This is a genomic window from Pantoea sp. Fr-CA_6, assembly GCF_024520895.1.
Taxonomy (GTDB): domain Bacteria; phylum Pseudomonadota; class Gammaproteobacteria; order Enterobacterales; family Enterobacteriaceae; genus Pantoea; species Pantoea agglomerans.
Genome location: NZ_JALNPO010000022.1, coordinates 1 through 40,778, shown reverse-complemented (window position 1 = coordinate 40,778; position 40,778 = coordinate 1). Strand labels below are relative to the sequence as shown.

Annotated in this window: 31 protein-coding genes and 1 riboswitch; of the genes, 17 read left to right on the top strand and 14 right to left on the bottom strand. The window is 56.6% G+C overall.

The window, feature by feature from the left end:
• Positions 1 to 296 precede the first annotated feature (296 nt).
• Both nhaA and nhaR read left to right on the top strand, forming a co-directional pair.
• Complete coding sequence (gene nhaA, locus NR201_RS21895) at positions 297 to 1,475, top strand: Na+/H+ antiporter NhaA (protein ID WP_010671807.1); 1,179 nt, start codon at positions 297 to 299, stop codon at positions 1,473 to 1,475.
• 30 nt (positions 1,476 to 1,505) lie between these two features.
• Entirely contained in the window at positions 1,506 to 2,414 is a 909-nt protein-coding gene (gene nhaR, locus NR201_RS21890) for a transcriptional activator NhaR (protein WP_045140782.1), read from the top strand.
• Positions 2,415 to 2,452: 38 nt separating this feature from the next.
• Here nhaR and rpsT read toward each other — a convergent pair whose 3' ends face one another.
• A complete protein-coding gene (rpsT, locus tag NR201_RS21885) occupies positions 2,453 to 2,716 on the bottom strand; it encodes a 30S ribosomal protein S20 (protein WP_008925553.1) in 264 nt (87 codons plus the stop codon).
• Between the two features lie 306 nt (positions 2,717 to 3,022).
• Between rpsT and ribF the strand changes: the two genes are divergently transcribed.
• The 12 genes from ribF to NR201_RS21825 all read left to right on the top strand — a co-directional run bounded on the left by ribF (position 3,023) and on the right by NR201_RS21825 (position 18,924).
• Positions 3,023 to 3,952 (top strand): bifunctional riboflavin kinase/FAD synthetase, encoded by a 930-nt coding sequence (gene ribF, locus NR201_RS21880; protein WP_010253714.1) that lies wholly within the window; start codon positions 3,023 to 3,025, stop codon positions 3,950 to 3,952.
• A 29-nt stretch (positions 3,953 to 3,981) separates the two neighbouring features.
• On the top strand, positions 3,982 to 6,798 hold the full coding sequence (gene ileS / locus NR201_RS21875) for an isoleucine--tRNA ligase (protein ID WP_256850167.1): 2,817 nt from the start codon (positions 3,982 to 3,984) through the stop codon (positions 6,796 to 6,798).
• Entirely contained in the window at positions 6,798 to 7,304 is a 507-nt protein-coding gene (gene lspA / locus NR201_RS21870) for a signal peptidase II (protein ID WP_010253719.1), read from the top strand. The genes ileS and lspA overlap by 1 nt, the downstream gene beginning before the upstream one ends.
• A 3-nt stretch (positions 7,305 to 7,307) precedes the next feature.
• Positions 7,308 to 7,778, top strand: a complete 471-nt coding sequence (gene fkpB / locus NR201_RS21865) for an FKBP-type peptidyl-prolyl cis-trans isomerase (protein ID WP_010253720.1) — start codon at positions 7,308 to 7,310, stop codon at positions 7,776 to 7,778.
• Complete coding sequence (ispH, locus tag NR201_RS21860; protein WP_010253724.1) at positions 7,759 to 8,712, top strand: 4-hydroxy-3-methylbut-2-enyl diphosphate reductase; 954 nt, start codon at positions 7,759 to 7,761, stop codon at positions 8,710 to 8,712. Before fkpB ends, ispH begins: the two co-directional genes overlap by 20 nt.
• A 223-nt stretch (positions 8,713 to 8,935) precedes the next feature.
• Complete coding sequence (gene dapB / locus NR201_RS21855; RefSeq protein ID WP_256850166.1) at positions 8,936 to 9,751, top strand: 4-hydroxy-tetrahydrodipicolinate reductase; 816 nt, start codon at positions 8,936 to 8,938, stop codon at positions 9,749 to 9,751.
• 91 nt (positions 9,752 to 9,842) lie between these two features.
• Positions 9,843 to 10,157, top strand: coding sequence for a hypothetical protein (locus NR201_RS21850; RefSeq protein ID WP_256850165.1), 315 nt, complete (start codon positions 9,843 to 9,845; stop codon positions 10,155 to 10,157).
• Between the two features lie 62 nt (positions 10,158 to 10,219).
• A complete protein-coding gene (gene carA / locus NR201_RS21845) occupies positions 10,220 to 11,368 on the top strand; it encodes a glutamine-hydrolyzing carbamoyl-phosphate synthase small subunit (RefSeq protein WP_010253731.1) in 1,149 nt (382 codons plus the stop codon).
• Positions 11,369 to 11,382: 14 nt separating this feature from the next.
• Positions 11,383 to 14,610 carry a carbamoyl-phosphate synthase large subunit gene (gene carB / locus NR201_RS21840; RefSeq protein WP_256850164.1) on the top strand — a complete coding sequence of 1,076 codons (3,228 nt, stop codon included), beginning with the start codon at positions 11,383 to 11,385 and terminating at the stop codon, positions 14,608 to 14,610.
• Between the two features lie 483 nt (positions 14,611 to 15,093).
• Positions 15,094 to 16,233, top strand: a complete 1,140-nt coding sequence (locus tag NR201_RS21835) for a porin (RefSeq protein WP_010253747.1) — start codon at positions 15,094 to 15,096, stop codon at positions 16,231 to 16,233.
• 234 nt (positions 16,234 to 16,467) lie between these two features.
• Positions 16,468 to 16,950, top strand: a complete 483-nt coding sequence (gene folA, locus NR201_RS21830) for a type 3 dihydrofolate reductase (RefSeq protein ID WP_010253752.1) — start codon at positions 16,468 to 16,470, stop codon at positions 16,948 to 16,950.
• A 90-nt stretch (positions 16,951 to 17,040) separates the two neighbouring features.
• Positions 17,041 to 18,924: a PhoX family phosphatase gene (locus NR201_RS21825; RefSeq protein ID WP_256850163.1), complete on the top strand. Its 1,884-nt coding sequence runs from the start codon at positions 17,041 to 17,043 to the stop codon at positions 18,922 to 18,924.
• A gap of 33 nt (positions 18,925 to 18,957) precedes the next feature.
• Here NR201_RS21825 and apaH read toward each other — a convergent pair whose 3' ends face one another.
• The 6 genes from apaH to lptD are packed head-to-tail and all read right to left on the bottom strand — an operon-like array spanning position 18,958 to position 25,771.
• Positions 18,958 to 19,815: a bis(5'-nucleosyl)-tetraphosphatase (symmetrical) ApaH gene (gene apaH / locus NR201_RS21820; protein WP_033787393.1), complete on the bottom strand. Its 858-nt coding sequence runs from the start codon at positions 19,813 to 19,815 to the stop codon at positions 18,958 to 18,960.
• Between the two features lie 53 nt (positions 19,816 to 19,868).
• The gene (apaG, locus tag NR201_RS21815; protein WP_003854807.1) at positions 19,869 to 20,246 is read right to left on the bottom strand and encodes a Co2+/Mg2+ efflux protein ApaG; all 378 of its coding nucleotides are present in this window, start codon (positions 20,244 to 20,246) and stop codon (positions 19,869 to 19,871) included.
• 3 nt (positions 20,247 to 20,249) lie between these two features.
• Positions 20,250 to 21,071: a 16S rRNA (adenine(1518)-N(6)/adenine(1519)-N(6))-dimethyltransferase RsmA gene (gene rsmA, locus NR201_RS21810; protein ID WP_064690523.1), complete on the bottom strand. Its 822-nt coding sequence runs from the start codon at positions 21,069 to 21,071 to the stop codon at positions 20,250 to 20,252.
• Positions 21,064 to 22,056 (bottom strand): 4-hydroxythreonine-4-phosphate dehydrogenase PdxA, encoded by a 993-nt coding sequence (gene pdxA, locus NR201_RS21805; protein WP_256850162.1) that lies wholly within the window; start codon positions 22,054 to 22,056, stop codon positions 21,064 to 21,066. The genes rsmA and pdxA overlap by 8 nt, the downstream gene beginning before the upstream one ends.
• On the bottom strand, positions 22,046 to 23,341 hold the full coding sequence (gene surA / locus NR201_RS21800) for a peptidylprolyl isomerase SurA (RefSeq protein ID WP_010253800.1): 1,296 nt from the start codon (positions 23,339 to 23,341) through the stop codon (positions 22,046 to 22,048). The genes pdxA and surA overlap by 11 nt, the downstream gene beginning before the upstream one ends.
• A gap of 54 nt (positions 23,342 to 23,395) precedes the next feature.
• Positions 23,396 to 25,771, bottom strand: coding sequence for an LPS assembly protein LptD (gene lptD / locus NR201_RS21795; RefSeq protein WP_010671814.1), 2,376 nt, complete (start codon positions 25,769 to 25,771; stop codon positions 23,396 to 23,398).
• Positions 25,772 to 25,953: 182 nt separating this feature from the next.
• On the opposite strand from lptD, the gene djlA reads away from it, so the two are divergent.
• A complete protein-coding gene (gene djlA / locus NR201_RS21790) occupies positions 25,954 to 26,763 on the top strand; it encodes a co-chaperone DjlA (protein ID WP_010253811.1) in 810 nt (269 codons plus the stop codon).
• Between the two features lie 67 nt (positions 26,764 to 26,830).
• Here djlA and rluA read toward each other — a convergent pair whose 3' ends face one another.
• The 3 genes from rluA to polB all read right to left on the bottom strand — a co-directional run bounded on the left by rluA (position 26,831) and on the right by polB (position 33,216).
• Positions 26,831 to 27,484 carry a bifunctional tRNA pseudouridine(32) synthase/23S rRNA pseudouridine(746) synthase RluA gene (gene rluA / locus NR201_RS21785; protein ID WP_010253813.1) on the bottom strand — a complete coding sequence of 218 codons (654 nt, stop codon included), beginning with the start codon at positions 27,482 to 27,484 and terminating at the stop codon, positions 26,831 to 26,833.
• Positions 27,485 to 27,796: 312 nt separating this feature from the next.
• Positions 27,797 to 30,703 carry an RNA polymerase-associated protein RapA gene (gene rapA / locus NR201_RS21780; RefSeq protein WP_256850161.1) on the bottom strand — a complete coding sequence of 969 codons (2,907 nt, stop codon included), beginning with the start codon at positions 30,701 to 30,703 and terminating at the stop codon, positions 27,797 to 27,799.
• Positions 30,704 to 30,855: 152 nt separating this feature from the next.
• On the bottom strand, positions 30,856 to 33,216 hold the full coding sequence (gene polB, locus NR201_RS21775) for a DNA polymerase II (protein WP_256850168.1): 2,361 nt from the start codon (positions 33,214 to 33,216) through the stop codon (positions 30,856 to 30,858).
• A 168-nt stretch (positions 33,217 to 33,384) separates the two neighbouring features.
• Between polB and NR201_RS21770 the strand changes: the two genes are divergently transcribed.
• Positions 33,385 to 34,149 (top strand): DedA family protein, encoded by a 765-nt coding sequence (locus tag NR201_RS21770; RefSeq protein WP_010253821.1) that lies wholly within the window; start codon positions 33,385 to 33,387, stop codon positions 34,147 to 34,149.
• Positions 34,150 to 34,154: 5 nt separating this feature from the next.
• Here NR201_RS21770 and thiQ read toward each other — a convergent pair whose 3' ends face one another.
• The 4 genes from thiQ to sgrR all read right to left on the bottom strand — a co-directional run bounded on the left by thiQ (position 34,155) and on the right by sgrR (position 39,258).
• Positions 34,155 to 34,856 carry a thiamine ABC transporter ATP-binding protein ThiQ gene (gene thiQ, locus NR201_RS21765; RefSeq protein ID WP_022625397.1) on the bottom strand — a complete coding sequence of 234 codons (702 nt, stop codon included), beginning with the start codon at positions 34,854 to 34,856 and terminating at the stop codon, positions 34,155 to 34,157.
• A complete protein-coding gene (thiP, locus tag NR201_RS21760) occupies positions 34,840 to 36,450 on the bottom strand; it encodes a thiamine/thiamine pyrophosphate ABC transporter permease ThiP (protein WP_010253824.1) in 1,611 nt (536 codons plus the stop codon). Before thiP ends, thiQ begins: the two co-directional genes overlap by 17 nt.
• The gene (thiB, locus tag NR201_RS21755) at positions 36,426 to 37,412 is read right to left on the bottom strand and encodes a thiamine ABC transporter substrate binding subunit (protein WP_122889270.1); all 987 of its coding nucleotides are present in this window, start codon (positions 37,410 to 37,412) and stop codon (positions 36,426 to 36,428) included. The genes thiP and thiB overlap by 25 nt, the downstream gene beginning before the upstream one ends.
• A gap of 46 nt (positions 37,413 to 37,458) precedes the next feature.
• A riboswitch (TPP riboswitch) is annotated at positions 37,459 to 37,561 on the bottom strand.
• Positions 37,562 to 37,596: 35 nt separating this feature from the next.
• Positions 37,597 to 39,258 (bottom strand): HTH-type transcriptional regulator SgrR, encoded by a 1,662-nt coding sequence (gene sgrR / locus NR201_RS21750; RefSeq protein ID WP_256850160.1) that lies wholly within the window; start codon positions 39,256 to 39,258, stop codon positions 37,597 to 37,599.
• Between the two features lie 253 nt (positions 39,259 to 39,511).
• Between sgrR and NR201_RS21745 the strand changes: the two genes are divergently transcribed.
• Complete coding sequence (locus tag NR201_RS21745; RefSeq protein ID WP_022625401.1) at positions 39,512 to 40,690, top strand: MFS transporter; 1,179 nt, start codon at positions 39,512 to 39,514, stop codon at positions 40,688 to 40,690.
• Positions 40,691 to 40,778: the final 88 nt, after the last annotated feature.

Sequence of the window (40,778 nt, the reverse complement as noted above, 5' to 3'; positions counted from 1 at the left end):
GCACTGCGGCTCGCTCGCCCGGAAAAAAAGCTGCCACGTTTGACCGTGACAGCCTTTACAAATCTAATCTTAACTGACCAGCATTGGAGCCCCGGCTCCGCTTTTTTTTACTTTAAATCCCCTGCCTGTGATGGCTGCATTATCTCTCCCTTACCGCAGCACTCATAAAAATGTCGACGTTTACTGCTATTACTGCTCGGCGAAACCGAGCATATAGCGCGGTATAAGCTGCTTTTAACGAACTATATGAATCGTTACACTGTTTAACATTCTGTCTCTGCTCAGGAAGATGAACGTTGAACAAGCCGCGCAAATTAAAAAATCTGCTAAAAAGTTTTATTGAAAGTGATGCCAGCAATGGCGTGATGTTGATTGTGGCGGCGGTCGCGGCGATGATCCTCGCCAATACGGCCGCTACCGCCCAGGGTTACCAGGCGTTGCTGAATGAACCGGTACAAATCCGCTTCGGAGCGCTGGATATCAGCAAAAACTTGCTGTTGTGGATCAACGATGCGCTGATGGCGCTTTTCTTTCTGGTTATTGGCCTGGAAGTAAAGCGTGAGTTGATGGTCGGCGAACTTGCCAGCCGTGACAAGGCGATCTTCCCGGTCATCGCGGCAATAGGCGGCATGGCGTTACCCGCCCTGATCTTCCTGCTTTTCAACCATGGTGATGAGATTGCACGTAACGGCTGGGCCATTCCCACCGCAACCGATATCGCTTTTGCGCTGGGTGTGCTGGCCCTTCTGGGCAGCCGTGTTCCCGTTGCGCTGAAAGTCTTTCTGATGGCACTGGCGATTATTGATGACCTGGGTGCCATTGTGATTATCGCTCTGTTCTATACCAGTGACCTCTCAGTGCTCTCCCTGTGCGTGGCTGCTGGCGCAATTGTCGTGCTGGCACTCCTGAACCGCTTTAACGTCCGTAGAATCTCAGTCTACATACTGGTGGGTATCATACTCTGGACCGCCGTGCTGAAGTCGGGCGTCCACGCAACCCTGGCTGGCGTCATTGTGGGCTTCTTCGTGCCTCTGGAGAAGAAAGAGGGGCACTCTCCAGCGGAACATCTGGCGCATGGTCTGATGCCGTGGGTGAACTGGATGATTCTGCCGCTGTTTGCCTTTGCTAATGCTGGTATCTCACTTGCTGGCATTACGCTGAGTGATGTCCTCTCGCCTGAACCGTCAGGTATCATCTTCGGCCTGTTAATCGGTAAGCCATTAGGCATTACGCTCTTCTGCTGGCTGGCGGTAAAACTGCGGCTGGCAGTATTACCCAACGGCACAACCATACGCGATATTATGGCGATTGGTGTGCTGTGCGGAATTGGCTTCACTATGTCAATTTTTATCAGTTCGCTGGCCTTTGATGCCGCGCATGAACAGCTGGTGACCTTTTCTAAACTGGGCATACTGACCGGCTCTCTGCTTTCAGCCGTCATCGGCTATACGCTGCTGCGAATTAAACTGCGTTAATGGGGAGGAGGCGAAAGCCTCCTTTTTGCTATGAATCAGCTCAATTTCAATCATCTCTACTACTTCTGGCACGCCTGCCGTGCGGGATCAATTACGGCGGCAGCAGAGGCACTCTCCCTGACGCCGCAGACCATTACCGGGCAGATTAAGGCACTGGAGGAGCGCCTGCAGGGCAAGCTTTTCCGGCGTCAGGGACGGGGCCTGGTACCGACTGAACTGGGGCAGCTGGTTTTTCGCTATGCTGACCGCATGTTTATGCTGAGTCAGGAGATGCTGGATATTGTGAATTACCGCAAAGAGTCTCATCTGCTACTGGATGTTGGCGTGGCAGATGCGCTCTCAAAGCAGCTGGTCAGCAAGGTGCTGGAGACGGCGGTGGTCGCAGAGGAGAAAATTCATCTGCGCTGTTTTGAATCGACCCATGAAATGCTGCTGGAGCAACTCAGTCAGCATAAGCTGGATATGATTATCTCTGACTGCTCCATCGACCCCACCCAACAGGAAGGGCTATTTTCGGTGAAGCTGGGGGAATGCCCGATCAGCTTCTGGTCAACCCAGCCGCTCAGCGATCTCTCTTTTCCGGCCTGCCTGGAGACGCGTCCCCTGCTGATTCCGGGGCGCCGCTCCATGCTGGGGCGCAAAATCCTCAACTGGATCAGCACCCAGGGGCTGCAGGTGGAGATTCTGGGTGAGTTCGATGATGCGGCACTGATGACGGCGTTTGGTGCGCGACAGAATGCGATTTTTGTCGCGCCTTTGCTGGAGATGGGTCAACGTGAGGGGATATATGAAGTCGGGCGGCTCGACGCGGTGTCAGAGGAGTATCACATACTCTTCGCGGAGCGGATGATTCAGCATCCGGCGGTGCAGCGACTCTGTCACGCAGACTTCAGCGAACTCTTTCCCCGCCAGGGTACAGACGAAAAAAAACCGGCGTAAGCGCCGGCTTTTTTAACAAAGCGATTAACAACAGGCGATTAAGCCAGTTTGTTGATCTGTGCAGTCAGGTTAGACTTATAACGTGCAGCTTTGTTCTTGTGGATCAGACCTTTAGCAGCCTGACGGTCCACGAGTGGTTGCATTTCATTGAATGCGTTCTGCGCAGCAGCTTTGTCGCCTGAAGCGATCGCCGCGTATACTTTCTTAACGAAGGTACGCATCATAGAGCGGCGGCTAGCGTTATGCTTACGGCGTTTCTCAGATGTTACGGCGCGTTTCTTAGCTGATTTGATATTAGCCAAGGTACAACTCCCAAATGTGTTCTATAGAGACAAATCAAAGGCCGAGGACTATGCCCTTCTAACCTGATTTTGTCAATGGATTTGTGCAAATAAGCGTCGCCCTGAGAGCGGCACTCGGTTACGTATTTGATGGCGCAGGATTCTACCAGCTTCCCCTCGCTGAATACAGTATTTCGCGACAAAATTCTTAACATGCGCTTCTGCAACAGGAAATGCAGCGCCTAAAGCATGAAAGGCGTGCTGACGGGTTAACCTGAGTCGCTTTCAAGGGTATAATCCGCCGATTTCCACCGGTTTGGGCCAGCCATGAAGTTTATCCGCGGTATTCATAATCTTAACGAGCAGCATCGCGGCTGCGTTCTGACCATTGGTAATTTCGATGGCGTGCACCGTGGGCATCAGGCGCTGATGTCGCGGCTGTGTGAAGAGGGACGTAAGCGTAATCTGCCGGTGGTGGTCATGGTTTTTGAGCCACAGCCGCTGGAGCTGTTTGCCGGTGACAAAGCGCCGGCTCGTCTGACGCGTCTGCGTGAAAAACTGCGATACATGGCGGAAGCCGGCGTCGATAAAGTGTTGTGCGTGCGGTTCGACCGTCGCTTTGCGGCCTTGTCCGCCCAGCGTTTTATCAGTGACCTGTTAGTCGAAAAGCTGGACGTAAAGTACCTTGCGGTAGGCGATGATTTCCGCTTCGGCGCTGGTCGCCAGGGTGATTTCCTGTTATTACAGAAAGCCGGTGCGGAGTACGGCTTTGAGGTCGTCAGCACCGAAACCTTCTGTGATGGCGGTAAGCGAATCAGCAGTACTGCCGTGCGTCAGGCGCTGGCCGTGGATGATTTAGCGCTGGCGCAGTCGCTGCTTGGTCACCCTTTCACTATTTCCGGCCGCGTTGTGCACGGTGATGCACTGGGACGCACGCTGGGTTTCCCCACGGCGAACCTCCCTTTACGCCGCAGCGTCTCGCCGGTGAAAGGGGTTTATGCGGTAGAGGTACGGGGTCTGACGCCCGAGCCACTGCCAGGTGTCGCCAATATCGGCACCCGTCCGACCGTAAAAGGTTTACGCCAGCAGCTTGAAGTTCACCTGCTCGACATCAATATGGATCTCTATGGTCGTCACATTGATGTGGTGCTGAAACAGAAAATACGAAACGAGCAGCGCTTTGCCTCACTGGAGGCGTTGAAAGAACAAATTGCGAACGATGTGGTAACGGCCCGGCAGTTCTTTGGGCTGCTTTAACCTGAGCGAAAAACGGAATCGAGAATCTGATGAGTGACTATAAATCTACCCTGAATTTGCCGGAAACGGGATTCCCGATGCGTGGCGATCTGGCCAAACGCGAACCGGGAATGTTGCAACGCTGGTATGCCGACAATCTGTACGGCATCATCCGCGAAGCCAAAAAAGGGAAAAAAACCTTTATCCTGCATGATGGCCCTCCGTATGCGAACGGCAGCATTCATATTGGTCACTCCGTTAACAAGATTCTGAAAGACATTATCGTTAAGTCGAAAGGCATGGCGGGTTATGACTCGCCGTATGTGCCGGGCTGGGACTGTCACGGTCTGCCAATCGAACACAAAGTTGAGCAGATGATCGGCAAGCCAGGCGAGAAAGTCACCGCTGCTGAATTCCGCGAAGCGTGCCGCAAATACGCCGCAGAACAGGTTGAAGGCCAGAAGGCGGACTTTATCCGTCTGGGCGTGCTGGGCGACTGGGATCGTCCTTACCTGACCATGGATTTCGGTACCGAAGCCAACATCATTCGTGCGCTGAGTAAAATCATCGGCAACGGCCACCTGCACAAAGGCGCTAAGCCCGTGCACTGGTGCCTGGATTGCCGTTCTGCCTTAGCAGAAGCGGAAGTGGAGTATTACGACAAAACGTCACCGTCGATTGATGTGATGTTCAACGCCATTGATGCCGACGCGGTGCGTCAGGCGTTTGGTGTGGCACAGGTTAATGGTCCGATTTCACTGGTGATCTGGACGACGACACCGTGGACGCTGCCAGCTAACCGCGCCATCTCGTTAAACGCGGAATTTGAGTATCAGCTGCTGCAGATCGACGGTCGCGCGCTGATCCTGGCAAAAGATCTGGTCGAGAGCGTGATGAAGCGCGCGGGCGTCAGCGAATGGCAGGTACTGGGCGAATGCAAAGGCGCGGTGCTGGAGCTACAGAAATTCCAGCATCCGTTCCTGGCGCTTGAGTCGCTGGTGGTGCTGGGCGATCACGTCACCCTGGAAGCGGGTACCGGTGCAGTCCACACGGCACCTGGCCACGGTCCGGATGACTATGTTATCGGTCAGAAATATGGCATCGAAACCGCCAATCCGGTCGGACCGGATGGCCGCTATCTGCCAGGCACCTATCCGACGCTGGATGGGGTCAACGTCTTTAAAGCCAACGACATGATCGTTGAGCTGCTGAAAGAGAAGGGCGCGCTGCTGCACGTTGAGAAACTGCTGCACAGCTACCCGCACTGCTGGCGCCATAAAACGCCGATCATCTTCCGCGCCACACCGCAATGGTTCATCAGCATGGATCAGAAAGGATTGCGTGCGCAGTCGCTGAAGGAGATCAAAGGCGTGCAGTGGATCCCGGACTGGGGCCAGGCGCGTATCGAATCGATGGTGGCTAACCGCCCTGACTGGTGTATCTCTCGTCAGCGTACCTGGGGCGTACCGATGGCCCTGTTCGTTCATAAAGAGAGCGAAGAGCTGCACCCGGACACGCTGGCACTGATGGAAAAAGTGGCGCAGCGCGTTGAGCAGGAGGGGATTCAGGCCTGGTGGGATCTCGATCCGCGCGAGCTGATGGGCGACGATGCCGATCATTACGTAAAAGTGCCGGATACGCTGGATGTCTGGTTTGACTCCGGTTCAACCAGCTATTCCGTGGTTGATGCGCGTCCGGAATTTGGCGGACATGCGCCTGACCTTTATCTGGAAGGGTCCGATCAGCATCGCGGCTGGTTTATGTCCTCGCTGATGATCTCCACGGCGATGAAGGGCAAAGCGCCTTATCGTCAGGTACTGACGCACGGTTTCACCGTGGATGGTCAGGGCCGCAAGATGTCGAAATCGATCGGTAACACGGTTGCGCCGCAGGATGTGATGAACAAACTGGGCGCCGATATTCTGCGCCTGTGGGTGGCATCAACCGACTACTCGGGCGAAATGGCGGTCTCCGATGAGATCCTTAAACGTTCTGCCGATGCCTATCGCCGCATCCGTAACACCGCGCGTTTCCTGCTGGCTAATCTCAGCGGCTTTAACCCGGCTACCGATCTGGTGAAACCGGAAGAGATGGTGGTGGTGGATCGCTGGGCCGTCGGTCGCGCTCAGGCGGCACAGGCCGATATCGTTGCCTCTTACGAGAACTACGATTTCCACGAAGTGATCCAGCGTCTGATGCAGTTCTGCTCAATTGAGATGGGCAGCTTCTATCTCGACATCATCAAGGATCGTCAGTACACCGCGAAAGGCGATGGCCTGGCGCGTCGCAGCTGCCAGACCGCGCTGTGGCATATCGTCGAAGCGCTGGTGCGCTGGATGGCACCGATCATGTCCTTTACGGCGGATGAGATCTGGGGCTACCTGCCAGGCGAACGTGCGCAGTATGTCTTTACCGAAGAGTGGTATCAGGGGCTGTTTGGCCTGGCTGAAGATGAAGCGCTGAATGACGCCTACTGGGCTGAGCTGCTGAAAGTGCGTGGCGAAGTGAACAAGGTGATCGAGCAGGCGCGTGCGGATAAACGTATCGGTGGCGCACTGGAAGCAACGGTCACGCTCTATGCCGATCCGGAGCTGGCGGCTAAACTGCAGGCGCTGGGTAATGAGCTGCGCTTTGTGCTGCTGACCTCTGGCGCACAGGTGGCTGATTACGCCCTGGCGAACGACGAAGCGCAGCAGAGTGAGCTGCTGAAAGGTCTGAAAATCGCGCTGCACAAGGCGGAAGGCGAGAAATGTCAGCGCTGCTGGCATTACACTACCGACGTCGGACAGAATCCTGAGCATGCTGAGGTCTGTGGTCGTTGTTACACTAACGTAGCCGGTGACGGCGAACAGCGTGAATTTGCCTGATGCGTAAACCTATTTTATCAACCGGATTGCGCTGGCTGTGGCTGGTGCTGGTGGTGATTGTTGTCGACTTCGCCAGCAAGCAGTGGGTGATGAACAACATGATGCTGCATGAAACCCAGCCACTGATGCCCTACCTGAACCTGTTCTACGCGCACAACTACGGCGCGGCGTTCAGTTTCCTGGCGGACAAAGGCGGCTGGCAGCGCTGGTTCTTTGCCGGTATTGCGCTGGCTATCGTGATCTCACTGGTCGTGATGATGTATCGTAATCATGCCAGTCAGAAGATCGCTAACATCGCGTATGCCCTGATCATCGGCGGCGCGATAGGCAATCTGTTTGATCGCTCATACCATGGCTTTGTGGTCGATTTTATCGATTTCTATGTCGGTAACTGGCACTTCGCTACATTTAATATCGCTGACTGCGGCATCTGTATCGGTGCTGCATTGGTGGTGCTGGAGGGCTTTTTCAGCCCGAACGGCAAACAGGCTAAACAGAAAGGGTAAGTGATGACTGAGTCCGTACAGCGCGAAAGCGCGGTGTTGGTGCATTTTACGCTGAAGCTGGAAGATGGCTCGACGGCGGAATCGACCCGTGCAAACGGCAAGCCCGCGCTGTTCCGTCTCGGTGATGGCAGCCTCTCTGCGGCACTTGAGCAGGCACTGCTGGGGCTGAAAGCGGGTGAAACTAAACAGTTTACCCTGGAACCGGACGACGCCTTTGGCGGCGTCAGCCCTGACCTGATCCAGTATTTCTCGCGTCGGGACTTTATCGATGCGGGTGAGCCGGAAGTGGGAGCCATCATGCTGTTCAGCGGCATGGGCGGCAGTGAAATGCCTGGCGTGATCCGTGAAATCTCCGGTGACTCTATCACTGTGGATTTCAACCATCCGCTGGCAGGTCGTCGTATTCAGTTTGATGTAGAGGTGCTGGAAATCGATCCCGCACTGGAGGCCAACGATGCAAATCCTGTTAGCTAATCCGCGCGGCTTCTGCGCTGGCGTTGATCGTGCCATCAGTATTGTTGAGCGCGCGCTGGAGATGTATGGCGCGCCAATCTATGTCCGTCACGAAGTGGTGCATAACCGTTACGTGGTAAACAGCCTGCGTGAGCGCGGTGCCATCTTCATTGAAGAGATCAGTGAAGTGCCGGATAACGCGATTCTGATCTTCTCTGCGCACGGTGTTTCTCAGGCAGTGCGTGCCGAAGCCAAAGCGCGCAATCTGACTATGCTGTTTGACGCTACCTGTCCGCTGGTGACCAAGGTGCATATGGAAGTGGCACGCGCCAGCCGTAAAGGCGTTGAGGCAATACTGATTGGTCATGCAGGTCATCCGGAAGTCGAAGGCACCATGGGGCAGTACAACAACCCTAATGGCGGCATGTATCTGGTGGAGTCACCGGAAGATGTCTTCAGACTGACAGTGAAAGACGAAAACAATCTGAGCTTCATGACGCAGACCACGCTCTCTGTGGACGACACCTCTGACATCATTGATGCTCTGCGCCAGCGCTTCCCGGCGATTATCGGGCCGCGTAAAGATGATATCTGCTACGCCACCACCAACCGTCAGGAAGCGGTTCGTACTCTGGCTAAAGATGCGGAAGTGGTGCTGGTGGTGGGGTCGAAGAACTCCTCTAACTCTAACCGTCTGGCTGAGCTGGCTCAGCGTGCCGGTAAGCTGGCGAAGCTGATCGACTCTGCGGATGATATTCAGGAAGAGTGGGTAAAAGGCGTGGCCTGCATCGGCGTCACCGCAGGCGCGTCAGCGCCCGATATTCTGGTGCAGCAGGTGATCCAGCGGCTGCGTGAACTGGGCGGCGAAGCGGCAATTGAGCTGATTGGCCGTGAAGAGAATATTGTCTTCGAAGTGCCCAAAGAGCTGCGTGTCGAAGTGCGTAACGTGCAGTAACTCTGCGATATTACTGATAAAAAGGCCGACTCTGTTCGGCCTTTTTTGTTTTTTGAATCTGACAAAAAAAGCCGTTATTTGCTGCGGTGATTGCTTTTACTGATAATCACGGGCGGCTGGCATAAAATTCTTATTATCACGGATTAATAGTGGCGTGACTGTTAACTCATCGTTAACCTGATGACGCTTTGGATGCATAGTTTTGTTTTAGGAATGAATAAATATGAACACAATCCGCATTGCTATTGTGGGCGCGCCGGGCCGTATGGGCCGTAATCTGATTCAGGCGACGCAGCAGGCAGAAGGCGCAGAACTGGGTGCGGCACTGGCTCGCTCGGGCTCATCGCTGACCGGCAGCGACGCTGGTGAATTAGCGGGCATCGGAAAAAATGGCATCATCATCGCTGACGATTTACGCGCGGTGATTAACGATTTTGATGTGCTGGTCGACTTCACCCGCCCGGAAGGCACGCTGGAGTATATGGCGATCTGCCGTGAGCAGGGCAAAGCGATGGTGATCGGCACCACCGGTTTTGATGAAGCAGGCAAAGCGGCCATTCGGGCCGCGGCAGAAGATATCCCTATTGTGTTCGCCGCTAACTTCAGCGTGGGGGTTAACCTGGTGCTGAAGCTGCTGGAGAAGGCTGCCAAAGTGATGGGGGAGTACGCAGATATTGAGATCGTTGAAGCGCACCACCGCCATAAAGTGGATGCGCCCTCCGGAACCGCGCTGGCGATGGGTGAGGCGATTGCCGATGCGATGCAGTGGAAACTGGATGAGCATGCGGTCTATACGCGTGAGGGCCACACCGGCGAACGCCAGCCGCAGAGCATCGGTTTTGCAACAGTACGCGCGGGTGACATCGTCGGTGAGCATACTGCGATGTTTGCAGATATCGGCGAGCGCGTAGAGATAACCCACAAGGCTTCAAGCCGTATGACCTTTGCAAATGGCGCGGTTAAGTCCGCTTTATGGTTGAAAGATAAGAAATCTGGCCTGTTTGACATGCGTGATGTGCTGGATTTGTCGATGTTGTGAGTGTTGTTAACCATCGTGATGTGGTTGTTTCAATCGATAATCGCTTGATTGAAAAGGGGCAATGTTTTCATTGCCCTTAATTTTACCTTAAATGTGCCTTCCCGATATAAATTTATCTCTGGCTTCTGTTTTTGCCTGTTTTCTTCATTTATTTGCTCTGCTGGATGCTTTTTTTGACCATTTGGTCAAAAATAAAGGCCGCGCTGCATCTGTTTTGCTTTTACGCTGCCTGGCAAACGATTATTCCGCCGAGTTTTCCTCTCTTTTTGCTGCTTATGCCCGTTATTTTCCTCAGAAGGCAGATAAGGGTGAAAAAATCCCGCCGCAGGGTAGACAATGGCCAGGGCGATCATTAGAATGCGCGCAATTTGCCAAAAATCGACAATTCAGGCGGTTTTTGCATTGATTCAGGCGGCTATTTTGAATTAATATGCAGATATTGTGACTGTTTATTCCCTGGAGGATGTTTTGATTAAGTCAGCGCTCTTGGTTCTGGAAGACGGAACCCAATTCCACGGTCGGGCCATCGGGGCAACAGGGTCGGCAGTGGGAGAAGTCGTTTTCAATACCTCAATGACCGGTTATCAAGAAATCCTCACTGATCCTTCCTATTCCCGCCAAATCGTTACTCTCACTTATCCCCATATCGGTAATGTCGGAACCAATGCCGCCGACGAAGAATCCAGCCAGATTCATGCGCAGGGCCTGGTTATCCGTGACCTGCCGCTGATTGCCAGCAACTTCCGTAGTGAAGAGGGCTTATCCGCCTACCTGCAGCGCAACAACATCGTGGCGATTGCCGATATCGATACCCGCAAGCTGACGCGCTTGCTGCGTGAGAAAGGTGCACAAAACGGCTGCATCATTGCGGGCGATAATCCGGATGCCGCGCTGGCGCTGCAAAAAGCTCAGGCGTTCCCGGGACTGAAAGGGATGGATTTGGCGAAAGAGGTCTGCACCACTGAGACCTATAGCTGGCAGCAGGGCAGCTGGACGCTGGAGGGAGGGCTGCCAGAGCAGGCCGACGCTGAATCACTGCCTTACCATGTGGTGGCTTACGATTACGGTGCCAAGCGCAACATTCTGCGGATGCTGGTCGATCGCGGCTGTCGTCTGACCGTCGTTCCGGCACAGACGCCTGCCGAAGAAGTACTGAAGCTTAATCCGGATGGCATCTTCCTCTCTAACGGTCCTGGCGACCCGGAGCCGTGCGACTACGCCATCAGCGCGATTCAGGCCTTCCTGAAAACAGAGATCCCGGTGTTCGGAATCTGTCTGGGTCATCAGCTGCTGGCGCTGGCCAGCGGGGCTAAGACCGTGAAGATGAAACTGGGTCACCACGGTGGCAACCATCCGGTGAAAGATCTCGATAACAATCGCGTGATGATCACCGCGCAGAACCACGGTTTTGCGGTTGATGAGAACAATCTTCCCGCTAACCTGCGTGTAACTCACATTTCGTTGTTCGATAAAACCGTGCAGGGCATTCACCGCACTGACAAGCCCGCATTCAGCTTCCAGGGACACCCGGAAGCGAGCCCGGGCCCAGGCGATGCTGCGCCGCTGTTTGACCACTTTATTGAATTGATTGACGCATTCCGTCTGCAAGCGAAGTAATCAGGAGCTAATTCATGCCAAAACGTACAGACCTAAAATCCATCCTGATTCTTGGTGCCGGTCCGATTGTGATCGGCCAGGCCTGCGAATTTGACTATTCCGGTGCGCAGGCGTGTAAAGCGCTGCGTGAAGAGGGTTACCGCGTCATTCTGGTGAACTCCAACCCGGCGACGATCATGACCGACCCGGAAATGGCTGATGCGACTTACATTGAGCCGATTCACTGGGAAGTGGTGCGCAAAATCATCGAAAAAGAGCGCCCGGACGCGGTACTGCCGACCATGGGCGGTCAGACAGCGCTGAACTGTGCGCTGGAGCTGGAACGTCATGGCGTGCTGGAAGAGTTTGGCGTCACCATGATCGGCGCAACGGCTGATGCGATCGACAAAGCAGAAGATCGTCGTCGTTTCGACGTGGCGATGAAAAGCATCGGTCTGGATACCGCGCGCTCCGGCATTGCGCACACCATGGAAGAAGCGCTGGCCGTGGCTGAAGATGTCGGTTTCCCCTGCATTATCCGTCCCTCATTTACTATGGGCGGAACCGGTGGCGGCATCGCCTACAACCGCGAAGAGTATGAAGAGATTTGCGAACGCGGTCTCGACCTTTCACCGACCAATGAGCTGCTGATTGATGAGTCGCTGATTGGCTGGAAAGAGTATGAGATGGAAGTGGTGCGCGATAAAAACGACAACTGCATCATCGTCTGCTCAATTGAAAACTTCGATGCGATGGGGATCCACACCGGTGACTCCATCACGGTGGCACCTGCCCAGACGCTGACCGACAAAGAGTATCAGATCATGCGTAACGCCTCGCTGGCGGTATTGCGTGAGATCGGTGTTGAAACCGGTGGCTCCAACGTGCAGTTCTCGGTTAACCCGAAAGATGGCCGACTGATTGTCATTGAGATGAACCCGCGCGTGTCACGCTCCTCGGCGCTGGCCTCCAAAGCGACCGGTTTCCCGATTGCTAAAGTGGCGGCCAAACTGGCGGTCGGCTATACCCTCGACGAGCTGATGAATGATATCACCGGCGGTTTAACGCCAGCCTCGTTCGAGCCTTCCATCGACTACGTTGTCACCAAGATCCCGCGTTTCAACTTCGAAAAATTTGCCGGTGCCAACGATCGCCTGACCACGCAGATGAAGTCGGTCGGGGAAGTGATGGCAATTGGTCGTACTTTCCAGGAATCCATGCAGAAAGCGCTGCGCGGCCTGGAAGTAGGCGCTAACGGCTTCGACCCGAAAGTCCACCTCGACGACCCGGAAGCATTAACCCGCATCCGCCGTGAGCTGAAAGATGCCGGTTCAGACCGCATCTGGTACATCGCAGACGCTTTCCGTGCCGGCATGTCAGTGGATGGCGTGTTTAACCTGACCAATATTGACCGCTGGTTCCTGGTGCAGATCGAAGAACTGGTGCGGCTGGAAGAGCAGGTTGCCCGTGAAGGGGTTAATAGCCTGGATGAGACGTTCCTGCGCGCCCTGAAGCGTAAAGGCTTTGCTGATGCACGGCTGGCAACACTGGCGGGCGTGGCAGAGAGCGAAATCCGCAAGCTGCGTCAGCAGTTTAACCTGCACCCGGTTTACAAGCGCGTGGATACCTGCGCCGCAGAGTTCGCGACAGACACCGCCTACATGTACTCCACCTATGAGGAGGAGTGCGAAGCCAATCCAAGTCCGGATCGCGAAAAAATCATGATTCTGGGCGGTGGGCCAAACCGTATCGGTCAGGGTATCGAATTCGACTATTGCTGCGTTCACGCCGCCCTCGCGCTGCGTGAAGATGGTTATCAGACCATTATGGTCAACTGTAACCCGGAAACAGTCTCGACCGATTACGACACCTCTGATCGCCTCTACTTCGAGCCGGTCACGCTGGAAGATGTGCTGGAGATTGTGCGCATTGAGCAGCCAAAAGGTGTGATTGTGCAGTATGGCGGTCAGACTCCGCTGAAACTGGCGCGTGCGCTGGAAGCCGCAGGCGTACCGGTCATCGGCACCAGCCCGGATTCCATCGACCGTGCTGAAGACCGTGAACGTTTCCAGCAGGCGGTTGATCGCCTGAACCTGAAGCAACCCGCCAACGCCACGGTGGCGACACTGGAGCAGGCGGTTGAGAAAGCCGCGGGTCTGGGTTATCCGCTGGTGGTGCGTCCTTCTTATGTGCTGGGTGGCCGTGCCATGGAGATCGTCTACGACGAGATCGACCTCAAGCGCTACTTCCAGACGGCGGTCTCGGTTTCCAACGATGCACCGGTGCTGCTGGATCGCTTCCTGGATGATGCGGTCGAAGTGGATGTTGATGCGATTTGCGACGGTGAGCGGGTGCTGATTGGCGGCATCATGGAACACATCGAGCAGGCTGGCGTCCACTCCGGTGACTCCGCCTGTTCACTGCCGGCCTACACCCTGAGTCAGGAGATTCAGAATGTGATGCGCCAGCAGGTTGAGAAGCTGGCGTTTGAGCTGAACGTTCGTGGCCTGATGAACGTCCAGTTCGCGGTGAAAGACAACGAAGTCTACCTGATCGAAGTTAACCCTCGCGCGGCGCGTACCGTGCCGTTCGTCTCTAAAGCGACCGGTGTCCCGCTGGCGAAAGTTGCCGCGCGCGTGATGGCAGGCAAAACGCTGGCAGAGCAGGGCGTCACTGAAGAGGTGATTCCGCCTTACTACTCTGTCAAAGAAGTGGTGCTGCCGTTTAACAAGTTCCAGGGCGTTGACCCGATTCTGGGGCCAGAAATGCGCTCTACCGGTGAAGTCATGGGCGTGGGCCGCACCTTCGCTGAGGCGTTTTCTAAAGCGATGCTGGGCGCACAGAGCAACATGAAGAAGTCGGGCCGTGCGCTGCTGTCGGTGCGTGAAGGCGACAAGAAACGTATTGTCGACCTGGCCGCTAAGCTGCAGAAGTTTGGTTTCGAACTGGATGCGACTCACGGCACGGCGGTTGTGCTGGGCGAAGCGGGCATCAATCCGCGCCTGGTGAACAAGGTGCACGAAGGGCGTCCGCACATTCAGGACCGTCTGAAGAACGGCGAGTATAGCTACATCGTTAATACCACGGCGGGTCGTCAGGCGATTGAAGATTCGAAACTGATTCGCCGCAGTGCTCTGCAGTATAAAGTGCACTACGACACCACGCTGAACGGCGGCTTCGCCACCGCGATGGCGCTGAATGCAGACCCGACGGAACAGGTTATCTCCGTTCAGGAGATGCATGCCCAGATCAAGGCGATGTAAGGCGATATAATGTGAAAAACGGCTCCTGCGGGAGCCGTTTTTTTTGACCAAAATCTGGCCCGGTCAGCTGTGAGATCGAGCCTGCGAAGGGAACACGGTCAGATCGGAAAGTCGCTTAAGCCAATCCCTGGCCGCTCGGCCCGCGCCGTCCATGGCGCGGGACGCTTTCCTCTTCTGCCCGTGTTCCCTGCGCGTTGAGCCTATGCATTGTGGAAAAAAAACCTGAATTGAATTTGTCAGCTGTCTGAACGGCTCCTGCGGGAGCCGTTTTTTTTGACCATCTTATTGGCGATAATCCGAAAAAAGGGTCCAGGGAAAGCAAAGAGTTTGCGTTAAAGTGACTGATTTGGCTTAATTTTTTAGCTATAGGTGCGAATAAGGCCGGTTCGCACAAATTTATAATATAAACACTTCCTGTGCGGATTTTTCGTCAGTACTATGCCTGCCGCTCATCACTGGAGCGTATCAGGACATAAATAAAAAATGAAAATGCGTACTTTTTCTCTGAGTGCAGTGGCTGCACTGATGGCAATTCTTCCTTTCGCCAGCCAGGCGGAAATTACCCTGTTAAAACAGGATCCGCAGGCAGGCGATCCGCTTAGCCGTCTTAACTTTACTTTTGGCGGCAGCATTCGTGCTCAGTTCAATCATCAGACCGGCGTGGATGACAAATCCTACAAGCGCGACGGTTTTGATGGCGGCACCCGTTTCCGTTTCGGCGCTGACTACTACCTGTTTGATGACGTCAGCTGGATCAGCTACTACGAGCTGGGCGTTAACGTCCCGGCGGTCTTCAGCTGGGATCGTCACTATGCGGACGGTGCCAATAACACCACGCGTCGTCAGCTCTACACCGGTCTGAAAAGCAAAACCTGGGGCCAGCTTACCTTTGGTCAGCAGAACAGCGTCTATTACGATACCGTGGGCGCCAAGACCGATATCTGGGATTACGACATGGTCGGCCAGGCTCCGGGTAACGGGATCAATGGCGACTACGACGGATCTTACCGCTCACGCAAACAGCTGAAGTATAAAAACAGCTTCGGCGATGCGGATCTTTACGCCTCTTATCTGTTCGAAGATAACGAGTATCTGCCAGGCAACGGCCTGCGCTATAAGCGCAAAGGCGGCGGCTCGCTGGGTGTGGACTACCACATCACGGACGATCTGAGCTGGGGCACGGCGTGGAACTACACCCGCGCGGCGATGCGTAACCCGAACAACGGCGACAGCCGCGATTACGATCAGAACATTTACGGCACCGCGCTGAGCTGGACCCCAGGTAACTGGACGTTGTCAGCCGGCGGTGGCTGGTATGAGAACTTCATGACCACCAAACGCAAAGATGTGCATGACTACTTTGCCGGCGACGCGTGGGGCATTGAATATTTCGCCGGTTACAAGATTCCGGTGGGGCAGTATGGTCTGAAAGCGGTACAGCCGTATGTCATGGGCGATCGCATTGAGTATGCGACAGGCCGTGATTATCAGCGCATCGACAACGGTCTGGGTGTGGTGCTGTTCCTCGACTATGGTTTCCGTGTGGATTACGAACATGTGTTTACCTCCAGCACCGATAACCTGGGTGATATGAATCTGGTGCGTCTGCGCTACGACTTCTGATAACCCTGACGGCTCCTCCGGGAGCCGTTTTCTTTTGCGCACGACTTTTGTGCCAGCCTGAGGCCGATCGCTGGCGAGCTGCGGCAAACTGACGTGATTAGGCGGTGAAAAACGCTGCACAGGCCGTGAAAAACGACGTCATGAAAAGCTTTACGCAATTAGACCTTTCCCCCTATCGACGAAAGTTTCACCTTTACGTATCATGGCGCCAATTTTTTTCAGTGAGTGGTTAACATGATTAGTCTTATCGCGGCATTAGCAGCAGATCGCATTATTGGAATGGAGAACGCCATGCCGTGGGACCTGCCTGCAGATCTGGCGTGGTTCAAGCGCCATACGCTGAAGAAACCGGTGATTATGGGCCGACTGACCTTTGAATCTATTGGCCGTCCGTTACCTGGCCGACTGAATATCGTGGTCAGCAGCCAGCCGGGCACCACCGAAGGCGTTACCTGGGTCACTTCGCTGGATGAGGCGTTACAGGCAGCCGGTGACGCTGAAGAGATCATGGTGATTGGCGGTGGCCGCGTCTATGAGCAGATGCTGAAGCGTGCCGATCGTCTCTATCTGACGCACATTGATGCGGAAGTCGAAGGTGATACGCAGTTTCCGGATTACGAGCCGGATGAGTGGCAGTCAACGTTCAGCGAATTCCACGACGCTGACGAGCAAAATTCCCACAGCTACTGCTTTGAGATCCTTGACCGTCGTCGCTAATCCCACCCCTGCCGGGCTGTAACCTGGCTGTCATCTTTATTCATTAGCATTGCTTCTTTTCTGGGATCGACACAAAGGAAGCAATCACTAATGAAAATCGAACTCTCCGCATTAAGCACTGACCGCCTGCCTGATCCACTGCGTCGTAAATTCCTTGCCGGTTCCGGTGCTATCGGCCTGACCGGCTTTCTCAGCGGCGGCCTGACGCTCTCGGGCAGTGCACTGGCGCAGGAGAAGCCTGCGGGCAGTCCACTGCTGGGCTTTCAGGCGATTGCCGCGTCCACGGCCGATGAGATTGTGGTGGCCCCTGGCTATCGCGCCGACGTGTTGATCTCCTGGGGTGATCCGCTGGTGAATGGCGCAGCCGCGTTTGATCCGCAGGGCAACAACAGCGCCGAAGATCAGGAAAAGCAGTTCGGTGACAACAACGACGGTATGAGCTTCTTCGCGATTAATGACCAACGCGGCGTGATGGCGATTAACAATGAATATGTGAATGAGCCGACGCTGTTCGCCCACGGCGGCAGTAAAGCGACCAGCCTGGAAGATGTCAAAAAGTCGCAGGCGGCGCACGGTATCTCCATCGTTGAAGTCAAACGGGGTGAGGACAATCGCTGGCAGGTGGTACGTCCTTCTGACTATAACCGCCGCATTACCGCCAATACCCCGATGCGCTTCTCCGGTCCGGCTGCGGGGGATAAAGCGCTGCAGACTGCCGCCGATCCGCAGGGAATGCATGTCCTGGGCACCTTTGGTAACTGCGCCAACGGCAAAACGCCGTGGGGCACCTATCTCACCTGTGAAGAGAACTACGACACCTACTTTGGCACCCATCAGGCGGACTTTACGCCGACCCCACAGCAGAAGCGCTATACCCTGAATGCCGCTGAGCCGGAGCGCAACTGGGCCGATTTTGATCCCCGCTTCGATATCGCTAAGAATCCCAACGAATTCAACCGTCACGGCTGGATTGTCGAAATCGATCCTTTCGATCCTCACTCCGTGCCGGTAAAGCGGACCGCACTGGGCCGCTTCAAGCACGAGAATGCCGCCGTGACGGTCGCGAAAACCGGCCAGCTGGTGGTTTATATGGGCGACGACGAGCGCGGCGAGTATATCTATAAATTTGTCTCAGATGACAAGGTCACTCCGGATGATGCTAAAGCCAATCACGGACTGCTTGATAAGGGCACGCTCTATGTGGCGCAGTTCAACGGCGATGCGCAGGGCACACCGCTTAAAGGCACCGGGCGCTGGCTGGCGCTGAAGTGGGGCGAAAATGGACTCACCGCTGAAAAGGGATTCAATAGCCAGGCAGATGTTTTGATCAATGCGCGTGCCGCGGCAGATGTGGTCAACGCAACGCGAATGGACCGGCCGGAGTGGATTGCGGTTAACCCGCATGACGGCCGTGCCTACTGCACCCTGACCAACAACAACAAGCGCGGAAATGAAGGCATGCCGGTCAATGCAGCGAATCCGCGGCCAAAAAATATCTACGGTCAGATTATCCGCTGGGATGAGAAAGGCGATGCTACCGCGCAGACGTTTGAGTGGGATATCTATGCGCTGTGCGGCAACCCGATAGCGCATCCTGAGGGGATCTATCGTGGCACACCGAACATCACCGCGGAGAATACCTTTAACAGTCCGGATGGGCTGGGGTTTGATGCGCAGGGGCGGTTATGGATCCTGACCGACGGCAAATACAGCAACAAAGAGGATTATCAGGGGCAGGGGAATAATCAGATGCTGGTGGGTGATCCTGATAGTGGCGAAATCCGCCGGTTTATGGTCGGTCCAAAATCGTGCGAGCTGACCGGTATTACCTTCACGCCCGATTACAAAACGCTGTTCGTGAATGTGCAGCATCCCGGCGAAGAGGGTGACTCGCACTTCCCGGACAACAGTCTGCGTCCGCGGTCGTCGGTGATTATGATCACCCGTGAAGATGGCGGCATTATCGGCGCATAAAACAGGATGCTGGCCTGATGGCCAGCATCGCCGTTATAGCGTGGGCGGTGCCAGACTTTCGCTGGAGGCCAGGGCTTTTTCGCGATTAGAAGGTTGCACCACATAGCGTTGTGTCTCCCAGTGCAGCAGGGTCAGCGTTCCGCCCCAGCAGCAGCCGGTATCCAGCCCGATAATGCCCTCTGGCGTGCCTTTGCCTTCCAGCGAGGCCCAGTGACCAAAGACGATGGTGTAGTCACGTGCGACCGGCCCCTCAATGTTAAACCAGGGTTTCAGCGGCGGAAGCGCCGATTCCGGGGCATCTTTGCAGATCATGTCCAGCTGGCCGTTGGGGAAGCAGTAGCGCATGCGGGTGAGGGCGTTGGTGCTGAAGCGCAGACGCGCCAGGCCGGTCAGATCCTCACTCCAGTTGTTCGGCATGTCGCCATACATGGCATCCAGGAACAGCGGATAACTGTCGCTGGCGAGAACCGCTTCGACTTCACGCGCGCACTTTTTCGCGGTCTCAATATCCCATTGCGGCGTGATACCGGCGTGTCCCATCACCAGCTTTTTCTCTTCATCAACCTGTAACAGCGGCTGACGACGCAGCCAGTTGATCAGCTCATCCGCATCATCCGCTTCCAGCAACGGGGTCAGGCGATCTTTAGGCTTGTTACGGCTGATGCCGGCGTAGACCGCCAGCAGATGCAAATCGTGATTGCCCAGCACCAGACGCACCGCGTCGCCCAGCGATTTTACGTAGCGTAATACTTCCAGTGAGCCAGGACCGCGCGCCACTAAGTCGCCGGTCAGCCAAAGGGTATCCTGCTCAGGATTGAAGTCGACCTGTTGCAGCAATGCACGTAATTCATCGTAGCAACCGTGAACGTCGCCAATCAGGTATGTGCTCATAACGTTTTATCCATCAGGAAGGTGCCCGACTTAACGGGCAAAAAGCGTGTGAATCAATGAATGTGGGTCTGAATGGCGAGGCGGAACACCGGGATCTCTACGTGAAAGGTGTCGCCCTGTTCGTCGACCATCACATAGTGCCCCTGCATGGTGCCCATCGGTGTTTCGATCACGGCACCGCTGGTGTACTGAAATTCATTGCCTGGCGCGATAAGCGGCTGTTCACCGACCACGCCTTCACCCTGAACTTCCGTTTCGCGGCCGTTACCGTTGGTAATCAACCAGTAGCGTCCCAGCAGTTGCACTGAGGAACGGCCCAGATTGCGTATCGTAATGGTATAGGCGAAGACGTAGCGATCATCATCCGGTGAGGATTGTGAGGCGACGTACTGGCTTTGCACATGGACGGAGACGCGGGCCGTTTCACTCATGACTTACTCCTGCGATTTTCCCTGATGATTCGCCAGCCAGTTCGCCAGCTGACAATATTGCGCCACCGAGACGTTCTCGGCACGCAGGGTTGGATCTATGGATAACTCTTCCAGCGCACCGGCGGCCACCATGTGGCTCAGGCTGTTGCGCAGCGTTTTACGACGCTGGCCGAACGCTTCAGTGGTAATACGGCTCAGGATACGCACATCGCTGACCGGATACAGCGGCTCGGCATACGGCACCAGACGCACCACGGCAGAGTCCACTTTCGGTGGTGGCGTGAAAGAGTGCGGAGGCACTTCCAGCACCGGAATGATCTGGCAGTAGTACTGTGCCATCACCGTCAGGCGACCGTAGGTCTTGTTACCCGGACCGGCAACCAGACGATTAACCACCTCTTTCTGCAGCATGAAGTGCATATCTTTGATCGAACCAGTATAGCTGAAAAGGTGGAACATCAGCGGGGTCGAAATATTGTACGGCAGGTTACCAAATACCCGCAGCGGCTGGCCTCTCTCCTGCGCCAGCGCGGCGAAGTCGAAGGTCATGGCATCCTGCTGGAAGATAGTCAGTTTCGGGCCAAGGAACGGATGCGTTTCCAGACGCGCAGCGAGATCGCGGTCCAGCTCTATCACCGTTAATTTATCGAGGCGTTCGCCTACCGGCTCGGTTAAGGCACCCAGGCCTGGGCCAATCTCCACCAGCGCTTCGTCGCGCTGAGGATGGATGGCGGAGACAATGCTGTCGATAATGTACTGATCGTTCAGGAAGTTCTGCCCGAAACGTTTACGGGCGTAGTGCCCCTGATGGACGCGATTATTCATTACTGCTCTTGATCATAGTGATGGCGAGGTTAAGCGCCGTGATGAAGCTGCCCGGTTCAGCCTGACCCAGGCCAGCGAGTTCAAGCGCGGTGCCGTGGTCAACTGAAGTCCGGATAAAGGGCAGGCCCAGGGTGATATTTACCGCCCGGCCAAACCCCTGAAATTTGAGTACCGGCAGGCCCTGGTCGTGATACATCGCCAGCACCGCATCGGCGTATTGCAGATATTTGGGCTGGAAAAGGGTATCCGCAGGCAGCGGGCCGGTCAGATTAATGCCCTGCTGACGCAGTTCATTGAGTGCCGGCGTGATGGTCTCGATCTCTTCCCGACCCATGTGACCGCTTTCGCCGGCATGAGGGTTAAGACCACAGACGTAAATATGCGGCTCGGCAATCGCAAACTTCTGCTGCAGATCACGATGCAGAATCGTAATCACTTCATGCAGACATTCACGGGTTACCGCAGCGGGCACATCTTTCAGCGGCAGATGGGTGGTGGCCAGTGCGACTCGTAGCTCTTCTGTCGCCAGCATCATGACCACCCGATGGCCGCCTGCGCGATCGGCGAAGAATTCGGTATGGCCGGTAAAGGCGATGCCGGCATCGTTAATCACGCCTTTATGCACCGGGCCGGTAATCAGGGCAGCGAATTCACCGTCGAGACAACCGTCGCAGGCGCGCGTCAGCGTGGCCAGCACATAGTCGCTGTTGGCGACGCAAAGCTCGCCGGGTGTGACCAGCGCTGCCGTTTCAATTGGCAGGATAGTCAGTGTACCCGCCTGCTGTGGCTCGGCTGCCACACCAGGCTGGTAGGGCCGCAGGGTCAGCGGCAGACCGAGTTGCGCCGCACGCTGCTGCAACAGGGCAGGCGAGGCGCAGACCACCAGTTCAACCGGCCACGACTGCTGGGCCAGCTGAACGGTAAGATCGGGACCAATCCCGGCAGGTTCGCCGGGCGTGATCACCACACGGGCATTACTGCGCATTGCCATCCAGAATCTTCACGTAGGCACTGGCACGTTGTTCCTGCATCCAGGTCTGCGCTTCTTCCGCGAACTTACGGTTAAACAGCATACGGTAAGCACGCTCTTTCTGGGCGGCATCGGTTTTATCCACCTGACGGGTATCCAGCAGCTGAATCAGATGCCAGCCGAAAGAGGAGTGAACCGGCTGGCTGGTCTGGCCTTTCTGCAGGCGCAGCAGCGCGTCACGGAACGCCGGGTCAAAGACTTCCGGAGAGGTCCAGCCGAGGTCGCCGCCCTGGTTCGCCGAACCCGGATCGTCAGAATACTGTTTAGCCGCCGCCGCAAAGGTGGTTTTGCCACTGCGGATATCGTTAGCAATCTGCTCCAGCTGCGCGCGTGCCTGATCGTCTGTCAGGATCGGCGATGGCTTCAGCAGAATGTGACGCGAATGGACTTCGGTGACCGAGACATTTTTGCTCTCGCCACGCAGGTCGTTCACTTTCAGGATGTGGAAGCCCACACCAGAGCGCACCGGCCCGACGATATCGCCTTTTTTGGCGCTTGAGAGTGCCTGAGCAAACAGGGTCGGTAACTCTTCGATTTTACCCCAGCCCATGTTGCCGCCTTTCAGCGCCTGGGAGTCGGCAGAGTAGGTCACGGCCATCTTGCCGAAGTCAGCGCCATTTTTCAGTTCGCCAACCAGCTGTTTCGCCAGCGTTTCCTGCTCATCAACCTGCTGTTGCGTGGGGTTTTCCGGCAGCGGCAGCAGAATATGACTGACGTTCAGTTCAGTACCCTGGCTGTTCTGAGAGCCGATCTGGGTAGCAAGCGTATCCACTTCCTGCGGCAGAATCGTGACACGACGACGCACTTCGTTGTTGCGCACTTCGGCGATAGTCATCTCTTTGCGGATCTGAGAACGATACACGCTGTAGTTCATGCCGTCATAAGCCAGACGGCTACGCAGCTGATCAAGGCTCATCTTGTTCTGCGCAGCGATGTTCTGAATAGCCTGGTCCAGCTGCTCGTCGCTGATCTGAATTCCCGCTTTATCACCCATCTGCAGAATGATGTTGTCCATGATCTGACGTTCCAGAATCTGATGGCGCAACGTTTTATCATCCGGCAACTGCTGACCAGCCTGCTGGGCCTGAGATTTAACGGTGCTCATCATGCCATCCACGTCACTCTCAAGAACCACGCCGTTATTGACCACGGCTGCAACTTTATCAACGACTTGTGGTGCTGCGAACGCGGTGTTGGCACTGATTGCCACACCAAGAATCAGCATTCTCCAGTTCTTCATACTTTATCCATTGTTGGTTCCGCACTGCGGGATTGCCTGTCAAACATCACAACATCAGAAAGCAGGCTGGTAAGGGATAATGCCCTGACGCAGCATATCGTTGGTGCCTAAGCCATAGTTCGGACTCAGACCACGCAGCTCAATGTTGAATGAGATTTGGTTGTCGTACTTACTGTCGTTGTTTTCCCAACCGTTAATTTTGCGTTCGTAACCGACCCGGATAGCGTAACAGCATGAGCTGTATTGCAGGCCAACCAGTTGTGAAGCCGGACGCGTGTTGCGGGTATCGTAGTAGTAAGCGCCTACCACAGACCATGCGTCGGCAATCGGCCAGCTGGCCGTGGTACCTACCTGTGAAATCCCATTTTTGTAGATAGGATTCGTGACCAGGCTGCTATCGTTCAGCGCGGTCGCAACATACTCCGGGCTGCTGTAACGGTAGCTCAGCTGCACCATGCGGTCGGCATCACGACGGTATTCCAGTACGGTATTGCCCTGGGAGACGTTGTCGAGTTTGGTGTCATATTGCAGCCCACCACGGACGCCCCAGCGATCGCTGATTTTCCAGTATGTATCGCCAGCCCAGATCAGGCTGCCGGTATCATCTTCTTTACTGGTTTGATTCACACCAGTACGAGAAGGGGTAAACGAGTAGATTTGACCTACAGAAACGTTAAAACGTTCAACCAGATCGTTATCATAAATACGCGAGGTGACGCCGGTAGCCACTTCATTGGCGGAAGCGATGCGATCCAGGCCGCTATAAGTACGATCGCGGAACAGACCGGTGTAGTCGGTTTGCAGCAGCGTTGAGTCGTACGGATAGATATTGCTCTGATTACGATACGGGATATAAAGGTACTGCACGCGCGGTTCCAGCGTCTGGGTATAACCCACCGCCGAGTTCATATCGCGGTCAAACACCAGACGACCATCAACTTTAAATTGCGGCAGGGTGCGGTTGACTGACTCATCCAGTTCGCCGCTCTTATCACCCCTGAGACCATTGGCTGCGTTGTTATAGAAATCAACGTCAGTCTGCTGATAGTGGGTCGCCAGGAACTTCGCTTCGGTATCCAGGCTGGCCCAGCCGTTTGACAGCGGCAGGTTCAGCGTTGGCTCAACATGTAAACGGGTCGCTTCGGGATAGCGGCTGCTGACGTTGGTGAACTTCACCGCCTGGGCATAAACCCGGCCATCAAACGGGCCGATATCGTTCTGATAGAGATTGACGTCCAGCTGCGGCATGGCGCGGTAGACGTTATTGCTGGTGGTATCGCCGAACACCTGGAAATCTTTGGTGGAGAGCGTGGCATCCCAGTTGGTGTCCGCATAGCCGATGCTGAATTTCTGCGTGGCGTAGTTGTCGGTCGAGCTGTAGTACTTCGAGTCGAGATCGTTGAAGTAGTACTTATCGCTGACCTTGGTGTAGTCCGCGTTGAAACGCCAGTTCTGGTCATAGACACCGGCATGACGCCAGTAGAACAGCCAGCGATCGGAGCTGTCATTTTCGGCGATGCCACGCACCGCTTTGTCGTTATCGTACTGTTTGTCCGAGCCGAGGTAGTCGAATTCAACCAGACCTGCACCCAGCGTGGTCAGATAACGGAATTCGTTTTCAAACTGCATGCCGCGCTTACTCATGTAGTGCGGCGTGATGGTCGCATCGGCCTGCGGCGCGATGTTCCAGTAATAGGGCAGCGTGAACTCAAAGCCATTGTTGCTGCCATATTTTGCATTCGGGATCAGGAAACCGGAGCGGCGACGATCGCCAATCGGTAACTGCAGATAGGGGCTGTAGAACACCGGAACGGAACCGATCTTAAAGCGGGCGTTCCAGATCTCCGCTACTTCCTCTTCGCGATCCTGGATGACCTCTGAACCCACCACGCTCCAGCTGTTGGAGCCGGGCAGACAGGAGGTAAAGGTGCCGTTTTCCAGAATGGTGTAGCGGTTATCGCCGCGCAGCTTCATCTGATCTGCGACGCCGCGTCCCTGACGATCTACCATCTGGTACTGACCATTCCAGACGTTGGTATCTTTGCTGTTGAGGTTTGACCAGGCTTTCGGACCTTTCAGGATGACCTGATTGTCATCGTAGTGCACATTACCCAGCGCATCGACGGTACGTACGGGCGCGGTCTGGCCTTCCTGCTGACGCTGATGAAGCTGGACTTCATCCGCCTGCATACGGCTGTTGCCCTGCTCAATATTCACATTACCGGTGAATACCGCATCGTTGGGATAGTTCCCTTTGGCGGCGTCGGAGTGAATGGTGACGGGCATCTGATTCGTATCGCCATTCACCAGCGGGCGGTTATAACTCGGCACGCCTAACATACACTGCGACATCAAATCGTCGGCAAAGGCTTGCTGGCTAATGGCTGCGCCGATCAGTGTGGCCAGCAGGGTAGGTATATGTTTTTTCATACGCGGTATCGAGAATTCCATGAAAACTGGCATCATGCCGACAATCGGGTCAGAGACTAACTTACTGCCCGGCGTTGCGCCAGTGTTAATCCTGGTCAGTCAGCGTTGCCGTTAGGCGCTGAGATAAATGACAGGTATGATAATGCAATTTTCAGCCGCAAGCATGGCGAATTGAGGAGTTTATGCGCTACTGGGGAAAAGTTGTGGGTCTGGCGGTGGGATTACTTTCCGGCGCAGGCTTTTGGGGTATTGTGATCGGTTTGATCATTGGCCATATGATTGACAAAGTACGCGGCGCGCAAGGCAAGGCTTACTTCTCAAATAATCAGACCCGACAGACGCTGTTTTTCAGCACCACCTTTCAGGTGATGGGCCATCTGACCAAGTCAAAAGGGCGCGTCACGGAAGCGGATATTCAGATTGCTTCGCTGTTAATGGAGCGGATGCAGCTGCACGGTGACTCTCGCACGGCTGCCCAGCGCGCGTTCCGCGAAGGCAAGCAGGCGGATTATCCGTTACGCAGCAAACTGCGTGAACTGCGCAGCGCCTGTTTTGGCCGGTTTGATCTGATTCGGATGTTCCTGGAGATCCAGATTCAGGCCGCCTTTGCCGACGGTTCACTGCATCCCAATGAGCGACAGGTGCTCTATGTGATTGCCGAAGAGCTTGGCATTTCGCGCGGTCAGTTCGATCAGTTCCTGCGCATGATGGAAGGTGGCCAGCAGTTTGGCGGTGGTCAGCGCAGTTCAGGCGGTTTTCAGCAGGCGCAGCGCGGGCCAACGCTGGAAGATGCCTGTAGCGTGCTGGGTGTGAAGAGCAGCGACGACGCCACCACCATCAAACGCGCCTACCGCAAACTCATGAGCGAACATCATCCTGACAAGCTGGTAGCGAAAGGGTTGCCGCCAGAGATGATGGAGATGGCGAAGCAGAAAGCCCAGGAAATCCAGGCGGCGTACGATCTGATTCGCAAAGAGAAAGGCTTTAAGTAAACACCATGTTCCGTGGCCGCTTCTGCAACAGAGGAGGCCACGGTGACTGACTGGCGAGCAGTAAACCTTAAAAATCGGCGGGCTGACGAAATGTCATGGCATTACCAAATGCCGGATGGGTAATGGTTAGTGACTCCGCATGCAGCAGTAAACGGGGCGCCATCGCTTTGGCCTCCGGATGCGCATAGAAGTTATCCCCCAGAATCGGATGGCCCAGTGCCAGCATATGCACCCGCAGCTGGTGTGAGCGGCCGGTAATCGGTTTCAGCGAAACACGCGCACTGTTATCCGCACGATATTCCAGCACCTGATATTCCGTCTGCGCGGCTTTGCCGGTCTCGAAGCAGACCATCTGCTTCGGACGATTTGGCCAGTCGCAAATCAGCGGCAGGTCAACCAATCCCTCTTCCTTCGCCGGATGACCCCAGATGCAGGCCACGTAAGTCTTGGAAGGCTCCCGCTCACGGAACTGTCGTTTCAGCTCGCGCTCAGCAGCCTTAGTCAGCGCCACGACCATCACGCCGCTGGTCGCCATATCCAGTCGGTGGACAGATTCAGCCTGCGGGAAATCACGCTGAACCCGCGTCATCACGCTATCTTTATGTTCGTCCAGCCGACCGGGTACCGAGAGCAGACCGCTGGGTTTGTTCACCACCATGATGTGCGCATCCTGATAAAGGATGTGCAGCCAGGGTTCACGCGGTGGATTGTAAGGTTCCATGGGGCTTTCCAAAAATAAGGGGCCAGCGGCTGAGATTGTAGACAAAGTCTGGCCCGCTTAGCTGTGATAGCGTGCCAGCGCAGGAAACACGGTCAGATCGGAAAGACGCAAAAGCTGTCATCCCTGACAAGCTCGGCCCGCGCGATTACGCACCTCATCCCTGAGGTGCGCCCGTTGCCGGGCCAACGCGTTGCGTTGTTCAAAAACGCTCCTGGCGTTTTTGTCCATGGCGCGGGACGCTTTCCTCCTCTGCCCCTGTTCCCTGCGTGTTGAGTTTCTCAGTTGCGGCCAGATTCATCCAGGCCCCTGAGCTTACTGGTGTGTCACCACAATCAGGCGCAGCGCGTCGAGACGCCAGTTGGCCTGATCGAGACTTTCCAGCACCTGTTCACGGTTGCTTTCCAGCGCCTCGACTTCATCGTCACGGATGTTCGGGTTCACCGCTTTCAGCGCGTTGAGACGGGAGAGTTCTGCGCCCAGCTTCTCGTTCGCTTCGGCACGTGCTGCATCAATCACCGCACGCGCTTCGCTGACCACGCTCTCTTCGCCCTGGGTCAGAATCGCATGCACATCCTGCTGCACCGCATTCACCAGTTTACTGGCGGTATGACGGTTTACCGCATTCAGCTGACGGTTAAAGCTTTCGAACTCCACTTTGTCCGCCAGGTTAGTGCCTTTAGTATCCATCAGCAGACGGATTGGCGTTGGCGGCAGGAAGCGGGTCAGTTGCAGATGCTTCGGTGCCTGCGCTTCAACCACATAGATCAGCTCGACCAGCAGCGTCCCCACTGGCAGCGCCTTGTTCTTCAGCAGTGACAGTGCGCTGCTGCCGGTATCGCCCGACAGAATCAGATCCAGACCGTTGCGGATCAGCGGATGTTCCCAGGTAATGAACTGGGTATCTTCGCGCGACAGCGCCTGATCGCGGTTGAAGGTGATGGTGCAGCCATCTTCCGGCAGGCCAGGGAAATCGGGCACCAGCATGTGGTCGGAAGGGGTCAGCACAATCAGGTTATCGCTGCGATCTTCCTGATTGATACCAACGATATCAAACAGGTTAAGCGCGAAGTTCACCAGACCGGTGTCGTTATCCTGCTCGCTGATGGCATTGGCCAGTAGCTGAGCCGATTCGCCGCCGTTGGAGTTCAGCTCCAGCAGGCGATCGCGACCCTGTTCCAGCTGCAGTTTCAGCGCGTCATGCTGTTTACGGCAGTCGGTGATAAACGCATCAAAACCTTCGCTGTTTTCCGGCGCGGCCAGATGGCCGATCAGTTGCGAATGGACGCTGTCATAGATTGTCCGGCCGGTCGGGCAGGTGTGTTCAAACGCGTCCAGCCCTTCGTGATACCAGCGCAGCAGCACCGCCTGTGCGGTCTGCTCCAGCCACGGCACCAGAATCTGAATGTCGTGCGCCTGGCCAATACGATCCAGACGACCGATACGCTGCTCCAGCAGGTCCGGGTTAAACGGCAGGTCGAACATCACCAGACGGCTGGCAAACTGGAAGTTACGGCCTTCAGAACCGATCTCGGAGCACAACAGCACCTGCGCGCCATTCTCTTCTGAGGCGAACCAGGCGGCAGCACGGTCACGTTCAATGATCGACAGACCTTCGTGGAACACCGCTGCGCGGATACCTTCGCGTTCACGCAGTACCTGCTCCAGCTGCAGCGCGGTGGCCGCTTTGGCGCAGATCACCAGCACTTTCTCTTTGCGGTTGGTGGTGAGATAGCCCATCAGCCATTCCACGCGCGGATCGAAGTTCCACCAGGTGCCGCTGTCGCCTTCAAATTCCTGATAAATCTGTTCCGGATAGAGCAGGTCACGCGCCCGCTCTTCTGCACTTTTGCGCGCGCCCATAATGCCGGAGACTTTAATCGCCGTCTGATACTGGGCAGGCAGCGGCAGGCGGATCTGGTGCAGTTCGCGTTTCGGGAAGCCTTTAACCCCGTTACGGGTGTTACGGAACAGCACGCGGCTGGTGCCGTGGCGGTCCATCAGCATGGAGATCAGCTCCTGACGCGCCTCCAGCTTGCCGTCACGGTCGCTGTTGGCGACCTGCAGCAGTGGCTCAATATCCTGCTCGCCGACCAGATCGTTGATCCGGTTCATCTCCTCCTGGGAGATCGCTTTATCGGCCAGCAGCGCGGTGACGGCATCGGCAATCGGACGGAAATGCTGCTGCTCTTCAACAAAGGCGGCAAAGTCATGGAAACGATTAGGGTCGAGCAGGCGCAGACGGGCGAAGTGACTCTCCATGCCCAGCTGCTCAGGCGTTGCGGTCAGCAGCAGAACCCCGGCGGTTTTCTCAGCCAGCTGTTCGATAACCTGATATTCACGGCTGGGCTCGCCTTCTGACCAGGCCAGATGGTGCGCTTCATCGACCACCAGCAGATCCCATTCGGCATCGGCCAGCATCTCAAGACGCTGCTTGTTACGGCGCACGAAGTCCAGTGAGCAGATAATCAGCTGCTCCGTCTCAAACGGATTATCGCTGTCGTGCTGCGCTTCTGTATAGCGATCGTCATCAAACAGCGCAAAGCGCAGGTTGAAGCGGCGCAGCATCTCGACCAGCCACTGATGCTGTAAAGTTTCAGGCACCACGATCAGGACGCGATCGGCGCGGCCAGCCAGCAGCTGCTGCTGGATGATCATCCCGGCTTCAATGGTTTTACCCAGGCCAACTTCATCGGCCAGCAGGACGCGCGGCGCATGGCGGCGGCCGACATCGTGGGCGATATGCAGCTGGTGAGGGATCAGGTTGGTGCGCATGCCGCGTAATCCGCTGATTGGCAGGCGATATTGCTCACTCTGGTATTTACGGGCGCGGAAGCGCAGGGCAAAACGATCCATCCGGTCGAGCTGGCCGGCAAACAGGCGATCCTGCGGCTTACTGAACACCAGCTTGCTGTCGAGCATGACTTCGCGCAGCATCACTTCGCTCTCTTCGGTATCCAGACGGGTACCGATATAGGTCATCAGGTCATTTTCGTTGCGTACTTCATCGACGCGCATCTGCCAGCCTTCGTGGCTGGTGATGGTATCACCCGGATTAAAGATGACGCGGGTAACTGGCGAATCGTTGCGGGCGTAGAGGCGGTTTTCCCCCGTGGCCGGAAACAGCAGGGTGATCATGCGGGTATCGATCGCCACCACGGTGCCCAGTCCCAGTTCACTTTCCGTATCACTAATCCAGCGCTGACCTAATGTAAAAACCATATATTTTTTGCTCGAATTTTAACGTTTTTAGAGGTGTTCCCAAAGCTCAGGCAATAGCGTTACCGCCAGACAACAAGGCCTGGAGCGTACTTAAGAGCGGTGAGTTTCAGGAAGGGCGCTATGGTACTGGATGGCAGGACGTTCGTCACCTGTCAAAAAAGCCCCAGCTGTCCGGTAATAAGTGTAGCAAAGTCCCCCTCGACAAAAGGCAGAATCCCCTCTGCAACCGGCTGAAGTTGCTTCGTCACGTAGTGGTCATAGTCCAGCGGCGTGCTGCGCGCCTCCAGTGGCTCGGGGCCTGCGGTGGCGATGACATAACGGATCCGGCCACCATTCTGGTACTGCAAGGGCCGGTTTAATTTACGATTGTACTCATCGGCCAGCCTGGCGGCGCGCACGTGCGGGGGCACGTTTCGTTCATATTCTTTCAGCGGACGCCGCAGCCGCTTTTTGTAGATCAGCTGATCGTCGAGTTCACCCGCCAGCAACTGCGCCACGGTAGTACGGATATAATCCTGCCACGGCTGACGGTGGAAGATACGGTGGTAGAGCTGCTGCTGGAATGCTTTTGCCAGCGGCGTCCAGTCTGTTCGCACCGACTCCAGCCCCTTAAAGACCATGCGTTCACCGGCGGCGTCACGAATCAGTCCGGCGTAGCGTTTCTTGCTGCCCTGTTCCGCGCCGCGAATGGTGGGCATCAGAAAACGGCAGAAGTGATTTTCATACTCCAGTTCCAGTGTGCTGGTCAGCCCCTGCGTCTGCTGCAGATGGTCGCGCCACCAGGCGTTCACTTTCTGCACCAGCTGCTGACCAATCGCGGCGGCATCTTCTTCACTGTGCGCCGACTTCAGCCAGACAAAGGTGGAGTCGGTGTCGCCATAGATGACGTCGTAGCCTTCCGCCTCAATCAGCGTTCGGGTCTGCTGCATGATGGCGTGACCGCGCAGCGTAATAGAGGAGGCGAGCCGCGGATCAAAGAAGCGGCAGGCGCTGGTGCCCAGCACGCCATAAAAGGCGTTCATGATGATTTTCAGCGCCTGGGACAGCGGCTGATTATTCTGCTTTTTCGCCGCTTCGCGACCCAGCCAGATCTGTTCAACTATCGCAGGCAGGCAGTGGGTATGCCGCGAAAAACGCGCTTCACGGAAACCTTCAATCGAATCGGCATCATCAGGATGGGCCAGCCCTTCCACGAGACCCACCGGGTCAATCAGGAAGGTGCGGATAATCGACGGGTAGAGGCTTTTGTAATCCAGTACCAGCACTGAGTCATACAGGCCGGGGCGCGAATCCATCACATAACCGCCAGGACTGGCTTCCGGGGCCACATCACCCATGTTCGGGGCGACAAACCCGGCGCGATGCATCCGCGGAATATAGAGATGACCAAAGGCCGCTACCGAACCGCCGTGGCGATCCACCGCCAGTCCATTGACCGCCGCGCGTTCCAGCAGAAACGGCATAATCGCCGTTTTGTGAAAAATGCGCGTCACCAGTTCGCAGTCTTTCAGGTTGTAGCGCGCCAGCGCCGGTTTATCGTTGGCAAAGCGCCAGTTGATCTCCTCCATACGCTGCCAGGGATTATCAATCGCTTTTCCTTCTCCCAGCAGTTGCTGCGACACGGACTCGAGGCTGAATGAGGGAAAATCCCAGAACGCCGATTTCAGCGCGTCAATACCATCAATAATCAACCGGCCACTGGCCTGAGCGAAAAATACGCCGGGTTTGAAGCCATGTTCACGCCACTCCAGCGCGGCCTGCTGGCGTCCCAGGCGCAGCGGAATGCCGTAACGATCGGCATGCTTTTGCAATACCCGCAGGTCAAACTGCACGACGTTCCAGCCAATTAAGACATCCGGATCATGCTCTGCAAACCACTGGTTCAGCGCTTCAAGTAACTGCGGCCGGCTGTCGAGATAGATCAGCTCGAAATCCAGCGTGCTGGCATCACCGTTGGCCGGGCCGAGCATAAAGACCTGGCGCTGACCGCATCCCTCCAGCCCGATGCAATAAAGCTCGCCATGCTGTGTGGTTTCAATGTCCAGCGAGACCCATTTCAGCGGCGGGCGATAGTCGGGATGGGGTTTGAGCCGCGCATTGACCACGCTGTCACCGCGCTGCTCGCCGTCAAACCAGACCGGCGCGGTAATAAAACGCTCCATCAGGTAGCGCTCCGGCGGACGGATATCGGCTTCATAGACCGGAATACCTTCTTCGCGCAGCCGTTTTTCAATGCGCTGTAGCTGGCGGTTCTGCTGGCAGTAGAGGCCGAAAACCGGGCGACGCCGAAAATCTTTCAGCGCCAGCGACTGAATCCGAAACTGACGTTCATCTTTCAGTAATTCGCTGACCTGCGCCTGAAATTCCTCAGGAATAAACGCGACGGACTCCTGCACCGGCAGCACCACGCGCTGCGCGCCCGCATCGGTCGCGAGCCAGAGGATAATTTCGGTGCCATGCGGGCTGTCGCGCCAGTGGCGGGTGAGCAGAAAACCTGCGCGGGGCATATTCAGATGTTCTCCGGACTCAGCATTTCAGGATGAGAAAACCGCTTCAGTATAACATGGATATTTATACAGTTCCCGCCACCCGCTTTTGTCAACATTGTCCTACAATTCTTGCCTTGACGCTGTGTGGCTGGCTCAGGACAATCCAGCCTTCTGCTTTTACTTAGGATGATTATGGAAGCCTGGATTCAACAACTGATTACGCAGTCCCTGGAGTGGGCGCTGTTTGCCGTTGCGCTGGTGACGTTTCTGGAGTCGCTGGCGCTGGTCGGGCTGTTGCTGCCAGGTACGGTGATGATGGCCAGTCTGGGCGCGCTGGTCGGCAGTGGCGAACTTGGCCTTTACCCGGCCTGGGCGGCCGGCTTTGCGGGCTGCCTGATTGGTGACTGGGTTTCCTACGGCATTGGCTGGAAATTTCAGGGGCCGCTGCACCGCTGGAAGTATCTGCAAAAGTATAAAGGCCTGCTGGATAAAACCGAGCACGCCCTGCATCAGCACAGCATGTTTACGATTCTGGTCGGACGCTTTGTTGGCCCCACGCGTCCGCTGATCCCGCTGGCGGCCGGTATGCTGGAGCTGCCGGTGCGTAAATTCCTGCCGCCGAACATTATCGGCTGCATTCTCTGGCCGCCGCTCTATCTGCTGCCCGGTATTCTGGCGGGTGTGGCGATCGATGTGCCCAAAGCCGCGCAGGGCGGCAGCTTTAAATGGCTGTTACTCGGCGCAGCACTGCTGATCTGGCTGGGTGTCTGGTTATGCTGGCGCTGGTGGCGCAGCGGCAAGAGTCGCGACTGGGCATCGGCCTGGCTGCCGCCTGAGCGCCTGCGCTGGGCAGGGCCGCTGGGGCTGGTGATTGCCGTCGCGGCTTTCGTCGGCATTCAGTTCCATCCGATGATGCCCATTTTCCGTCATCTGCTGTGGCAGGTTTTCTTCGCCTGAATCGCTTAACGACGCGGGATGCCGAGCACTTCGGCCTCCCGCGTGTCGCCCGACAGTAACTGTCGGGTCTCGCCATCCCAGTAAACCCGGCCATCCACAATCACCACGCTGCGCGGCGCAATCTGCTGGGCATCTTCCAGACTGTGCGACACCATCAGCAGCGTGATGCTGCGCGCTTCACACACCGAACGCACCAGTTGCAGCATCTCTCCGCGAAGCGCGGGATCCAGCGCAGAAAAAGGCTCATCCAGCAGCAGCACCGGACGGTCACGCAGCAGACAGCGTGCCAGCGCCACGCGCTGTCGCTGTCCGCCTGACAGCTCGCCCGGCAGGCGCGTCAGCAGATCGCCTAATCCCACCTGATCGGCCAGCGCTGCAAGCTGCTGGCGCTGCCCGGCGCTCAGCTTCAGTCCGGGGTGCAATCCCAGCGCCATGTTCTGCTGCACGCTGAGGTGCGGAAACAGGTTGTTCTCCTGAAACAGCATCGAAACCGGCCGTCTGGCCGGCACGCTGTGGGTGTGCTCCTGGCCGTCAATCATCAGGGTGCCCTGTTTCACCGGCAGGAAACCGGCAATCAGGCTCAGCAGGGTGCTTTTACCGGCCCCGCTGGGGCCGAGGATCGCGATGCGCTCGCCGCGGGTGGCGTTGAGACTAAAGCGCATCGGCAGATGCTGATAAAGGTACGTGAGGTTATTCAGTGTCAGCATGGCGGCCTGGTAATTTTTCCATCAGGGTGAACAGCAACAAACAGAGCAGCAGCAGCAGCAGCGCGGTCACTGCACCGTCAGCACCGCGATAGGCACCGATCTGTTGATAAAGGTAGAACGGCAGGGTGCGGAAATCGGCAGTACCAAACAGCGCCACCACGCCAAAATCACCGATCGACAGCACGCAGGCAAAGGCCAGCGCCTGGGCCAGCGGACGTTTCAGCGCCCGCAGTTCAATCAGCCGCAGCCGGTTCCAGCCGTGGATATCCAGCGAATCACAGAGTCTGCCGTAACGCTCCGCGACGTCACGCATTGGGTTCTCCAGCACTTTCAGCGCATAGGGAATGGCGATCAGCGCATTGGTGAAGATCACCAGCCCGTCCGCCGACGCCGGCAGACCAATGGTGGCGTTAAACAGCAGGAAAAAGCCGGTGGCGAGCACGATGCCTGGCATCGCCAGAATCAGCATGCCGCTGGTGTCAATAAGGGTTGCCGCCGCCGGGCGCTGACGCAGGCGCAGCTCGCGACTGCTCCACAGCAGCATCATGGTCAGCACCACACAGAGCAGACCGGCGCCGGTGGCGATGCGCAGTGAGGTAAACGTCGCCTGCCAGAGTGCAGGCTGCGCAAGCGCGCCGCGCAGTCCGCCGTGCAGACCATCGATGATGACCGCCGCCAGCGGGGGCAGCAGCAGGATCAGCGCCAGCAGGATCAGCAGCGCATCAACCAGCTGCGCCGCGCGCGAATCCTGCGGATCGCGCCAGCCGTTCAGCTGGCTGGTTCCGGCGGGAATGGCCTTGCTGAAGCGCTGGCTGAGCAGCACCAGCGTCACGCAGCAGCCAAGCTGGATCAGCGCCAGCAGTGCAGCGCGCCCCGGATCGTAGTCATAACTCAGCGCCTGGAAAATCGCCAGCTCGATGGTCGTCGCCTGCGGGCCGCCGCCCAGTGAGAGCACGGTAGCAAAGCTGGCGAAACAGAGCATGAAGATCAGCGCGCCGGTCGGCAGCAGCTGACGCCGCAGCCATGGCCACTCCAGCAGACGAAAATGGTGCCAGCCGCGCAGGTCGAGCTGTGCCGCCAGCTGACGCTGTTCCGCCGGAATGCTCTCCAGCGCCTGCAGCATCAGGCGGGTCGCCAGCGGCAGGTTAAAGAAGACGTGCGCCAGCAAAATGCCCGACAGACCGTAGGGAGAGAAGTGGTAATCAATCCCTGCCAGCTGGCACAGCTGCGCCAGCCAGCCGACACGACCATAGACGGTGAGCAGACCAAATACCGCCACCAGCACCGGCAGCACCAGGGTCATGGCGCACAGACGCAGCAGCAGCTGACGGCCAGGGAAACGGCGTCGATAGAGCGCGCGCGCCAGCGGCACCGCTGGAAGCAGCGACAACAGCGCGGAGAGCAGCGCCTGACCAAAAGAGAAGGCGATAACGTGATGCAGGTAATCATCCTGCAGCACGCTGCGCCAGTCATTCTCTGGCGCGGCGCTCCAGAGTGCACCGAAGGCCAGCAGCGCCACGCTGATTAACAGCAGCGTGGCGAGCGAACCGGGGATAAGCCAGCGCGGCATCAGCGGCTGACGGCGCGTTGCCACTGGCTGATCCAGCCTGAACGCTGGCTGGCAACCTCTTCCGGCGAGAACTGCAGAGCGGTGGCGGGCACAGTGAGCGCGCTAAAACCGGCAGGCAGCGGCGTGTCGATTACCGGGTACATCCAGTTACCGGTGGGAATCGTGCGCTGGAAGTCGGGTGACACCATAAACTTCATAAACTGCTGTGCCAGCGCCGGCTGCTTGCTGCTGGCTAACTGCGCGGCAACTTCAACCTGCAGATAGTGGCCCTCTGCAAACGGCGCGGCGGCATAGTTCTCTTTTTTCTCTTCGATGATGTGGTAAGCCGGTGAGGTGGTGTAGCTCAGCACCAGATCGCCTTCGCCCTTGAGGAACAGGCCATAGGCTTCACTCCAGCCTTTGGTCACCGTCACGGTTTTCTGCGCCAGCTTCTGCCACGCCTGCGGTGCCTGATCGCCATAGACTTTCTGCATCCACAACAGCAGGCCTAAGCCGGGGGTGCTGGTACGGGGATCTTCGTAGATCACCCGCCACTTCTCCGGGCTGTCGACCAGCTCTTTCAGGCTTTTTGGCGGATTCTTCAGCCGGGTTTTGTCATAGACAAACGCGAAGTAGCCATAATCAAACGGCACGAAGGTGGTGTTGTGCCAGCCGCCGGGCAGTTTTAATGTCGAGGTATCGACCTGACTTTCGGCAAACAGACCGGTTTTCTGCGCCGCCTGTACCAGATTGTTATCCAGCCCCAGTACCAGATCGGCTTTGCTGTTTTTCCCTTCCATGCGCACGCGGTTCAGCAGCGACACGCCATCTTCCAGCGTGACGAATTTCAGCTCGCAGTTGCACTGCGCCTCGAAGGCTTTTTTAACCGCCGGGCCAGGGCCCCAGTCAGCGGAGAAGGAGTCGTAGGTGTAGACCGTGAGAACCGGCTTAGCCGCCAGAACGGGGGCGGAGAGTAACAGCAGCACCGGCAGAACTTTGTTTAACACTTTGCGCTCCTTCAGGAGAATAGGGGATGAGTCGCAAAGGATCTGAGCACAGAGGCCTCCCAAATCCCTACGTCGGTATTAACCGAATCAGGTTCGACGGGTATCTCTCAGCTGCTTGCTGGTGGCAGGCGGCACCCCGTTGAGAACGTCACATTCTAGTCATTTCAGCGCCGGGGCGAAAGCCTCACAGCGCGGGTGGCGCGAACCAGGCGGATTTAAAATCAAACCAGCCCAGCGTATTCATCCGAACGCCGCGCATGCTGCGCTGACCTTCAAGCAGCAGCCAGTGGTGAAACAGCGGATGCAGACCCGCTTCTTCGATTAACTGTTTACTCCATTCGGCCAGCGGCAGCGTTTTCTCGCGCCAGCGGGCCGCATCGCTGTGCCAGTCGATCGGCAGACAGTGATGCAGCAACGGGATCTCATAAAGCTGCGCAAACAGAGAATAATTCAGCGGCAGGGTAAAGTTCACGCTGCCAAGCCAGATATCACTTTCCGCTTCGCCCTGATACCAGTTTTCGTAGCTGATCTCGCGGGTCTCCAGCGTGACGCCATGCTCTGCCAGCAGCGGACGCAGCGCGTTAGCGATGCCTTCATGCTCCACGTGCTGGCTGTACCAGGTCAGCGTCAGGTGGGTTAAGCCGGGCGGTTTTTCCACTGGCGTCAGGTCGCGCCGATGATGCCAGCGCGGCAGCAGGCCATACGCCGGAAACCAGTAGCGCTGGTAGCCGACACCGGCGTGATTGAGCAGGGCGATAGGATTAAACAGGTAGCTGACCCAGCGCCGGACCGCCTCGTTGCGTCCCTGTTCTGAACGCTGGTCGAACAGCAGATAGTAGCAGCCCTCTTCAAGGCGGCTCTCCTCCTGAACCTCATCGGCTCCATCGCCCTGCAGACGGACACCGGCATAGACCAGCTCATCGCTGATGTCGGGCAGTACCCAGATAGAGACATCATCAATCAGGGCGCGAAAACCAAAATAGTCATCAAACGCTTCGATCTTCAGCTGACTCTCCTGATTGCGGATCACCCGGTAAGGACCGGTGCCAACGGGCTGGCGGGCAAAATCGTGCAGCGTCGGCCATTCGCGCGGCAGGATCATCGCACTGACGCTGCCCAGCAGCCAGGGTAATCCCTCGTCGGGCTGGCTTAAGCGGATATCCAGCGTCCAGGGCGCGGGCGAGTCGATCTGCTCGATATGGGAAAAGAGCGGATGGGGGCGCTGACGCTCAAGCGTGGCCAGCACATCCTCCATCTCCAGTTCTCTGCCGTGATGAAAGCGAATCGCTGGACGCAGGAAGAAGCGCCAGTGAAGCGGGGAAGTCTGCTGCCAGTGGTGCGCAATATCGGGCTCGATTTCCCCGTTTTCCTCATTTATCCGCGTCAGGCCGTTGAAAATCTGTCGCGCAATGTGGGTTTCGGAGCGCCGCAGCGGCGAACCGGGCAGCAGATTGAGCAGCGGACGATAGTAGAGCACCCGCAGGATATGCTTGCCCTGACGGAAACTGCGGCCCAGATGCGCGGCGATCATCTGCCGTACCTGATTTTTATCGCCCACCAGCTGGACCAGCTGATCGATGCGATCCTGCTCCAGCAAATCCTCGGCACGTTGCTGCTGCAAAGCCAGTCCGGTATAGCAGAAGGTAAGCTGTGAACGCTTGCCGCGTCCGGATTCCGCCTGCCAGATTAGCCAGCCCGCGGCCTGCATCCGGTTGAGCAGATTGCGCATATGGCGGCGCGAGCAGTGCAGCAGGTCAGCCAGTTCGCTAAGGGTAATCTCCTGCGTTTGCCCCTGACAGCTCTGCCACAGGCGAATGAACTGCTGCTTCAGACGTGATGAGGACATAAAAGAGGAACTCCCGATGAAAAGCGCTCTGTTTTTCTTGCCCTATTTTAAGAGCAAACTTTGCGTTATGGGAAGAGCGGGAGGCATTCAGTTCTGAATGGCGTTCGACCCTGACTTCGCTGTTCAGCGGAGTGCTTTTCTGAGTAGGGTGCATTTACACCGCCAGCAGATGATCTCTGCTGGCTTTTTTCATGTTGCGCGGTATCGTCTACCCTTCTTTTTCCCCTCTGTATGTTCTGTAAGGGATTTCGGTATGAAATCGCTGTTAACGCGGCAGCGCCGCATCAATCCGGTTTACCTCGCTTTTATGGTCGCCTCGTTCATGCTGGGCATCGCGGGCGCACTGCAGGCGCCGACGCTCAGCCTGTTTCTGACGCGCGAGGTGCAGGCGCGGCCCTTCTGGGTCGGACTGTTTTTCACCATCAATGCGGTGGCCGGTATCGTGGTGAGCATGCTGGTGGCAAAGCGCTCTGACAGCGTCGGCGATCGTCGTCATATCATTCTCTTCTGCTGCCTGATGGCGCTGGTCAATGCGCTACTGTTTGCCTTTACCCGCCACTATCTGACCTTACTGACGCTGGGCGTGCTGCTGTCAGCGCTGGCCAGCGTCTCAATGCCTCAGCTGTTTGCGCTGGCGCGGGAATATGCCGATCAGTCGGCGCGTGAAGCGGTGATGTTCAGTTCGGTGATGCGTGCGCAGCTGTCGCTGGCGTGGGTGATTGGGCCGCCGCTCTCCTTCGCGCTGGCGCTGAACTACGGCTTTGTGACGCTATTTATGGTGGCCGCCGCGCTGTTTCTGATCTGTATCCTGCTGATCTGGTTCACCGTGCCGTCGGTGCCACGTTCGCAGCCCCTGATGCAAAGCGGCGGGCTGCCGCTAAGTGGCTGGCGCGATCGGGATGTGCGTTTACTGTTCCTGGCCTCAGTCGCGATGTGGACCTGCAACACTATGTATATCATCGATATGCCGCTCTATATCAGCACCACGCTGGGCCTGCCCGAGAAGCTGGCCGGTCTGCTGATGGGGACGGCGGCAGGGCTGGAGATCCCGGTGATGCTGCTGGCCGGACATTACGCGCGGCGTATCGGCAAGCGCCGGTTAATGCTGATCGCGGTGGCGGCTGGCGTACTGTTTTATCTGGGGCTGGTGCTGTTCAATTCCCGCACGTCGCTGATGGTGTTGCAGCTGTTTAACGCGGTGTTTGTCGGGATTATTGCTGGCATAGGGATGCTGTGGTTTCAGGATCTGATGCCAGGACGGCCTGGTGCAGCGACCACCATGTTCACCAACTCGATCTCGACCGGCATGATTCTGGCTGGGGTGATTCAGGGAACGCTCAGTGAGCGACTGGGACATGAGGCGGTTTACTGGCTGGCATTCGGGCTGGCTATTGTGGCGCTGGTGATGTCGGCACGAGTGCGCGACGTATAAAGAAGAAGGGCGTAATGCCAGTCAGTTAAGCGACAGGTGATAACGCAGTCTGGTGCCGGGCAGGGGCTGGCGGTCCTCGCGCCGCTGC

Excerpts from the sequence above, each read along its gene's own strand:
- apaH (WP_033787393.1), bottom strand. The coding sequence starts at position 19,815 with ATGAGCACATACCTGATTGGCGACGTTCACGGTTGCTACGATGAATTA.
- dapB (WP_256850166.1), top strand. The coding sequence starts at position 8,936 with ATGAACACAATCCGCATTGCTATTGTGGGCGCGCCGGGCCGTATGGGC.
- NR201_RS21825 (WP_256850163.1), top strand. The coding sequence starts at position 17,041 with ATGAAAATCGAACTCTCCGCATTAAGCACTGACCGCCTGCCTGATCCA.
- ileS (WP_256850167.1), top strand. The coding sequence starts at position 3,982 with ATGAGTGACTATAAATCTACCCTGAATTTGCCGGAAACGGGATTCCCG.
- NR201_RS21745 (WP_022625401.1), top strand. The coding sequence starts at position 39,512 with ATGAAATCGCTGTTAACGCGGCAGCGCCGCATCAATCCGGTTTACCTC.
- pdxA (WP_256850162.1), bottom strand. The coding sequence starts at position 22,056 with ATGCGCAGTAATGCCCGTGTGGTGATCACGCCCGGCGAACCTGCCGGG.
- folA (WP_010253752.1), top strand. The coding sequence starts at position 16,468 with ATGATTAGTCTTATCGCGGCATTAGCAGCAGATCGCATTATTGGAATG.
- nhaR (WP_045140782.1), top strand. The coding sequence starts at position 1,506 with ATGAATCAGCTCAATTTCAATCATCTCTACTACTTCTGGCACGCCTGC.
- thiQ (WP_022625397.1), bottom strand. The coding sequence starts at position 34,856 with ATGCTGACACTGAATAACCTCACGTACCTTTATCAGCATCTGCCGATG.
- rluA (WP_010253813.1), bottom strand. The coding sequence starts at position 27,484 with ATGGAACCTTACAATCCACCGCGTGAACCCTGGCTGCACATCCTTTAT.
- ispH (WP_010253724.1), top strand. The coding sequence starts at position 7,759 with ATGCAAATCCTGTTAGCTAATCCGCGCGGCTTCTGCGCTGGCGTTGAT.
- surA (WP_010253800.1), bottom strand. The coding sequence starts at position 23,341 with ATGAAGAACTGGAGAATGCTGATTCTTGGTGTGGCAATCAGTGCCAAC.
- rsmA (WP_064690523.1), bottom strand. The coding sequence starts at position 21,071 with ATGAATAATCGCGTCCATCAGGGGCACTACGCCCGTAAACGTTTCGGG.
- carB (WP_256850164.1), top strand. The coding sequence starts at position 11,383 with ATGCCAAAACGTACAGACCTAAAATCCATCCTGATTCTTGGTGCCGGT.
- NR201_RS21770 (WP_010253821.1), top strand. The coding sequence starts at position 33,385 with ATGGAAGCCTGGATTCAACAACTGATTACGCAGTCCCTGGAGTGGGCG.
- djlA (WP_010253811.1), top strand. The coding sequence starts at position 25,954 with ATGCGCTACTGGGGAAAAGTTGTGGGTCTGGCGGTGGGATTACTTTCC.
- rapA (WP_256850161.1), bottom strand. The coding sequence starts at position 30,703 with ATGGTTTTTACATTAGGTCAGCGCTGGATTAGTGATACGGAAAGTGAA.
- sgrR (WP_256850160.1), bottom strand. The coding sequence starts at position 39,258 with ATGTCCTCATCACGTCTGAAGCAGCAGTTCATTCGCCTGTGGCAGAGC.
- NR201_RS21835 (WP_010253747.1), top strand. The coding sequence starts at position 15,094 with ATGAAAATGCGTACTTTTTCTCTGAGTGCAGTGGCTGCACTGATGGCA.
- lspA (WP_010253719.1), top strand. The coding sequence starts at position 6,798 with ATGCGTAAACCTATTTTATCAACCGGATTGCGCTGGCTGTGGCTGGTG.
- apaG (WP_003854807.1), bottom strand. The coding sequence starts at position 20,246 with ATGAGTGAAACGGCCCGCGTCTCCGTCCATGTGCAAAGCCAGTACGTC.
- fkpB (WP_010253720.1), top strand. The coding sequence starts at position 7,308 with ATGACTGAGTCCGTACAGCGCGAAAGCGCGGTGTTGGTGCATTTTACG.
- lptD (WP_010671814.1), bottom strand. The coding sequence starts at position 25,771 with ATGAAAAAACATATACCTACCCTGCTGGCCACACTGATCGGCGCAGCC.
- ribF (WP_010253714.1), top strand. The coding sequence starts at position 3,023 with ATGAAGTTTATCCGCGGTATTCATAATCTTAACGAGCAGCATCGCGGC.
- NR201_RS21850 (WP_256850165.1), top strand. The coding sequence starts at position 9,843 with ATGTGCCTTCCCGATATAAATTTATCTCTGGCTTCTGTTTTTGCCTGT.